The sequence below is a fragment of the Salimicrobium halophilum genome (assembly GCF_900100295.1).
GTDB lineage: Bacteria > Bacillota > Bacilli > Bacillales > Halobacillaceae > Salimicrobium > Salimicrobium halophilum.
Map to the genome: position 1 here is coordinate 1 of NZ_FNEV01000008.1, position 57,671 is coordinate 57,671.

At 45.7% G+C, this 57,671-nt stretch carries 50 protein-coding genes and 1 riboswitch (1 of these 51 running past the window's edge); of the genes, 49 read left to right on the forward strand and 1 reads right to left on the reverse strand.

Annotation, left to right across the window (positions count from 1 at the left end):
- The first annotated feature begins 58 nt into the window (after positions 1 to 58).
- From hag to BLQ44_RS12280, 32 genes are all read left to right on the forward strand, one after another.
- Positions 59 to 892: a flagellin Hag gene (gene hag, locus BLQ44_RS12130; RefSeq protein ID WP_093194172.1), complete on the forward strand. Its 834-nt coding sequence runs from the start codon at positions 59 to 61 to the stop codon at positions 890 to 892.
- 145 nt (positions 893 to 1,037) lie between these two features.
- Positions 1,038 to 1,640, forward strand: a complete 603-nt coding sequence (locus tag BLQ44_RS12135) for a hypothetical protein (RefSeq protein WP_093194173.1) — start codon at positions 1,038 to 1,040, stop codon at positions 1,638 to 1,640.
- Positions 1,630 to 3,474: a motility associated factor glycosyltransferase family protein gene (locus BLQ44_RS12140; RefSeq protein WP_093194174.1), complete on the forward strand. Its 1,845-nt coding sequence runs from the start codon at positions 1,630 to 1,632 to the stop codon at positions 3,472 to 3,474. Before BLQ44_RS12135 ends, BLQ44_RS12140 begins: the two co-directional genes overlap by 11 nt.
- A gap of 58 nt (positions 3,475 to 3,532) precedes the next feature.
- Positions 3,533 to 4,501: a UDP-N-acetylglucosamine 4,6-dehydratase (inverting) gene (pseB, locus tag BLQ44_RS12145; RefSeq protein WP_093194175.1), complete on the forward strand. Its 969-nt coding sequence runs from the start codon at positions 3,533 to 3,535 to the stop codon at positions 4,499 to 4,501.
- The gene (gene pseC / locus BLQ44_RS12150; protein WP_245688165.1) at positions 4,494 to 5,669 is read left to right on the forward strand and encodes a UDP-4-amino-4,6-dideoxy-N-acetyl-beta-L-altrosamine transaminase; all 1,176 of its coding nucleotides are present in this window, start codon (positions 4,494 to 4,496) and stop codon (positions 5,667 to 5,669) included. Before pseB ends, pseC begins: the two co-directional genes overlap by 8 nt.
- Positions 5,666 to 6,412 (forward strand): cytidylyltransferase domain-containing protein, encoded by a 747-nt coding sequence (locus tag BLQ44_RS12155; protein WP_093194177.1) that lies wholly within the window; start codon positions 5,666 to 5,668, stop codon positions 6,410 to 6,412. Before pseC ends, BLQ44_RS12155 begins: the two co-directional genes overlap by 4 nt.
- Positions 6,409 to 7,401, forward strand: a complete 993-nt coding sequence (locus tag BLQ44_RS12160; RefSeq protein ID WP_093194178.1) for a PseG/SpsG family protein — start codon at positions 6,409 to 6,411, stop codon at positions 7,399 to 7,401. Before BLQ44_RS12155 ends, BLQ44_RS12160 begins: the two co-directional genes overlap by 4 nt.
- Before the next feature lie 2 nt (positions 7,402 to 7,403).
- Positions 7,404 to 8,255 (forward strand): methionyl-tRNA formyltransferase, encoded by an 852-nt coding sequence (locus BLQ44_RS12165; RefSeq protein WP_093194179.1) that lies wholly within the window; start codon positions 7,404 to 7,406, stop codon positions 8,253 to 8,255.
- On the forward strand, positions 8,255 to 9,304 hold the full coding sequence (gene pseI / locus BLQ44_RS12170) for a pseudaminic acid synthase (protein ID WP_218119008.1): 1,050 nt from the start codon (positions 8,255 to 8,257) through the stop codon (positions 9,302 to 9,304). The genes BLQ44_RS12165 and pseI overlap by 1 nt, the downstream gene beginning before the upstream one ends.
- A gap of 146 nt (positions 9,305 to 9,450) precedes the next feature.
- Positions 9,451 to 9,804: a flagellar protein FlaG gene (gene flaG, locus BLQ44_RS12175; protein WP_245688166.1), complete on the forward strand. Its 354-nt coding sequence runs from the start codon at positions 9,451 to 9,453 to the stop codon at positions 9,802 to 9,804.
- Between the two features lie 12 nt (positions 9,805 to 9,816).
- Complete coding sequence (locus BLQ44_RS12180; RefSeq protein ID WP_093194181.1) at positions 9,817 to 11,340, forward strand: flagellar hook-associated protein 2; 1,524 nt, start codon at positions 9,817 to 9,819, stop codon at positions 11,338 to 11,340.
- Positions 11,341 to 11,352: 12 nt separating this feature from the next.
- A complete protein-coding gene (fliS, locus tag BLQ44_RS12185) occupies positions 11,353 to 11,742 on the forward strand; it encodes a flagellar export chaperone FliS (RefSeq protein WP_093194182.1) in 390 nt (129 codons plus the stop codon).
- Positions 11,742 to 12,092 carry a hypothetical protein gene (locus BLQ44_RS12190; protein ID WP_093194183.1) on the forward strand — a complete coding sequence of 117 codons (351 nt, stop codon included), beginning with the start codon at positions 11,742 to 11,744 and terminating at the stop codon, positions 12,090 to 12,092. The genes fliS and BLQ44_RS12190 overlap by 1 nt, the downstream gene beginning before the upstream one ends.
- A gap of 99 nt (positions 12,093 to 12,191) precedes the next feature.
- Positions 12,192 to 12,971, forward strand: coding sequence for a 3'(2'),5'-bisphosphate nucleotidase CysQ (gene cysQ, locus BLQ44_RS12195; protein WP_093194184.1), 780 nt, complete (start codon positions 12,192 to 12,194; stop codon positions 12,969 to 12,971).
- Between the two features lie 91 nt (positions 12,972 to 13,062).
- Positions 13,063 to 13,998 carry a DUF2920 family protein gene (locus BLQ44_RS12200; protein ID WP_093194185.1) on the forward strand — a complete coding sequence of 312 codons (936 nt, stop codon included), beginning with the start codon at positions 13,063 to 13,065 and terminating at the stop codon, positions 13,996 to 13,998.
- A gap of 240 nt (positions 13,999 to 14,238) precedes the next feature.
- Positions 14,239 to 14,790 carry a ribosome hibernation-promoting factor, HPF/YfiA family gene (gene hpf, locus BLQ44_RS12205; protein ID WP_093194186.1) on the forward strand — a complete coding sequence of 184 codons (552 nt, stop codon included), beginning with the start codon at positions 14,239 to 14,241 and terminating at the stop codon, positions 14,788 to 14,790.
- Between the two features lie 211 nt (positions 14,791 to 15,001).
- The gene (locus BLQ44_RS16580) at positions 15,002 to 15,145 is read left to right on the forward strand and encodes a hypothetical protein (RefSeq protein WP_176757512.1); all 144 of its coding nucleotides are present in this window, start codon (positions 15,002 to 15,004) and stop codon (positions 15,143 to 15,145) included.
- Positions 15,146 to 15,227: 82 nt separating this feature from the next.
- Positions 15,228 to 17,741 (forward strand): preprotein translocase subunit SecA, encoded by a 2,514-nt coding sequence (gene secA, locus BLQ44_RS12210; protein WP_093194187.1) that lies wholly within the window; start codon positions 15,228 to 15,230, stop codon positions 17,739 to 17,741.
- 56 nt (positions 17,742 to 17,797) lie between these two features.
- Positions 17,798 to 18,902 (forward strand): peptide chain release factor 2 gene (gene prfB / locus BLQ44_RS12215; RefSeq protein ID WP_143004717.1). Its coding sequence is split into 2 segments (ribosomal slippage): positions 17,798 to 17,869 and positions 17,871 to 18,902, totalling 1,104 coding nucleotides; the frame shifts between segments, so codons are not numbered across the junction.
- A 134-nt stretch (positions 18,903 to 19,036) separates the two neighbouring features.
- Positions 19,037 to 19,918 carry a UTP--glucose-1-phosphate uridylyltransferase GalU gene (gene galU / locus BLQ44_RS12220; protein WP_093194189.1) on the forward strand — a complete coding sequence of 294 codons (882 nt, stop codon included), beginning with the start codon at positions 19,037 to 19,039 and terminating at the stop codon, positions 19,916 to 19,918.
- A 77-nt stretch (positions 19,919 to 19,995) separates the two neighbouring features.
- Positions 19,996 to 20,868, forward strand: a complete 873-nt coding sequence (locus BLQ44_RS12225) for a YitT family protein (protein WP_093194190.1) — start codon at positions 19,996 to 19,998, stop codon at positions 20,866 to 20,868.
- 39 nt (positions 20,869 to 20,907) lie between these two features.
- Entirely contained in the window at positions 20,908 to 21,294 is a 387-nt protein-coding gene (gene cccB, locus BLQ44_RS12230) for a cytochrome c551 (protein WP_093194191.1), read from the forward strand.
- 263 nt (positions 21,295 to 21,557) lie between these two features.
- Positions 21,558 to 22,244, forward strand: coding sequence for a cell division ATP-binding protein FtsE (gene ftsE / locus BLQ44_RS12235; protein WP_093194192.1), 687 nt, complete (start codon positions 21,558 to 21,560; stop codon positions 22,242 to 22,244).
- Positions 22,234 to 23,127, forward strand: coding sequence for a permease-like cell division protein FtsX (ftsX, locus tag BLQ44_RS12240; protein ID WP_093194193.1), 894 nt, complete (start codon positions 22,234 to 22,236; stop codon positions 23,125 to 23,127). Before ftsE ends, ftsX begins: the two co-directional genes overlap by 11 nt.
- A gap of 25 nt (positions 23,128 to 23,152) precedes the next feature.
- Positions 23,153 to 24,529, forward strand: a complete 1,377-nt coding sequence (locus tag BLQ44_RS16805; protein ID WP_093194194.1) for a murein hydrolase activator EnvC family protein — start codon at positions 23,153 to 23,155, stop codon at positions 24,527 to 24,529.
- A 312-nt stretch (positions 24,530 to 24,841) separates the two neighbouring features.
- Positions 24,842 to 24,925, forward strand: a riboswitch (cyclic di-GMP riboswitch).
- 820 nt (positions 24,926 to 25,745) lie between these two features.
- Positions 25,746 to 27,818 carry a FapA family protein gene (locus BLQ44_RS12250; RefSeq protein ID WP_176757513.1) on the forward strand — a complete coding sequence of 691 codons (2,073 nt, stop codon included), beginning with the start codon at positions 25,746 to 25,748 and terminating at the stop codon, positions 27,816 to 27,818.
- Between the two features lie 11 nt (positions 27,819 to 27,829).
- Complete coding sequence (locus BLQ44_RS12255) at positions 27,830 to 28,135, forward strand: STAS domain-containing protein (protein WP_093194196.1); 306 nt, start codon at positions 27,830 to 27,832, stop codon at positions 28,133 to 28,135.
- Positions 28,136 to 28,581: 446 nt separating this feature from the next.
- Positions 28,582 to 30,081, forward strand: a complete 1,500-nt coding sequence (locus BLQ44_RS12260; protein WP_093194197.1) for a S41 family peptidase — start codon at positions 28,582 to 28,584, stop codon at positions 30,079 to 30,081.
- Between the two features lie 100 nt (positions 30,082 to 30,181).
- Complete coding sequence (locus BLQ44_RS12265; RefSeq protein ID WP_176757514.1) at positions 30,182 to 31,327, forward strand: PDZ domain-containing protein; 1,146 nt, start codon at positions 30,182 to 30,184, stop codon at positions 31,325 to 31,327.
- A 125-nt stretch (positions 31,328 to 31,452) separates the two neighbouring features.
- A complete protein-coding gene (locus BLQ44_RS12270) occupies positions 31,453 to 32,295 on the forward strand; it encodes an ABC transporter ATP-binding protein (protein ID WP_093194199.1) in 843 nt (280 codons plus the stop codon).
- 117 nt (positions 32,296 to 32,412) lie between these two features.
- Positions 32,413 to 34,110, forward strand: coding sequence for a sensor domain-containing protein (locus tag BLQ44_RS12275; RefSeq protein ID WP_093194200.1), 1,698 nt, complete (start codon positions 32,413 to 32,415; stop codon positions 34,108 to 34,110).
- Between the two features lie 133 nt (positions 34,111 to 34,243).
- Entirely contained in the window at positions 34,244 to 35,125 is an 882-nt protein-coding gene (locus BLQ44_RS12280; RefSeq protein ID WP_093194201.1) for a COX15/CtaA family protein, read from the forward strand.
- A 260-nt stretch (positions 35,126 to 35,385) separates the two neighbouring features.
- On the opposite strand, the gene BLQ44_RS12285 is transcribed toward BLQ44_RS12280, so the two are convergent.
- Positions 35,386 to 38,544 carry a DEAD/DEAH box helicase gene (locus BLQ44_RS12285; RefSeq protein ID WP_093194202.1) on the reverse strand — a complete coding sequence of 1,053 codons (3,159 nt, stop codon included), beginning with the start codon at positions 38,542 to 38,544 and terminating at the stop codon, positions 35,386 to 35,388.
- Between the two features lie 162 nt (positions 38,545 to 38,706).
- Here BLQ44_RS12285 and BLQ44_RS12290 point away from each other — a divergent pair, with 162 nt between their 5' ends.
- The 17 genes from BLQ44_RS12290 to hisD form a co-directional block, all read left to right on the forward strand.
- Entirely contained in the window at positions 38,707 to 40,290 is a 1,584-nt protein-coding gene (locus tag BLQ44_RS12290) for a peptide chain release factor 3 (protein WP_093194203.1), read from the forward strand.
- A gap of 250 nt (positions 40,291 to 40,540) precedes the next feature.
- Positions 40,541 to 42,520: an excinuclease ABC subunit UvrB gene (gene uvrB, locus BLQ44_RS12295; protein WP_093194204.1), complete on the forward strand. Its 1,980-nt coding sequence runs from the start codon at positions 40,541 to 40,543 to the stop codon at positions 42,518 to 42,520.
- Between the two features lie 7 nt (positions 42,521 to 42,527).
- On the forward strand, positions 42,528 to 45,392 hold the full coding sequence (gene uvrA / locus BLQ44_RS12300; RefSeq protein WP_093194205.1) for an excinuclease ABC subunit UvrA: 2,865 nt from the start codon (positions 42,528 to 42,530) through the stop codon (positions 45,390 to 45,392).
- A 4-nt stretch (positions 45,393 to 45,396) separates the two neighbouring features.
- Positions 45,397 to 45,768, forward strand: coding sequence for a YojF family protein (locus BLQ44_RS12305; RefSeq protein WP_093194345.1), 372 nt, complete (start codon positions 45,397 to 45,399; stop codon positions 45,766 to 45,768).
- Positions 45,761 to 46,411, forward strand: coding sequence for a bacillithiol biosynthesis deacetylase BshB2 (gene bshB2, locus BLQ44_RS12310; RefSeq protein ID WP_093194206.1), 651 nt, complete (start codon positions 45,761 to 45,763; stop codon positions 46,409 to 46,411). Before BLQ44_RS12305 ends, bshB2 begins: the two co-directional genes overlap by 8 nt.
- Positions 46,412 to 46,433: 22 nt before the next feature.
- On the forward strand, positions 46,434 to 47,420 hold the full coding sequence (locus BLQ44_RS12315; protein ID WP_093194207.1) for a DUF4097 family beta strand repeat-containing protein: 987 nt from the start codon (positions 46,434 to 46,436) through the stop codon (positions 47,418 to 47,420).
- A gap of 20 nt (positions 47,421 to 47,440) precedes the next feature.
- Positions 47,441 to 47,788, forward strand: coding sequence for a phage holin family protein (locus BLQ44_RS12320; protein WP_093194208.1), 348 nt, complete (start codon positions 47,441 to 47,443; stop codon positions 47,786 to 47,788).
- Positions 47,789 to 48,340: 552 nt separating this feature from the next.
- Complete coding sequence (hprK, locus tag BLQ44_RS12325) at positions 48,341 to 49,300, forward strand: HPr(Ser) kinase/phosphatase (RefSeq protein WP_176757515.1); 960 nt, start codon at positions 48,341 to 48,343, stop codon at positions 49,298 to 49,300.
- Between the two features lie 12 nt (positions 49,301 to 49,312).
- Positions 49,313 to 50,149, forward strand: coding sequence for a prolipoprotein diacylglyceryl transferase (gene lgt / locus BLQ44_RS12330; RefSeq protein ID WP_093194210.1), 837 nt, complete (start codon positions 49,313 to 49,315; stop codon positions 50,147 to 50,149).
- Between the two features lie 13 nt (positions 50,150 to 50,162).
- The gene (locus BLQ44_RS12335; RefSeq protein ID WP_093194211.1) at positions 50,163 to 51,113 is read left to right on the forward strand and encodes a nucleoside recognition domain-containing protein; all 951 of its coding nucleotides are present in this window, start codon (positions 50,163 to 50,165) and stop codon (positions 51,111 to 51,113) included.
- Between the two features lie 3 nt (positions 51,114 to 51,116).
- The gene (locus BLQ44_RS12340; protein ID WP_093194212.1) at positions 51,117 to 51,608 is read left to right on the forward strand and encodes an acyltransferase; all 492 of its coding nucleotides are present in this window, start codon (positions 51,117 to 51,119) and stop codon (positions 51,606 to 51,608) included.
- On the forward strand, positions 51,605 to 52,150 hold the full coding sequence (locus BLQ44_RS12345) for a glycerol-3-phosphate responsive antiterminator (RefSeq protein WP_093194213.1): 546 nt from the start codon (positions 51,605 to 51,607) through the stop codon (positions 52,148 to 52,150). Before BLQ44_RS12340 ends, BLQ44_RS12345 begins: the two co-directional genes overlap by 4 nt.
- A gap of 198 nt (positions 52,151 to 52,348) precedes the next feature.
- Positions 52,349 to 54,010, forward strand: coding sequence for a glycerol-3-phosphate dehydrogenase/oxidase (locus BLQ44_RS12350; RefSeq protein ID WP_093194214.1), 1,662 nt, complete (start codon positions 52,349 to 52,351; stop codon positions 54,008 to 54,010).
- A 420-nt stretch (positions 54,011 to 54,430) separates the two neighbouring features.
- Complete coding sequence (locus BLQ44_RS12355) at positions 54,431 to 55,252, forward strand: hypothetical protein (RefSeq protein WP_093194215.1); 822 nt, start codon at positions 54,431 to 54,433, stop codon at positions 55,250 to 55,252.
- A 73-nt stretch (positions 55,253 to 55,325) separates the two neighbouring features.
- Positions 55,326 to 56,513 carry an ATP phosphoribosyltransferase regulatory subunit gene (locus BLQ44_RS12360; RefSeq protein WP_093194216.1) on the forward strand — a complete coding sequence of 396 codons (1,188 nt, stop codon included), beginning with the start codon at positions 55,326 to 55,328 and terminating at the stop codon, positions 56,511 to 56,513.
- Positions 56,506 to 57,141: an ATP phosphoribosyltransferase gene (gene hisG, locus BLQ44_RS12365; protein WP_093194217.1), complete on the forward strand. Its 636-nt coding sequence runs from the start codon at positions 56,506 to 56,508 to the stop codon at positions 57,139 to 57,141. Before BLQ44_RS12360 ends, hisG begins: the two co-directional genes overlap by 8 nt.
- On the forward strand, positions 57,138 to 57,671 hold the start of the coding sequence (hisD, locus tag BLQ44_RS12370; RefSeq protein WP_093194218.1) for a histidinol dehydrogenase. The gene runs 744 nt beyond the window's last position; 534 of the gene's 1,278 nt are visible here — the first part of the coding sequence; the start codon lies at positions 57,138 to 57,140; the stop codon falls past the right edge of the window. The genes hisG and hisD overlap by 4 nt, the downstream gene beginning before the upstream one ends.

Genomic DNA, 57,671 nt, shown 5'->3' on the forward strand with positions numbered 1-57,671 from the left:
TTTACTCTAAAGCATTCCACAAGGACGTGGAACGAAAATTCAAGGAGGAATTACTGAAATGAGAATTAATCACAACATAGCGGCGCTAAACACGCATCGTCAAATGGGACAGGCTAACCAGGCGCAACAAGACTCCATGGAGAAACTTTCTTCGGGACTACGCATTAATAAGGCTGGAGATGACGCAGCAGGTCTTGCCATATCAGAGAAAATGCGCGGACAAATTCGTGGGTTGGATATGGCACAAAAGAATGCTCAAGATGGCATTTCTATGATTCAGACAGCTGAAGGGGCTCTTAATGAAACACACTCGATTCTTCAACGTATGCGTGAACTTTCTGTGCAGTCAGCAAACGATACCAATACTGATACAGATCGCGGAGAACTCCAAAAAGAAGTCGATGAACTCGTTGAAGAAATAGACCGTATAGCTGAGAATACTGAATTTAACGAAAAGAAATTGTTAGACGGAAGCTTTAGTGGAGCTGGAAATGGTGCTACTTTCCATATAGGTGCAAATAGTGGACAGAATATAGAACTTAACATTGGTTCTATGGCTTCTGATACAACTAATGGAATCGGCGTTTCTGGGGTAGATATTGGTAGTCAATCAGGTGCTGATGATGCAATTTCTACTATCAACACTGCAATTGAAACGGTTTCTGCTCAAAGAGCTAATTTAGGTGCCACTCAAAATAGACTTGAACATACAATTAATAATCTTGGCACATCATCAGAAAATTTAACTGCAGCTGAATCCCGTATTAGAGATGTTGATATGGCGGCAGAAATGATGCAACAGACAAAGTCGTCTATTTTATCTCAGGCATCCCAATCGATGCTGGCTCAAGCCAACCAAAGACCACAGGGCGTTCTTCAACTTCTACAATAATTATTTACTTACTGACCTCGATTTTCGGGGTCCTTTTTTATGGAATATATGAGTGGTCGACTTATTAAAAACCTTGTTCCTATGCATAAATATAGTAAAATGAAAGTCGATATAAAATATAAAGGAAACCTTAGGAGGCTGTCCTATGCTTTTTATATTAAATAAAGAAACACATGAACTTGAAAATACTAAAGAGAACGGTAAGAAAGTAATAAAAATGATAGAAGAAAAAGAAAACAACCATATGTATCTAACTCACGCTGAGATTGATGGGCACTCTATTCACGATGATATTGATCTATATATAGAAGATCATATTCATTCTATTAATGAAATTAAAGCACATATGCTATCAGAAAAGGAATTAAAAGAAGATACCCTTCAAACAATGAATGAATATATACATGGGGCACTACCCGAGGTAGAAAAGTTAACGGGAAATCTTTATGCTGACAAACAAGAAGGGTGGGATCAGGTTCCAGTATTGCTTGATGGAATCAATTGGATTGTCCAAGCAATCAGAACATTAAACCAACTAAGTGTACATACAGAATTAGAGGAAAACTTGTACAAAACATCTCTAGAACTTACAGAACGAGTGAAATTATTACAAGAACCTCTGGAGGAACATGATTCAATATTACTTTCTGATATCATTTCTTATGAAGTTGTACCAGTTCTTGAAACAATCTCGGGATTTCTAGATGATTTACTCGATGAAGAAGGGACTTCTTTAAATGCGAACTAATAACGTTCTATATTTAAAAAAAACATTTCCTCATATAAGAAATGAATACAAAAAAATGGAAGAAGAGGGTTATGAACCTCAAATAAAAGTGGAAGAAGCAAAAAAACAAGGACTTACTGCTTCTTTAAATGGAGAATACTTACATAGCCGCTATAATCCTAAAAGGGAAGCTGAAAAACTTGTAGAACAACACAAAGATCATTTAGCTTCTTATTCTCATATTTTTTTCTATGGTATGGGGATGGGGGATCACATAGAAAGGGTGTTGGATCTTTTTCCAGATAAAAAAGTAACTGTATATGAGCCCTCTGTGGATATGTTTTACCAACTCTCTGTCTCAAAAGATTTGGAATTCTTAAATAATCAAAGTATTAGAAATCTGTTCGTCGAGTTTGAGGAATCACAACCTCTTTCGTTTATTAATAATCATTATAACAATTTTAAAGAACAAACGTACTTATTCGTTCACCCCAGTTATCCAAGGGTGTTCTTAGAAAAGTATAAGTTATTTTTACAATGGTTTCGAGAGGGAGTTGCGAATAGCCGTTCTACTTTGAAGACCACTTTGTCTTTTCAGAAGTATTGGGTCTTAAATAGTCTAATTAACTTCAAAGAGACAGTGGAAACTCCAAATATTCTTCATGATATTCCAAAAGATTTTTTTAAAGATAAAGTAGCGTTAACAGTAGCTGCAGGCCCTTCTGTAGATTATGATATTGACTATATTAAAAAGATTAAAGAAGAGGGCAGGGCTTATGTTTTTGCAGTAGGATCTGGAATAAACGGGTTAATTAATAATGGGATTATACCCGATGGAGTGTTTAGTTATGATCCTTGGAAAAACAACCCAAAAGTCTTTCGGAATGTAGTGGAAAATAATTATGACCTGGAGATTCCCTTGATTTTCGGAACGAGTATCCACCCTGATGTAGTAAATATGTATCGTGGTCCTAAGTTACATATGATTACGAGTCAAGACACAAGTAGTGAAAAGCTTCTACGTCTGAAAAATGGTGAAAATCCCGATGTTGTACATGATGCTCCTTCTATTGCAGCATTAACTATTAGTGCGTTAGCAAAACTTGGTTTTCAGCATATCCTTTTTGCGGGACAGAACCTATCGTACCCTGATAAGAAAAAATACTCCGAAAGCATTAAATATGAACATACTTCTTCTGAATTAAATGAAGAGGAGTTGGAAGGATTAATTGAGAGTGTTGATGTTGAAGGAGCAAAAGTGAAGACCACAAGAGGATTTATTAATACAAAAACACAAATTGAAGGATATATTAAAAAGTTTCCTAGTGTGAATTTCGTGAACACTACCAAAAAAGGAATACATATAGAAGGGGCAACGTTCTTGCCAATTGAGTCATTGTTTAATGATATAATGTCTACCAGACTAGAATCAGTTAATCTTGCTTCCTTTGAAGCTACTTCTTATGAAAATAAGTATGTTAAAAGTCAATTGGAAGTGATGAAGTCTGGTGGTGAAATACTGCCTGAATTTTTTAATAGTATTTCCTATAAGTTAAAAAAACTAAGTGAAGAAACTAGTGATCACAAAGTTCAAAAACTATTTGGAGAGCTTGATAAAGCTTTCAAAGATATGACTAGCAACGAATTCTATAGAGTTTACTTATTACCGATGAATAGAGTTAAATATGATTTGTTAGTAAGTCACAATAATGAGTTTAAGTTTGAACAAGATATATTTAAAAAGGCCGAGTTGACAACTAAGCATTATAGTGAATTTTTGAACTTATGTATTAAAGATTATGAAGTGACTTATAAACATTTTTTGGAAACCTATAATTTTATTATGAAGAAATAGATTATTCATCAAGAGAATAATTAATACAAATGATGTGTTGAAGTGAGGCATTTATAATATGAAGTATATAAAAGAAAAGACTATCCTGATAACAGGGGGAACCGGATCGTTCGGAAGAAATTTTGTCAGTAAAGCATTGAAAGAAAATGTGAAAAAAATTATTGTATTTAGCCGTGATGAATTAAAGCAATATGAAATGCAACAAGAATTCACAGACAGTCGCCTACGCTTTTTCTTAGGGGATGTGCGTGATAAAGATCGTTTGTATCGTGCATTCGATGGTGTTGATATTGTAATTCACGCAGCTGCACTAAAACATGTAGGAGCGTGCGAGTACAATCCATTCGAAGCGGTGAAAACAAATATTAACGGGGCACAGAATATTGTTGAAGCCGCTATTGATCGAGGCGTCAAGCGAGTGATTGCATTGAGCACAGACAAAGCGGCAAGTCCTATTAACTTGTATGGAGCTACAAAACTGGCCTCTGATAAAGTGTTCGTTGCTGCGAATTCCTACGTAGGAGATAAACCTACTCGTTTTTCGGTGGTTCGTTATGGGAATGTCGTTGGAAGTCGAGGAAGTGTTGTACCCTTCTTTAAGCGTATGAAAGAAACGGGACGCTTGCCGATTACTGATGAACGTATGACTCGTTTCTGGATAACACTTGACCAGGGAGTTCAGTTTGTCATGGATAACCTGGAGCGTATGAAGGGTGGAGAAATCTTTGTGCCTAAGATTCCTAGCATGACCGTTACCGACTTAGCAGAAGCCATTGCACCGGAATGTGAGATTGAATATGTAGGCATTCGTCCTGGGGAGAAACTACATGAAGCTATGATCACTGAAGATGATGCACGTCGTACTCTAGAATACGATGATTATTACGTAATTCAACCCGAATTCCCTTGGTGGACCCAAGAACATTCTAATGGCGGGAAAATGTTAGAAGATGGATTCAGCTATGTCAGTGATACTAATGACGAATGGCTGACTGTAGATGAATTGAGGGATCTTGTACGTGGTTAATCGCGATACATTTTTGCCGTACGGTCAACAGTGGTTAGAAGAAGATGATATCCAAGCAGTTATCGACGTGTTGCGAAGTGATTACATAACCACGGGACCTGCCGTGAAACAATTTGAAGAAGATGTCGCTTCTTATGTAGATGCTGAATATGCAGTGGCTTTCTCTAATGGAACGGCTGCTTTGCATGCTGCCTGTTTTGCAGCTGATATTTACGAAGGCGATGAAGTGATAACTTCTCCTATGACTTTTGTTGCAAGTTCTAATTGCGTATTGTATCAGGGGGGAACTCCTGTTTTCGCAGATATTAATCCTCAAACTTATAACATTGACCCGATAGAAGTAAGAAAAAAGATTACGAAGGACACAAAAGCTATTATTCCGGTAGATTTCACTGGCCAACCTATAGACATAGAAACCATTCGTACTATAGCCGAAGATTATAACCTGATTATTATTGAAGATGCGGCTCATGCGATTGGAGCTACTTACAAAAATGAAAAAGTCGGATCGTTAAGTGATATGACCATGTTTAGTTTTCATCCTGTGAAGCATGTTACCACAGGTGAGGGGGGAGTCATTACCACGGATAACCCTACCTATTATAAAAAATTGCTTCACTTCCGATCTCATGGGATTACAAGAGACAAGAATGACTTAGAAAATAACTCTCAAGGGGATTGGTACTATGAAATGCAGGAGCTCGGATATAACTATCGTATGACCGATATTCAGGCAGCCCTTGGCAGTAGCCAACTTAAAAAGTTGGATGCGTTCATTGGACGACGAAGGGAAATTGTAAAGCAATATAAGGAAGCGTTTGAAGGTGTGGAAGGTTTGCAGACGCCTTACCAAGCAGAAAATTCACATTCCAGTTGGCATTTGTACGTGCTTCGTTTCAATCAGGAGATAGTTTCTTTATCCCGGAAAGAAATCTTTGAACAATTGAAGAAACGTAATATAGGGGTGAATGTTCATTATATCCCTGTGCACCTTCAGCCTTATTATCAACAACTTGGTTGGGAGAAAGGAATGTTTCCTGTAGCTGAGCAGTTGTATGAAGAAATTATTACCCTTCCCCTGTTCCCCAAAATGTCAGACGAAGACGTCAAAGATGTTATTAATGCTGTGTTTGATGTTCTTGGATTGGAAATGAGGGATGGTAGATGAAGGTCGTAGCTATTATACAAGCCAGAACAGGTTCGACCCGGCTACCAGGAAAGGTGCTGAAAGATTTAAAAGGGAAAACAGTACTTTTCCATGTAATAGAACGAGTGCAACAAGTTGTAAATGTTGATGAAGTGGTTGTAGCAACGACAGACCTTCCGCAGGATGATGGATTGGTAGAAGAAGTGGAACGCATAGGAGTTCCTTACATTCGTGGCAGTGAGGAAGATGTGCTATCCCGGTATTATCAGGCGGCTAAGAAGCACCAGAGTGACGTGGTTATCCGTATCACTTCTGATTGCCCGGTTATTGATCCTCATATTATTGATTACATGATTGATGAGTTTCATGCAAGGGATGCTCATCTCGTCTCGAATGCAGGCTCTAATCTTTCTGAACGTACATTTCCAAGAGGTATGGATGTCGAAGTATTTTCTTTTGAAGCGTTGGAAGAGGCGAATAGCCATGGAGAAAAAGCCTACCATCGGGAACACGTGACACCGTATTTATATGAGAACCTCAAGTCTATTTCCTACTACAAACAAAAGAGAGATGATTCATCGCTCCGTTTGACCTTGGATACAGAGGATGATTGGAGACTTATACAAGAGATTTACAATCACTTGTACCATGGTGAACACGATTTCTATCTCGAAGATATTAGGTCTTTATTTCAAGAAAAGCCACAGCTGAAAGATCTTAACGCCCACGTAGAACAAAAGAAAGTAAAGGGTCAAGAGGAATGAAAGCATATATTTTCACAGAAGCTGGGGAAGGAATAGGCTTTGGCCATTTATCTCGCTGTATTTCTCTTTATGAATCTCTCAAAGAGGTCGGTGTCAAAACAGAAATGATCGTCTCTGGGACTTTTCAAGATATATCGATGTTAAAAGGTGTAAATTATCGTCAACAATCCTGGTACAACGAGGAGTTTTTGGAGCAAACAGTTACTGATGAGGACGTATGCATCATTGATTCATATCTGGCAGATATTTCTCTATACGAAATTCTGTCAAACCAAGCAAAACGCTGTGTGTATATTGACGACAATTCACGTTTGTCTTATCCGAAAGGTATTGTCGTCAACCCCTCCCTACACATAGGCAATCTTTCTTACCCAAGGAAGGCAGGGGTTACGTACTTGTATGGGCCGTCCTATGTCATTGTTCGTCCGGCTTTTCAGAAGCCAGGGAATCAAAGAGAAGTATTGAGGCAAGTGAAGGATATCCTGGTTACTATGGGTGGAACAGACCCAATGGGCATGACACTTCCTTTGATAGACAGGTTGAAGGCCTCTTTTCCGAACATTAGGTTGCATGTTTTAATCACCGATGCTTTTTCTGATAAAAGTAAAATTGAAGCCAAAACCACTTCTCGTTTACATATTTATAAAAACTTAGATGCTGAAGCAATGAGAGGTGTTATGAAGAAAGTGGATGTTGCGATTACAGCTGCTGGACAAACGATTTATGAGTTGATGGTTTCCCTTACTCCATTTATTCCAATTCAGACTGTGCAAAATCAAGAAAACAATGTAGAGGGATTGCGGACATATGAAATCCAAACTCTTTATGTTAAAAATGAATCGCATGTAGGCTACGTAGAAGAAGCTTTAGAAGAATATCTTAGTCCGAAGATACGTAATTCATTAATTCAAACATATTCCCATTTAATTGATGGCAAGGGAAGCAAACGAATCGTCGAAAAATTGATTAATGGAGAGAAAGAGGTGTGAGTATGACGTCTCTTATTTTTTGTGGATTTGGTAAGTTAGGTCAAGATTGTTTGAATATGTTGAAGGAACATGGTTATACCATCACTTATATTTTTACACACAAAGAAAAAGAAGTGGATAGCGTAGATACGTTTGCTGAGAAAAATGGTATTCCTTATTCGTACGAGGACATGCGAAAGAACGAACAGGGGGTAATAGATAAACTTCTTCCCATTGCCCCTGAGTATCTGGTGAGTGTGAATTATAGATATATCATTCCGAAAAATATCTTTGATATCCCTATATATGCCTTCAACATACATGGGTCTCTATTGCCTGCTTATAGAGGGCGCACTCCGCATGTATGGAGTATCATCCACGGCCAATCCAAAGCAGGGATTACATCTCATCTTTTGGAAGAAACCGTTGATACCGGAGATGTTATTGAGCAATGGGAAGTACCTATAGATAAAGAAGATACAGGGTACTTACTGTTGCAAAAGTACGAAAAGTTATACCCTCGTTTGTTACTACGAAGTCTCAAAAAACTGGAGAATCGTGAGCCATTACTCGTTCAAGATGAGACGAGGGCAAGCTTTTATGGGAAACGTACTCCTGATATGGGGTACATTGATTTTTATAAATCAGGAGAAGACGTGCGTAATTTTGTACGAGCACAAGCAAATCCTTATCCAGGTGCTTATTATTTCCTGAATGATGGTAGGAAAATCATTATTCACGAACTAGAAGTCATTAATAGTATATCATCCGATTCTCCGTCTATTGGTATTGTCTATACTACTGGTGATACATATTATGTTCATTGTAAAGATAGCTGTTTAAAGATAATTTCTTATGAAATAAGGAAAGGGTGATAGCGATGTTGTCAATAGGTGGTAAAAACATTGGAGAAGGAAATCCTGCCTTTATTATAGCAGAACTGTCGGCGAATCATGGCCATGATATTCAGATAGCGAAAAAAACAATTAAAGCAGCTAAAGAAGCAGGAGCGGATGCCATTAAGCTGCAGACCTATACAGCTGATACCATTACAATTGATTGCGATAATGAGTATTTTCAAATCGATAATGGGACCATTTGGGATGGAAGGACATTACATAACCTATATGAAGAAGCTCATACCCCTTGGGAATGGCAAGGGGAATTGATGGAGTACGCTCAAAAGCAAGGTCTTACCTGTTTTTCCAGTCCGTTTGATCCAACCGCTGTTGATTTCCTTGAAGAATTAAACGTGCCAGCTTATAAAATAGCTTCGTTCGAAATTACGGATATTCCCCTCATTGAATATGTCGCTTCCAAAGGTAAGCCAGTTATCATTTCAACGGGAATCGCTACGATAGGAGAAATAGAAGAAGCAGTAGAAGCTTGTAAACGTGTAGGGAATGAACAGGTTGCCTTATTAAAATGTACATCTGCCTACCCAGCAAACATCGAAGATGCCAATTTAGCAACGATTCCAAACTTGAAAGAAACATTTCAGGTGGAGGTTGGGTTATCAGATCATACGAGAGGTACCGTTGTTCCTGCTGTTTCTGTGGCTATGGGAGCGCGAATCATCGAAAAGCATTTTATATTGGATAAATCCATCGGAGGACCGGATGCTAATTTTTCTTTGAATAAAGAGGAATTCAAGGCAATGGTGGAGGCGGTGAGAAATGCTGAAAAAGCAATTGGGACTATCGATTACAAACAGACAGAGAAAAAGAAAAATAGTCGAAAATTCGCACGTTCTCTATTTATTGTAAAAGATGTGAAAGCCGGCGAATCTTTTACAAGAGATAATGTTCGTTCCATACGTCCAGGAAATGGGATGGCCCCCAAATATCTCGAAGAAGTTCTCGAGAAAAAAGCTTCTATGGATATTGACAAAGGAACTCCTCTTGATTGGAAATATGTTCATTAGAAGGGGGAAGTTTATATTTTTAGAATTAATTATTCTTTTATATAAAGTAGAGTCGTGGTGACTCTGCTTTTTTATTGAATCCTATTTAAAATGCATTTCTGTCACCGATATAATAACAAAGTGAATGTAAAGAGGAGTTGTTGACGGTGAAGATTGAACAAATGCTTACCCAATCACAACTTCTGCAAAGCCAACAACAAACAGGTGCTAACACAAAAGCTGTGCAGAAGAAACCGGAGGACGAAGCACGAACGATCGAAGTCGGACAGGAGGTTTCCCCGGAAAATGTAAGAGATGCTGTAGAAGGAATGAACGAATTTTTGAAGCCGGTACACACATCTCTGAAGTTCGAAATGCACGAAAAATTGGAAGAGTACTATGTCAAAGTGATAGATTCTAATACAGAAGAAGTAATCAAAGAGATTCCGTCGGAGAAAATGCTAGATATGTATGCGATGATGGCAGAACAGCTCGGGTTTTTGGTTGATCAGAAAATATAAGAAGGTGATAGCATGAGTGATATGAGAATAGGTGGTCTCGCAACGGGGATGGACATTGACAAGATCGTCAGTGATCTTATGAAAGTTGAGAAAAAGCCTCTTGAGAGAATGGAACAAGATCGGGAGTGGAAAACATATCAACGTGATGCGTATCGTGAAGTGAACACGAAGTTTTCTGAACTTGAGAATATGATGCTCGATATGAACCTTGAGCGTACCTATACATCTAAAGATACTTCCTCCACGAATCCTGGTGCTGTGACGGCGACAGGAACGCCGTCAGCCGGAGAAGGGAATTATAATATTGAAGTGGAGAGGCTGGCAAAAGCCGGGTTCGTTACTTCCGGTACAGCTATTACAGGTGCAGATGCAACTGGAAATATCGATGGTTCTTTGAAATTGAGTGAGGCTTTTGGAGCAGATCTTAATGAAGGGACCTTCTCCCTGACAACCTACGATGAAAATGGAGCGAAACCATCGAGAGAGTTTACGGTCAATGCCGATGATACGTTAAATGACATACTCGGAGACATAAATGACTCTGACTTAGGGATACGCGCGTTTTATGATAAAAGTTCCGGTCAGGTCATGATGGAGCGTACCAGAACGGGGGATTTCAATACTGACAATGGGGGTTCAGAGATCGAATTCGGTGGAACGAATACGGCTTTTCTTACGGACAACTTGGACCTCTCTATGGCAGATTCTTCTTCTGCCGGCCAGGACTCGAAATTCACCTACAACGGTGCGATGCCGATAACTTCTCATGAAAATGAATATGAATTGAACGGTCTTAACTTCCAGTTCCACGGGACAAATGTAGGTAGTCCGGCAAGGGTGAACGTAACGAACAATCCAGATGAAGCGTTCGATAAAGTGATGGAATTTGTAGAGAAATATAATGGAATTGTGGATCACTTAAATGAGAAGACGCAAGAGAAGCGTTATCGTGACTATCAGCCGCTGACAGAAGCACAAAAAGGTGATATGGAAGAGCGGGAGATTGAGCTTTGGGAAGAGAAGGCAAAAAGCGGTATGCTTCGCAGTGATACTGTTTTGACGAATGCTATGTCCTCTATGCGCCAAAACTGGTATGAGCCGGTTAACAATGGTGGTCAGTACTCCCAAGCCTCTGAAATTGGTATTTCAACAACTTCTAACTACCTTGACGGTGGAAAACTCGAGGTGGATGAAGAGAAACTGCGTCAGGCACTGACAGAAGATCCACTTGCGGTGAAACAACTGTTGTCCGGGTCTGATGTGGAAGGTGAAAAAGGGATCGTGCGTAAGTTGGATGAAACGATTTCAAGAGCCACTTCCCAGATTGAAGAGAAGGCCGGGAAACCTACGAGTATTAGTAACAACTTTATGCTTGGTCGTGAGATTGAAGATATAAACCAGGAAATGGATGATTTTCAAGCTCGTCTAACGGAAATAGAGGACCGCTACTGGCGAGAATTTGGTGCTATGGAGAAAGCTATTAGTAAAATGAACCAGCAGTCCGCTTATCTCTCGCAAAACCTCGGAGGAATGTAAGGAGGAACTACGATGTCAATTAAAGCCTATCAGAATAATTCAGTGGAAACTGCATCCCCAGGCGAACTGACACTGATGCTTTACAACGGCTGCATAAAATTCATCAAAGCAGCTCGTAAAGCGGTGGAAAATAAAGAAATCGAAGCGAAAAATACGAATATCCAAAAAGCCCAAGCTATTGTCCGCGAGCTAATGGTTACAGTGAATACAGAATTTAAAGTATCTAATGAACTGCTCCCTCTCTATGACTATATGAACCGTCGTCTGATGGAAGCGAATATTCAGAATGATGGTAAAATTCTGGAAGAAGTCCAGGGGCTTGCGACGGAATTCCGCGACACGTGGAAAGAAGTACTGAAAGAATCCCGTAAAGCTCAGCACGCTGCCGGAGATGGAGTCTGATGGGTTGGCAACGTCTTTTGGAAGTGAACCGTTCACTTGAAAAAGAAATCAATCAAAAAGTAACATCTCATAATCGTGGCACCATGATTGAAAAGATGGAAGAGCTTCTAGAGGAGCGCGGGGAGCTTTTACGAACACTGTCTTCACCGGAAACAGATGAAGAAAAAGCTGTTCTTAACGAAGTGAGAGAGAAAGATCTAGCCATGCAGCGCCGCCTTGAGTTTCTTTTCAATGAGTTGAAAGCGGAGATGAGGAATAACAAAAAACAGAAAAAAGGCAAACAAGGCTACACGAATCCATATGCGAGTGTAGCAACGATGGACGGCACCTACGTCGACTCGAAAAAATGAGTCTGATGATAGGTGCTGTTTTACGTTATACAGGCGTTTCTACTTTTCTTAATTAGGGTACACGGTTATGTAAGACAGTAGAATTGGAGGTTTTGGGGTATGAAAGAAGTAATTCAGGCTGCGTTACACGCAGGACAAGAGATTATGAATGTCTATGAAACGGACTTTGATGTAGAAGAAAAAGAAGACCACTCGCCGATCACAAAGGCGGATGAAAAAGCACATGAAATTATTGTGAAACATCTTGAGGACTATGACCCGTCCATTCCAATTTTGAGCGAAGAAGGATCTGATGTTTCCTACTCGAAACGTCAGGACTGGGACGAGTACTGGCTCGTAGATCCGCTCGACGGCACGAAAGAGTTCGTGAAGCGTAACGGAGAGTTCACGGTGAATATCGCATTGATTCGCGATGAGAAACCGGTGTTCGGTGTCGTGTATGCACCAGCTCTTCAAGATCTGTATGTAGCTGATGCTGCGAAAGGTGCCTACAAGTTTACAAGCGTCCTCGACAGCTACGAAGACGGTTTGGAGGCTATTCGTTTACCGGCAATCGAAGCGAACGGGGAGACGGCGACCGTTATCGTCAGTCGCTCCCATCAATCGGATGAAGAAGACGCATTCGTAAACGAACTGAAAGAGAGCTATTCCACCGTTGATACGATTTCTTCAGGAAGCTCCCTGAAGCTTTGCCTGATTGCTGAGGGTGTGGCTGATTTTTATCCGCGTTACAAACCAACGATGGAATGGGATACAGCAGCTGGTCAGGCAATAGTAGAAATCGCTGGAGGTTTCGTTCATGTAGCGAACACGGACAAAGATTTAACTTATAACAAAGAATCGTTGAAAAACCCATCTTTTATAGCGAATAGGGTGTAAACTTTAGCACCTAATTACCGATATTTAAATTAAAGCACATTAATAAATGTGATATTTATTAATGTGCTGTTTTTTTGGAAAGAGTGATTAGATGGCGAAAAGTTATGATTTAGAAGTTGATGGGCACCCGAATATTTATAATAATTACTCTCCGAGGAAATTTAAAGTTTATTTTTCTGAACCGGAGGGTGGGGTGAACTCAAATACCGGAATACTGTTATTTATAGCTGGTTTTGGAGGTCATGCTAATTCAAACGTTTATAAGAAGATGAGAAAAAAGTTTGCTGATGAGTATAATTTAGTCACAGTTCAATGTGATTATTTTGGGTTTGAGTTTATGCAGGAAGAACCTTTATCAGAGTCTCTAACCAACTTTAACGACATGGGTATAATGCAAGCGCTAGATAACTTAACATCTCTGATAATTATAGAGGAAATAATCAAAAGCAATGGTTATTTATATGATAAAAATAAAATTATAATTTATGGTCATTCACATGGTTCGTATTTATCATATTTATGTAACTATTTTGCGCCTCAATATATCGACTTAATTATTGACAACTCTGCTTGGGTATTTCCTGTGTATTTAAAATCAAATAGGCTCCTAAAAAATAATGGTAAAGTTCAAGTTTTTGAATATATTGCTAAAACCTTTTTAACAGATACTTCTATTAATAACCTGCTATTTTTATATCGAAATTTCCAGAATAATGCGGTTATCCATTCATTTCATGGTGAACAGGACCAATTGATTTCTTTGACAAATAAAAGAAAGTTATGTTTACCTATGAAACGTTGTTTTTTACATGAGATAACCCAGACTGATGTAGATGAAGAAATGATATTCTCTTCAGGTCATGGATTGGAAGCAGACTTCTTGAAGTTGTTCGACCATGTTTGGAAGAAACATAATTTCAGAATGGTACATAAAAAGAAAAAATTACAGACAAGGAGCATAAAAACTCCAGATCATAGATATAAAATAGTTTATGATAACGTTCTTCCTGTATTCAAACGTTATTGAATAAAGTAAAAATTCAGTTAGGGAAATTCAAAGGTTTATCTTTTATTACTTGAGGAAACTTTGAAAAAACATTTATGTATAATCTGTGAATTTTAAACCCCTTAAATTTGAAACATTGATATAACGGCGTTTGCGGCGGAAATCTACATTTTTTCTGAAAATTCCCTCTAGTTTATGCAGGAATCGCTAGGGGTATGGTAGAATGTAAGGTATACAAGGATGAAAGGAGGACACTTCTATATGTTCCAATTTAATATTCGTGGTGAAAACCTAGAAGTGACAGATTCAATCAAAAACTATGTGGAGAAAAAGGTGACGAAGCTTGAGCGTTACTTTGACACTCCTCCATCTTCTGAGGTCCACGTAAACTTGAGTGTCTACAACAGTGAGCAGACGATTGAGGTTACAATACCTATGAAAAACCTACTGCTTCGTGCAGAGGAACACAACAGCGATCTCTACGCTGCGGTCGATCTTGTTGTAGATAAATTAGAACGACAAATTCGTAAACATAAAACGAAAGTGAACCGAAAGGCTCGCCAGGAAGGTGCTCCGAAATACGTATTTGCTGAGATGGAGAAAGAAGCGCAGGAACGTCTTGATGAAGATGACGAAGATGTGAGAATCGTCCGTACGAAGCGTTTCGATTTGAAACCGATGGTGTCTGAGGAGGCAGCTCTTCAAATGGACATGCTAGGACACAGTTTCTACGTATTCACGAATGCAGAAACGGATGAAACGAATATTGTTTATAAACGTCGCGACGGCCGATACGGCTTGATCGAGACCTGATAAAGAAGTGAGAGGCCCTGATGATTCAGGGTCTTTCTTTTTTTATAATGAAAAATCGAAATTCTTCCTTCTATCTCTACATGAAAATACAAAAACCCACCTCTGTTTCTTCATTTCTACATACAATTATCAACAGAAAATTCCTTCTTCCTCTTTTGTTTCTTTTCTAAAGGCGTGCTATAACTGTAGAAAAGATAAGGGAGTGATACATATGTGTATGGACTGTGAGCGTCTGGAAGCGAGAATCCGCCAGCAGGAAGAAACGGTGGTACAGCTGATCGAAATGGTGGCGATGATGAATGGAAACATGAAGAATCTGCTCGAACAGAAAGAAAGGATGCCGGGCACGCGGTGATTAGTTGTCACGCCTGTTACGCTAGTGTTATCATTAAGATTGGATATAAACGAAATCGATATGATACAGAGGAGCGTTACACATGCTTGGAGCATTGAAAAAAATGTTTGGAGATGGCAACCAGCGTGAGCTCAAACGTCTGCAGAAGACGGTTGACGAAATCGAAGCGCTGGAGCCTGATATGGAGAAGCTATCTGATGACGAACTGCGTCAGAAGACGGAGGAATTCAAACAGAGATATCAGAACGGCGAAAGTCTCGACGATATGCTCGTCGAGGCTTATAGTGTCGTGCGTGAAGGAGCGAAGCGTGTTCTCGGGATGCGTCCGTTCCAGGTACAGTTGATGGGTGCGATTTCCATGCACGAAGGGAACATCGCCGAGATGAAGACCGGGGAAGGGAAAACGCTCGCGTCCACGATGCCTGCTTATTTGAACGCCCTTACCGGCAAAGGCGTCCACATCGTCACGGTCAACGATTACCTTGCTAGTCGTGACTCGGTGGAGATGGGTGAGCTGTACAGCTTTCTAGGGCTGACGACAGGGCTCAATACCAATGGTCTGTCGAAGGACGAGAAACGTGAAGCTTACAACGCCGACATCATGTACGGAACGAACAACGAATTCGGCTTCGACTATCTCCGTGACAACATGGTGTTGTATAAGGAACAGATGGTACAGCGTCCGCTTCATTTCGCGATCATTGATGAAGTCGACTCGATTCTGATCGATGAAGCGCGTACGCCGCTTATCATTTCCGGTACGGCGAAGAAGTCCGCAGATATGTACAATGCGGCGAATGCGTTCGTGCGTCTGCTTGCGATCGAAGAAGATTTTACGTATGACGAGAAGACAAAAAACGTTCAGCTCACCGAAGAAGGGATCAACAAAGCAGAGCGTTACTTCAAGATCGATAACCTGTTTGACCTAGGAAACGTGTCTCTCATTCACCACATCAATCAGGGGCTGAAGGCACACCAGACGATGCACCGCGATGCGGATTACGTCGTCCAGGAAGGCGAAGTCATCATCGTCGACCAGTTCACTGGACGTCTCATGCAGGGACGCCGTTACAGTGACGGGTTGCATCAGGCGATCGAAGCGAAGGAAGGATTGCCGATCCAGAACGAGAGCATGACTCTTGCGTCTATCACCTTCCAGAACTTCTTCCGCATGTACGAGAAGATTTCCGGGATGACCGGTACGGCGAAGACGGAAGCGGAAGAATTTCTGAGCATCTACAACATGCACGTCGTCCAGATTCCGACGAACAAGCCGATTGTCCGTGAAGACCATCCGGATCTCGTTTATAAAACGACGGACGGGAAGTTCCGTGCGGTCGTTGAAGAAATTAAGGAACGTTACAACGAAGGTCAGCCGGTGCTCGTTGGTACAGTGGCAGTCGAGACCAGTGAAATCATCTCGCGTTACTTGAAAAAAGCGAACGTACCGCACAACGTTCTGAACGCGAAGAACCACTTTAGTGAGGCGGAAATCATCGAGAATGCCGGACAGAAAGGTGCGGTGACGATTGCGACGAACATGGCCGGTCGTGGTACCGACATCAAACTCGGCGAAGGTGTCGTCGATCGTGGTGGACTAGCTGTCATAGGTACCGAGCGTCACGAATCCCGCCGTATCGATAACCAGCTTCGTGGTCGTTCCGGACGTCAGGGAGACCCAGGGATGTCCCGCTTCTATTTGTCTACGGACGATGAACTGATGCGTCGTTTCGCATCCGATAATGTCCGCAGCATGATGGAACGTCTCGGTATGGATGACTCGCAGCCGATCGAAAGTAAGATGATTTCCCGTGCCGTCGAATCTGCGCAGAAACGCGTAGAGGGTAACAACTTCGACGCACGTAAGACCATCCTTTCTTTCGACGATGTTCTTCGTCAGCAGCGTGAAGTTATTTACAAACAGCGTTTTGAAGTCCTTACATCCGATAACTTGCGTGAGATTGTCGAGCAGATGATTGAGCGTACCGTTTCCCGCACGGTCCAGGCTCATACGGCTGATGAAGTCGATGAGAATTGGGAGCTCGATTCGATCGTGAAATACGTTCAGTCCAACCTTGTGAAGGAAGGCGACGTGACGGAAGCGGATCTGAAAGGAAAAGAGCCTGAAGAGATGGAAGAACTGATCATGACGAAAATCCGCGAACGGTACAATGAGAAGGAAGAAGAACTCACGGAAGAGCAGATGCGCGAATTCGAAAAAGTCATCCTTCTTCGTACAGTCGACCAGAAATGGATGGACCACATCGACCAGATGGACCAGCTTCGTCAGGGAATCCACCTGCGTGCTTACGGACAAAATGACCCGCTTCAGGAATACCAGATGGAAGGGTTCCGGATGTTTGAAGAAATGGTGCAGGCCATCGATGAAGAATCGTCCCGCTACGTCATGAAAGCAGAAATCCGCAACAACCTTCAACGTCAGGAAGTGGCTCAAGGAGCGACAGCAGTATCCGGCGGAGAAGAGTCCAAAGAGAAGAAGAAACCGCAGCCGTACGTGAAGAAAGACACGGTTGGACGTAACGATCCATGCCCGTGCGGCAGCGGCAAGAAATATAAAAACTGTCACGGCAGTTGATAAACGTCTCCCGCTTCGGGCGGGGGACAACCTTTTGCAAGAGGAGTGTTGGAATCATGGAAATGTCAGAAATCAAACACAAGCTGGATCAGGCAAGCCAGCAACTAAAAAACTTCAGGGGGTCTCTTTGACGTCGATCAGCGAAAGACCCGCATTGCTGAACTTGAAGAAGAGATGACGGAGCCGGGCTTCTGGGATGATCAGGAGCGAGCCCAATCGGTCATCCAGGAAGTGAACGGCCTGAAAGGTTTAGTGCACGCTCTTGAAGGGCACGAAGAAACGCTTGAGAATCTTGAAGTCTCTTATGAGCTCGTGAAAGAAGAGGACGACGAAGAGCTTCGTACCGATCTCGAGGAGGACGTGCAGCAATTGCATAAAGACCTCGATCAGTTCGAACTCGATATCCTTCTCAGCGAACCTTATGATAAAAACAATGCCATTCTTGAACTCCACCCGGGAGCTGGAGGAACGGAGTCCCAGGACTGGACGAGTATGCTTCTCCGTATGTATAAGCGCTGGGCAGAAAGCCGCGGGTTCACTGTTGAAACGCTTGACTATCTGCCAGGAGATGAGGCCGGAGTGAAGAGTGTATCGCTCTTGATCAAAGGGCACAACGCTTACGGCTATCTGAAAGCGGAAAAAGGAGTGCACCGTCTTGTGCGTATTTCTCCATTCGACTCTTCCGGACGTCGTCACACGTCGTTCGCATCGTGTGATGTCATGCCTGAATTCAATGAAGAAATCGATATTGAAGTGAAGAATGAGGACTTGAAAGTCGATACGTACCGGGCGAGCGGGGCCGGCGGTCAGCACGTCAATACGACGGATTCTGCCGTACGTATTACGCACCTGCCGACGAACACGATTGTGACCTGTCAGAACGAACGGTCGCAGATCAAGAACCGGGAGCAGGCGATGAAAATGCTGAAGTCGAAGCTGTACCAGCAGGAGATCGAACGACAGCAGCAGGAACTTGATGAGATCCGCGGCGAACAGAAAGAAATCGGCTGGGGCAGTCAGATCCGCTCCTACGTGTTCCATCCATACAATATGGTGAAAGATCACCGTACCAATGTGGAAAGCGGGAACACCCAGGGAGTGATGGACGGTCAGCTCAACATGTTCATCAATGCATATCTTCGATCTCTCGTAGACGGATAATAGCTGACTCCTCCAGTTTTAAGAGCGCCTCACCAGGTGCTCTTTTTCTACATAATACTTTTTAACGAAAGAGAAGGATAATTTTTCTTCTGGAGGGTATAAAGGATAGAAATAAATCAAAAGGGGTGAAGTCCATGCAAGTGAAAAAAGCGATCATTCCGGCAGCGGGCCTCGGCACAAGGTTCCTCCCGGCAACGAAGGCGATGCCGAAGGAAATGCTTCCGATTGTAGACACACCGACCATCCAGTACATCGTTGAAGAAGCGATCGAGTCGGGCATCGAAGACATCATCATCGTTACCGGTAAAGGTAAACGTGCCATCGAGGATCATTTCGACCATGCTTTTGAACTTGAAGATAACCTTTATAAAAAAGGAAAGCTCGACCAGCTCGAGAAAGTGAAGCAGTCGGCGAAAGTTGATATTCACTATATTCGTCAAAAGGAGCCTATGGGTCTTGGCCATGCCGTTTGGTGTGCCCGGAAGTTCATCGGGGATGAGCCTTTTGCTGTTTTGCTGGGTGACGATATCGTTCGTTCCGATGAACCATGTCTGAAGCAGATGATGAATCAGTTTGAAGAGACGAACGCTTCCATCATAGGTGTGAAGCAGGTACCTGAAAATCATACGGACCGGTATGGAATCATTGCGCCGAAATCCCACGAAGGGCGTCGCTATGAAGTCGAACATTTCGTTGAAAAGCCACCGGTCGAAGAAGCGCCTTCAAATCTTGCTATTATCGGTCGTTACATTTTTACACCTGCCATCATGAATCTGCTCGAGAACCAGGAAACCGGTCGCGGGGGAGAAGTTCAGCTTACAGACGCTATCGAGCGTTTGAATCGTTCTGAGCCTGTATATGGTTACGAGTTTGAAGGAGAACGTTATGATGTAGGAGACCAGCTTGGTTTTATCGAAACGACAATCGCTTTGGCTCTCGAGCGTGAAGACATGCGTGAGGAAGTTCTGAAAATGATGAAGGATATCGTGAAGAAAGACTCTTCTTTAACGAAGTAGTGCGTTATATTGCTGTCGTTTACAAGCAGGAAACCTGGTGATATACTCCTCTACGGTTGAAGAGAGGAGGAATGAGCATGGTTACCTTAGGTAAATATCGCAGAGAACCGATGCCCGCGCATCTGCGTTTCACGATTGAAATGATTTACGTCGTGCTCGGTTCTCTATTTGTGGCATTGGCCTTTAACTTGTTCCTGTTGCCGAATAATATCGCATCCGGCGGCGTTGCCGGAATCAGTACGATTACGAAAGATGTATTCGGGTGGGAACCTGGAATTGTGCAGTGGATTCTGAATATCGCATTTTTCCTGATGGGGCTGTTTATCCTTGGGAAAAATTTCGGCATCAAATCGCTTGTAGGAACGATGGTACTGCCGTTTTTCGTCCTCATTACGAGTGATATTACCGTTCCGACAAATGATTCTCTTCTTGGTGCAATATTCGGCGGGATGGGTGTCGGTCTCGGACTTGGAATCGTCTTCCGCGGACGTGCGTCGACGGGTGGTGTCGATCTCGGAGCACAGGTGATACATAGGTTCACGAAACTTCCGCTCGGAATCTGTATCGCTATTCTGGATGGAATGATCGTATTCACGTCGGCGATTGTGTTCTCAGTTGAAGAAGGTTTGTATGCACTCATTTCGTTATTCATTACAAGCCGTACGATTGACCTTGTTCAAGTAGGATTCAATACATCGAAGAATGTCATGATCATTTCGAAACGGGAAGAAGAAGTGAGACGAGCACTTCTTGATGATATCGATCGCGGTGTGACGATTTTAAAAGGAGCCGGTGGATATACGGAAGAAGACAGGCCGGTTATCATGTGCGTCGTTCAACAGAATGAATTCACGAAACTGACCCGGACTGTGAAAGAGATCGATCCTGGTGCCTTCATTGTGACGATGAATGCGACGGAAGTTCTCGGGGAAGGTTTCAAAACGTCCTGAAAAGGATATAATACCCATATGAACAGAAGGAGGGATTGCATGAAGTGGAAGTTATTGACGGTTCTCTTCGCGGCAATGCTTGTATTGGCAGCCTGCGGCGGTGGAGGCGGCGATGAAGGTTCATCGGATGACTCCGGCGGAGACACGACCACGGAAGAACAGGAAGGCATGGATGAAGGTAGCGAGGACAGCGGTGGAGAAATGGATTCAGCAGCTGCTGAAGAAGCATTCCAAGCGAACTGTGCAAGCTGTCACGGTGGTGACCTCGGCGGTGGCGTAGGTCCGGCGCTTGATAGCGTAGGAGCAGATTACTCCGAAGACGAGATTATGGATATCATCCAGAACGGAAAAGGCGACATGCCTGCGCAGAATGTAGACGACGAGACGGCTCAACAGGTTGCCGGCTGGTTGGCGCAAATGAAATAATACTTAATGGTTCTCCCCCACACATTTTTAAGTGTGGGGTTTTTTCGTGTTAAATGATAGGAAACGAACGGTTCTGTGATAAACTTGATATATTGTTTATTATTGAGAACAATTGTTTCAAAGCTGAAATACAAATGTAATAATTTGTTGAGCGAAAATGCTCGGATCTGATGTTATAATGATGAAGGACTTTTTGAACGAGAGAAAAAGAGAGAAAAAATACGGGAAAGTCTACAACAACGAAAAGTATAGGTGGTTAACAAATGATAGAAATGCAGGGAGTATACAAGACGTATCCTAACGGCGTCACTGCATTGAACGGCATCGACACCCGTATCGACCAGGGGGAGTTCGTATACATTGTCGGTCCGAGTGGCGCGGGGAAATCGACGTTCACGAAATTGATTTTCCGAGAGGAGAAACCTTCCAAAGGCAGTATTCTCATCAACGATTTCGATTTATCTACGATGAAACAAAGACAGATTCCGAAACTGAGAAGAAATGTCGGCGTCGTTTATCAGGATTTCCGATTACTTCCGAGGCTGACGGTATATGAAAATGTGGCGTTCGCCTTAGAAGTAATCGAGGAGCATCCGTCGAATATCCGGACGCGTGTCATGGACGTGCTAGATCAGGTCAGACTTAAAAATAAAGCGAGATTCATACCGGATGAACTATCAGGAGGAGAACAACAGCGCGTATCGATTGCGAGAGCTATCGCCAATCGTCCGCGCATTTTGATTGCAGATGAACCGACCGGGAACCTTGATCCTGAGACGTCGTGGGAAATCATGCACATATTAGAAGAAATCAATGCGGAAGGAACCACGATTCTGATGGCGACCCATAACCGGGAAATCGTGAATACCGTCCGTCGCCGCGTCATTGCGATCGAAGATGGAATGATCGCCCGTGACGAGAACCGGGGGGATTACGGTTATGAAATTTAGAACACTCGGTCGTCATTTCAAAGAGGGAAGCAAAAGTGTATTCCGGAACGGCTGGATGACCGTGTCTGCCGTCGGGGCAACAACGACGACGCTTTTACTCGTCGGTGTGTTCCTAGCAGTTATGTTGAACTTGAACGAATTTGCAACTTCTGTCGAAGATGATGTGGAAGTTCGCGTCTTCATCGAACGCACAGCGAATGAACAGCAGGTAGACCAGCTCGGGACTGATCTCGAGGCCATCAATAATGTCGCTTCGGTCGAGTATTCCTCGAAAGAAGAGGAGCTCGAGGGACTGGTGGACAGTCTCGGGGATCAGGGACAGGCTTTCGAATTGTTTGAACAGACCAACCCGCTTAATGACGTCTATATCATCGATCCGTCCACGCCGACGGCCGCTGATTCCATCGCGGAAGCATCGAGAAATCTCGATTACGTCTATGACGTCGATTACGGGGAAGAGATTGTACAGCGATTGTTCACATTCAACGAATACGCAAGAACGATCGGGCTTGCTCTGATCGTAGGCCTCGTATTCACAGCCATCTTCCTGATTTCGAATACGGTGCGTATTACGATTTTAGCCAGGAAGAAAGAGATTGAAATTATGAAACTGGTAGGGGCCACCAACGCCTTTATCCGCTGGCCGTTCTTCATTGAAGGAATGCTCCTCGGTCTGTTGGGGTCGATTATCCCGATCGCCGCCCTGGCAGGAGGATATTACTACCTCTATTACTACTTGAGAGATTCCATCAATTTCGAATTCGTTCAGCTATTGCCCTTTCATCCATTCGTCTGGCAGTTGTCCGGACTGATTTTAGCTATAGGCGTGTTCATCGGCATTTGGGGAAGTGTCATGAGCGTACGCAAATTCCTGAAAGTATAAGCCATCTTTAGGGGGAATAAGAGAAATGAGAAAAGGAAGTTCCGCACTACTGACAGCGACGTTATCCGTCGCGCTTATGTTCACGGCTATGCCGGGTACCGCGTTTGCGAATCTCGATAGCGTGAATAATGAAATCAATGACCTTCGCGAAAAGCAGAATAATATCGATGAACGTCAGGGAAATGTATCGGAGAAGAAAGAACAGAAAGAATCCGAGCTTACAGAGAATGAACAGAAGCAATCAGAGACAGAAAAAGCGATCGAAGAGATAGACACGAAACTATCGAACACGCAGGAAAAACTGACGGAGAAAGAACAGCAGATTGCACAGACGAAAGAAGACATTGAAACATTGAAAAAAGAAATCGCTGAGCTTGAAGATAGTATTGCCAAGCGTGAAGAACTGTTGTCTGACCGTCTTCGCGCACTTCAGCAGAATGGTGGCGACGTCAAGTACTTAGAAGTACTGCTCGGATCCCAAAGTTTCGGGGATTTCCTTGAGCGGGCCTCCGCAGTTACGACGATCATGGATCAGGATAAGAATATTCTCGATGTCCATATCGAAGAAAAGAAAATGCTTGAGAATAAGAAGCAGGAATTAGAAGACAAGAAAGCTTCTTTGGAAGATCAGAAGAAGGAGCTTGAACAGCTGAAGGCGGATCTCGACAGCCAGCTGAAAGAGAAAGAAGACTTGATGGCTGAGCTTGAGATCGAACATGAAGAATTGCATGAAACGAAACTTGCTCTCCAGGAAGAAGAAGAGATCCTTCAGAAACAGGAAGCGTCTCTCCAGTCGGCGATTGAAGAAGCGGAAGCACGTGCTGCAGAGATTGAGCGCCAGAAAAGGGAAGCAGAAAGAAAACGAAAAGAGCGCGAAGCCAGAGAACGCAGAGAGGCAGCCGCAGCTGCCGCTGCAGAAGAGAGCTCATCGTCCAACAGTTCATCCAGCTCCGATAGCAGCAGTTCGTCTTCCTCGGCAGGAAGCAGCTCTGCACCGGCAGTTACCGGAAGCAACTTTATCCGACCGGCTGTCGGACCTGTAACATCTGAAATGGGTCCTCGTGGAGGAAGGCAGCACGCTGGTATGGATATCGGCGGCAACGGAGTTCCGATCGTCGCTTCTGCCCCTGGTAAAGTGTTCCGTTCCTACTACTCCAGTACGTACGGAAATGTCGTTATGATCACACACTCTGTCGGTGGTCAGGTGTACACGACCGTGTATGCTCACATGCAGAACAGACAAGTGGGCGAAGGTCAATGGGTGGACCAGGGACAGCAGCTCGGACTTATGGGGAACACCGGACGTTCGACAGGTCCTCACCTGCATTTCGAATTGCACAGAGGCTCCTGGACGCTGGACAAGCGTAATGCAACCAACCCGAGAAACTATATCAATTTCTGATAAATCAATCGATCCTCTTGCGCATAGGCAAGGGGATCTTTTTTTGGAGGATTCTTTATTCGTCATTATAAGGATAGAAAATTGACGCAATATTGAAATAAAACATTGACTTCTTCTCCCCATCCTTTATAATGAACAGTAAGAAGTGTAAATCTATCGTATTGGTCCGAATGACATAAGAGTGACAACTCAGGCAGTCTTATGATTCTCACTTGTTCACCGTATATGAGTCTACTTTTACGCTTCCTCTATGGAGACTTCATATAGTCTCACCCCTTTCACTGCAGGCAATGAAATTTCATATAACATGCTTTACGACAAAGGCAAACCTTGTGAAAGCAAGGGACGCAAAGCCAGGGGCCTAAAGAATATATTCCATGGCAGCCGGTTATCGAATAAAGGTGGTGATAAACAGTGAAACTAACCCTCTTATCTTTAAACACACCAAAAGCAAGTTGCTTCGTTTCATCTGTCTTCAAAACTTATTACGATCCCTGACTGGTAGAATAGATTCACATTGCCTGAAAAATGAATGATAACTCAGTAAAAACGGCTGATAAGTGATCAAAGCTCTACACACTCATTTTTATAGGTGTATGTTCTGTCTCTTATGGCAGCAGCATTTCAAATTGTCCTTAGGAGTAACTTGGACTGAACTCTCCCACTCTAATAAATATCGATCGTATATTGTAATTTGTTTCTTATTTTGAGGTGTAACGATGATACGTTCAAAGGTTGGTTGTAAGTCTCCCATTTTTTTCTGGATAGACATTTATGGAATCGATGGATTTCTGAATGTAAGAACTCTCCCTTAGACCGAATGGTTTTAAGAACTATGTCGAAACGACTTGTAACTATTTCCCGGGAAATAGTTACGAAGCTCTCCCACTCTAATAGATACAAGGCTTGATACTTGCAGAGTCCCTCGGGCCAATGAGAATCAAGACTCTCTCAACCTTTTCAGCACAGCCGCTTCTTACGTGAAAAAATAATATAAAATCCACGTGAAAGCGGAGCAAGGACCAAAAAGAAAATGTTTCTCTGAACACAATAGTCTATGTCAGACAGTACGATGAATATTCGAATGGGTCCGGGCATCCGGGCGGGCTGTGAATAGACAGTGACCCGCTTGGTGGTCGGACCTTTTCCATATCTGATGAAAACGGATATGTTAATGAAGTTCTCTGTCGACGAGCTACACAATGGTGGCATTATGATGAAAGCATTGATGAGGGAGGTGAATGCGGTGGTGAAAAGTATGGTTTCTAAAGGAAAGAACATCGAAGAGGCCATTGAGTCGGCTTTATCCGTCATGGGCAAGGATCGGGCTCAAGTAGAGATAGAAGTGATCGATTCCGGGAAGAAACGTGCACTCTGGTCGAAGCCCGCTGTCGTCAAGGTGACTTACACCCGGGATAAGACGAATACAATCACAGCAACCGAAGAGTCCTGGCTTGATGATATAGAGCAGGTCCTTTATGAGGATGCTACCTCTTCCCTTTCTTCGGCTCCAGTAAAAAAGGAGGCGAAAAGTGAAGTGTGGATCGAGAATGGGAAAGTCCGCTATCATCATTACGATGAGAAAGATTACCCTACGATTACCCCCAGGAAGGAAGTGACTCTTCTGAAAAATGGGGAAGAAACCAAGACCACCGCCATTATCGAATCCGGAGATGTGTTGACCCTGCTTACAGACCAGGAACGGGAAGAGACGGTATGGAAAATGCACATGGATCAAAAGAAAATGGAGGCAACCGTTAAACTAGAAGTAGGGAAAGTGAAGAAGTACGAAATCGTGGATCAGAAGCCTACTCGTAATTTGGAAGTGAAAGTGAAAGAAGTGGAAGTTCCAGAGAACACTCTGAAGAAGAAGGATGTGTACCAGTGGCTGGAAGATTACGGGGTTACGGAAGGGGTGAACCATAATGCGATCGAAGAAGCCGTTTTCGCGGAAGAATCAGATGTCTTCAAGGTCGCACAAGGACAATCCCCCATCCCCGGTACGAACGGGGATGTAGAATTTTACATAGATACGACGTCTGAAAAAGTGGAATACAAAGAGCTTGATGACGGAACGGTGGATTTCAAGAACGCCCGTCAGTTTTCCAATGTGTCGCGCGGAGAAGTGCTGGGAAAAGTGATCGCTGCCGTTCCGGGGACTCCGGGGGTAGACCTTCAGGGGGAAGAGGTGCCACCTCCTCCGGTTCATGACGTAAAGCTTCGCCTTGATAAAAGTGTCCATCTGATAGAACCGGATCAGCTCGTATCCCTCTCCGAAGGCCGACTTGATGTGGAAAGACGAGGCGTTCTTTGCAGAGTGAAAGTTGTTCCGAAGCTTTATGTGAATCGTGATGTGGACGTAAAGTACGGAAATGTCGATTATTATGGAGATGTGGAAGTCAACGGAAGTATCCGTGAGTTCATGGAAGTGAAAGCCAAGGGGGAAGTCCAGGTGCAGGGCTCGATTCATTTTTCCAAAGTGGAGTCAGCGAGATCTATTTATGCGAGGAGAAATGTGATCCAGAGCAACCTGAGCGCCGGTGATCGTACGTTTATCGTCCAGGAGATCACGGATGACTTGAATACTGTATTATCAGGGATCAAGAAATGTGTGAATGCTGCAGAACAGCTGATGGGCGTATCTTCCTTCTCCAATAAGGATATCTCCAAAAAGGGCCTCAGCTCTTTACTCAGACTTCTGATGGAAAAGAAGCTTGCCTGGGTACGTAAAGCGATGAAACGTTACGTGTCAAAGGTGAAAAACCACAAGGAGTCTCTCGAAGAAGAGTGGATCTTTATACAGGAGCGACTTGAAAAAGGCTTTCTCCTGTATCATCCGGAGGCCTTTCAGACAGTGAAGGCGATCCACGAGTTTGAAATATATATAGCTGAATGGCTTCAGGCGATGGAGGGGGAAGTGACTGAAAGTGAAGTGGAAGTCGTGCTTCCGTATTCTCTTGAGAGCCAGATTTATTCAAGTGGGAATATATTCATAAAAGGGCCCGGATGTTATAATTCGAAGCTTCATGCCGCACAGAGAATCGATATTACAGGGGTAGTCCGGGGTGGGTACTTATTCGCTTCAGAGGAAGTGCATGCCTCAGAAACCGGAATCGAAGGTGGAGGAGTACGGGCTATCGTCGGTACTTCCAAGGAGGGAGTCGTAAAGCTTGATACCGTTCACGAAGATACCATCGTACTGGTCGGAAATAGAAGGCATGTTTTTTTGAAAACTGCTCATAACGTTCAGGCACGATTGGACGAAGACGAAGAATTAGTCTTGTTTTGAGGGGGAAAAGAATGATAGACATCACCCAGTATACAGTAGATAATGAGTGGATGTTGATGATGAGAGGTTCCATCGATATTGAGACGGTCGATGAACTTCGTAAAATTACACTGCTTTCATCTGTAAAGAGAGTGCATATAGATTTTGAAGAAGTGGAATTCATGGATTCAACGGGAATCGGTTGGCTTCTTCATTTTGTCAGAGAGCTTCAGAAACACTATGAAAGAGTCCGTATCGTTCATCCATCGGAGGATATAAGGGAAATGTTTGATGTTGTAGAATTTGCCGAGATTGTCGGCGAAGAAGTGATCGCTTGAAAAATATGGTCTGAGTGCAGAAATTCCAGCATTCAGGCCATAATTTTGTAGGTTCATTGAGTTATGGGGGGGTTGGAGAAGGAGTACAATAAAATGTTTTATAAAAATAAGTATGCTTTATCTTTAAGCATGCCTTTTGGTAAACTACCTGTTATCTGAAGTTATCCGGTAATGATTTTATGTACGTAGGCTAAAGTGTAGCATGATCAATTCTGATCTTTGTGAATAGGCGATCCCACTTTTCTCTAGATGTCCAGTTGCCTGACCCAGAAACCCGAGCCATAAGCATCCCGGTCAGAAAAAAAGAAATAGCGATTTTTGTCTGACCGGGATGCTTATGACTGAAGTTTCTAAACTGGGCGATTCCACTTTTCTCTCGAGCATTTTTACAATTATGTGTTAAGATAAGGAAAGCATCTAAGTTTGAAGAGAAAGGTGACATCGCTATGAATTGGAAAGGTCGTCACGTGATTGTACTGGTGCTCGTAGCGCTTCTCGTCGGGGCTGGCGGTTCTTATGCCGGCATGCAGTGGTTCGGACCCGGAGATACAGCGACTTCCACGAGTAACTCTGCCTCCTCCGAAGAAGGCAATTTCGGAGATTTATCAGAAGAAGAACAGAAGTCGTTCCTTGAGAGTGTGCAAGGTTCGTCCAATTTGAAGAAGGTGGAACAGGCTTATTCCATCATCAGTGACAGATATGTCGAGGATGTAGAGAAGAGTGAACTGGTCGAAGGGGCGATCGAGGGTATGGTCGAAAAGCTCGAAGACCCTTATAGTACCTACATGGACCAGGAAACGATGAGTCAGTTCAATCAGTCTATCGAATCGTCGTTCCAGGGAATCGGAGCGGAAGTGAGTATGGTTGATGACACAGTGACGATCGTTGCCCCTATCAAAGGCGCTCCTGCAGAAGAAGCAGGGTTGAAGCCGAATGATCAGGTGATGAAGATTGACGGAGAATCGACGGAAGGACTCGATCTTCAGGAAGCCGTCAATAAGATCAGAGGCGAAAAGGGTACGGACGTAACGCTTACCGTAGAACGTCCCGGAGCCCCGGATTTGATCGACATTACGATTACGAGGGATGAGATTCCTAAGAAATCCGTATACAAAGATACAAAAGAAGTGGATGGCAAGAAAGTAGGAGTTCTTGAAATCACCTCTTTCTCTGAAGAAACTTCGAAAGAGTTCGACAAGGCGTTGACGGAGCTTGAGAATGAAGGGATGGAAGGGCTGGTCATCGATGTCCGCGGAAACCCGGGCGGATTGTTCACTGATGTCCAGGATATTCTGAAAACCCTTCTGCCTGGTGATAAACCGATTGTTCAAATCGAAAACCGGGCCGGAGAAGTTTCCAAAGAGTTCTCAGAACGGGAAACGGGCAAGGAGTATCCGATTTCCGTGCTGATCGATGAAGGGAGTGCTTCCGCTTCCGAGATTCTGGCAGCAGCGATGAAAGAGATCGGAAACCACCCTATCGTCGGGGAAAAGAGCTTTGGAAAAGGTACGGTCCAGCAGGCAGTACCGATGGGAGATGGAAGCACCTTGAAGCTCACCATGTTCAAATGGCTGACCCCTGAAGGGAACTGGATTCATGAAAAAGGTGTAAGTCCGACGGTAGAAGTGAAGCAGCCTGAATTCTTCTACACTCACCCGATTACCGTGGAGGATACTTTCGGAGTCGGAGCATCCGGCGATCACGTGAAGAACGCTCAGCAAATGCTCGCGGGTCTCGGCTACGACCAGACAGAAACCGATGGATCCTTCGGGGACGGAACGGAAGCAGCTGTAGAATCATTCCAGCGTGCCAACGGTCTTAGTGTAACCGGAGAAATCAATGAGAAGACCGGAGGAGCTCTGGAAGAAAAGGTTGTCGAAGAAGTGCAGAAAGAAGAGAATGATAAACAGATGCAAAAAGCTGTGGATGTCTTGTTCTCTTCCTGAGCAGGAATAGAGAGAATTCTGCCGAATATATTCCGTAGTCTCTATGACTACGGAATTTTTTCTACATAAGAAAAGATAGATGGAAAGGGGTAGCTCAGGAATGATAGGTGAAGGGATGATGGCATTTTCGAGATTGTTTATGCAGCCACTATGGTATATGGTGATTGCATTTTCCCTGGTCCTCACGGTGTGGCGGATCAAAAAAGAAAGACAGATGTTCGGCGTACGCATCCATCCGGTACTGGCGGAGTGGACCCAGACGAAAGCTTCGATTCTTTACAGTCTTCTCCTAAGCTTACTGTTCATTCTTATAGGGGTGGAAGTGTCCCTTGCTTTTTCCTTTGTCCTCGCCGGAGTTGCACTCATCCTCACGCTGACAGGCGGCTTTCGCTGGTATTCGTTCATTTACATAGGAGGAGTGGCACTGGTCGCGGCTCTGCTTCTGAATCAGTTCTCTTCATGGACGGTTCCTGTTTCCGTTACAGGGGTTGCCGTTCTATTAACAGGAGTGGCTTTGTTCGAGGCCCGTCATTTGAAGCAGCTGACGATGAACGATACGTTTCCGGAGCGTATGAAAGGGCCGAGGGGGAAGGATATCGGTCAGCACCGGGTGCGACGGTTGCAATGGTTGCCTGTCGTTACTCTCTTCCCGACTGGTGGGCTGCCTGAATTTTTCTACTTTCCTCTTCTTGAGACGGGAGATGGATATGGACTGATCATTCTTCCTTTATTCAGCGTTTACGAGTGGACGGCACGTGCTGAACTTCCTTCTGTAACTGCTGAAAAACTGTCGATAGGCATGAGAAATCTCGGTGTTTTGGCGATGCTGCTTGTCGCTGTGAGCTATTGGGTGCCATCCGTAGCTTTTGCTGCTATCGGTGTTCTGGTGCTTGGTCGTCTGCTGTTGTTTTTCAAAGAGAACAAGACACATATGTCCCTGTTTCACGATAGTACGCATGGCTTGCGGGTGCTGGCTGTCGTACCGGGAAGTCCTGCCGCCAAGCTTGGAATCGAAGCGGGAGAAATCATTCATAAGGTGAACGGAGTACAAGTCAATTCCGAAAAACAGATGTATGAACAGCTTCATTTCCGCGGAGCGTTCACGAAGCTTGAGATAAAAGATCGTCAGGGGGAAATCCGACATGCCGGACGTGCTTTATATGAATCGGATCACCACGAGCTAGGGCTGATTTTCGTCCGCTCCAATCACGAGTGGGAAGAGGATATCGGTTTTTCGGTCGAATGAAAACGATTCTCAAAATCATTGACAAGGCAAGGTTGAGCGATTAAAATCTATAGTGAAGAATAAAAAGTGCGTAGTTGTCAGAATTTTTTAACGTAACCCGCGATTATAAGGGAGAGATACAGCCTATGGATACATTGCAGGCCAACAATTTGACGCTGGGATACGGTGATTCGATTATCATCGATTCTCTTGATATAGAGATTCCTAAAGGGGAAATCACTGTTCTGATCGGAAGTAACGGCTGCGGGAAATCCACCCTGCTCCGCTCGCTTGCCCGCCTTCTGAAACCGAAAGAAGGTCAGGTGATTCTTGATAACAAAGATATCTCCGGGATGAAAACGAAAGACGTGGCTAAGAAAATGGCGATTCTTCCGCAAAGTCCATCGACGCCTGAAGGACTTACGGTGTACCAGCTCGTGAAGCAGGGAAGGTACCCATACCAGAGCTTCACAAAGCGCTGGTCTGAACAGGATGAAACGGCTGTAAATAAAGCACTCACGGATACCAACCTGGAAGAGTTGAAAGATCGTACCGTCGATTCCTTGTCAGGCGGGCAACGCCAGCGTGCCTGGATTGCCATGACGCTTGCTCAGGATACGGATACGCTTTTGCTGGATGAGCCTACGACATATTTGGACATGACTCACCAAATTGAAGTGCTGGACCTGCTTTTCGATCTGAACCAGGACTATAACCGTACTATTGTGATGGTGCTGCATGATATCAATCTTGCCTGCCGCTATGCCGATCATATAGTCGCTGTTCGGGACCAGACCGTTTATACCCAGGGAAAACCGGAAGAGGTCGTCTCCTGTGAAATGATGCATAACGTGTTCGATATGATGTGTGATGTACGGGAAGATCCGCTATTCGGTACACCGATGTGTATTCCACACGGCAAAGGTCGCTGTCTGATCAAGCAGGCACAGGCGGAAGCCAGGCAACAACAAATCCACTCGGTGACGTAAGATACCTCGATTTAGAGGTATCTTTTTTATTGGTAAGAAATCCGTTATAATAGGAGTGAAATATACACAGGTGTCTATATAGGCGTGCGATACGTCGGAATAGGAGTTTGAGTAGCGATGAGTAAAAATAGGACTGATCCTCTGTCTTTATTTCCGGATGATTTACTTTCGAACGAAGAGATGCTTGGTCTGGTATTAGAACAGGTATCCGACCTCGTATTCATCATGAGGGTGAAGGACGAGACATTCTTCTACACCTACATGAATGGTGCTGCGGAGCGTTATCATAATGTTACAAGAGAAGAGATGGAAGGGAAATCCATCAGGAAACTTGTGGGTAGAATCGCGGCTGCCGATATAGAAGAGAAATATAGACATGTCGTTCATTATAAAGAAGCTTATACATACGAAGACGTAGTCTTGCATAAGGGAGATTATTTTTATGGGGAAACGGTTCTTACCCCTTTGTTTGATGAAGCGGGTACCGTCACCCATGTGTTGGCGATTACGAAGGATGAAACGGAGGTCGTCGTAAAAGAGGAAGATCTTCTTGATGTAAGTGCGACTTATCGTTCGCTTCTCCGTAATACACCGGATGCTGTACTTATCACTTCAACAGATGGTGAAATCATCGAGGTGAACGGAGCGTTTGAAGAACTCTACGGGTATACTGTGGAAGAACTGTCATCCGACAATTATAAATTCGTTCCCGAGGGAAGAAAGGCCGAGACCCTTCATCTTCTGAAGGAAGCTGCAGCGGGGAATACGATTTCCGGGTTCGAAACTGTCCGTTGTCACAAAGAGGGTCGGGAAATTGATGTGTCCATTACGATGGCTCCTGTTCTGAACCGGCGCGAGGAAATCAGTGCGGTCAGCTTTATGGTCCGCGATATTTCGGAACGGGTCGAGGCGGCGAAGCGTATCCATCAAAGCGAAGAGAAATTCCAGGTAATCGCCGATCATTCCCACGACCTGATCACCGTATTCAATGAGAAAGCGAGGGTCATCTACAGTTCTCCTTCGCACATGGAATGGCTCGGATACAATGTTGAAGGGTGGACGGCCGAGGAAGTGACCTCCTATATCCATCCGGACGACCGGGATATGGCGCTACGGACGTTTCTCCGATCCCGACAGTTCGAGGATTCGTTTCAGTTCCGGATACGCCTGCTGATGCAGTCAGGGCTGTGGCGCTGGTTTGAATGTCGTGGATATCCGGTGCCATCCGGGAAATTCAAAGCACATTTCGTTCTGATTTCTAGAGACGTAACGTCTGAGGTGGACTATGTCGAGAAATTGAAAGAGTACGCTTATTACGATCATCTTACGGAACTTCCGAACCGCAGGCTGTTCGAGGATAGCATCGTTCAGGCGATGGATCATGCTGATAGTGTAGATGGGTCCTTCGCAATCCTTTACATGGACGGTGATGGATTCAAAGAAGTGAATGACCTTTATGGTCACGAGGTGGGAGACAAGTTTCTGAAGCAAATCGGAGTGAGGCTGAAACGAGTGATTCGCGACCGTGATTCGGTCGGACGGCTCGGCGGTGATGAATTCGCGGTTATGGTGAAAAATCTTTCCACCGAAGAAGCGGCTATGAACGTTGCTGCCCGGATCCAAAAGCACATGGGTGTGCCCTATGACATAGAAGGACACCGTATCATTTCTTCGTTTTCCATAGGTGTCTCTTTTTATCCTTCCCAGGCCCGTACCGTATCAGAGCTATTGAGAAAAGCGGATGAAGCGCTGTACAGAAGTAAGCAACAGGGGATCGGTCTTGTAGCTTTTGCAGAGCCGGAGGAGTCCTTTTAGCCGTGATGAGGAAAAGGATTTCAAAAAAAATTCATAATTAAATTGTACAGGGCTGATATCGAACCTGAGTGTTTCGTGGTATGATAAAGATTGGATTCTTTTTGGAAAGTGTTACAGATAAGGAAGGGTACTGATGAAGAAATTTTCTATATTTACAGTGGTCGTGACGTTTGTATCCCTGATTCTCGGGAATCTCGTCGTCGCCACGAACTCAGGGGACGCATGTGGGACTTCCTGGCCTTTTTGTAACGGACAGGTGATCCCGGACTTTACGGATTATCACGTCCTTGTCGAATACTCCCATCGCCTGTTCATCCCGCTTCTGGCTGTCGTCACGTTCATCAACGCAGTAGGAGCTATATATTTCTATAAAAGAAAGCGTTCGGTACTCACGTTTGCAGCACTTAGTCTGATTCTTCTCGTTGTCCAGTCTCTGATCGGCGGGTTCAACGTCTTGCTAGGTACACCTCCCGGGTTTACCACGCTTGATGTCACGTTCAGTCAATTGTTGTTGCTGAATAACGTCTTGCTGAGTTACAGCTTGCATGAAAATCCTGTCGCTTTAGAGAAAAAACATCAGGGAACAGTGAAGATGAGTTATCGTGCCTTTGTTCTCGGATTTATGTTTTACATAGCCCAGGTCGTTTTCGGAGCCTTCTTCAAACATAGCCGGGCAAGTAATGTCATGCTTGATGTCGGAGCAGAGGAATATCTGATCGAATCAGAGGCGCTCGCTAACACCTTGTTTTCCCTGCACTGGGTAGCTACAGTGATCATTCTGGTCAGTGCGATCTGGTTCATCATTTACGCATCGAAATTTCGTTATCATATCTTTTTATCCTGGCTATACTTTTTGACGATTCTTTTGAACGGAGCGGTAGGAATCGTTATCGTTGTAACTGGAAATCTCGTACTGGCGTCTTCGATTCACATGATACTCTCGACCCTGACCACGATGATCGGGGGAGCGGTGCTCGGCGGGTATTGGTTCAAGTTGAAACAGCGCGCATTTTAAAGAAGAAAGCGACTTTGCCGGTGGGCAGAGTCGCTTTCTTTAGTTGTGGGACGGGTGCTATGAGGTGATTTTTCGAAGGCTGTGGGCGAATAGTGTCTTATACATTTTTTAATGAGGCGGTTTGGAGAGCAGGTTCTTGATAAATGTAGGAAATGAAAAAATATGAGGCACTTTCTCGTCCTTGTGACTAGAAAGTGCCTCATAAGTTATATTAGGGAAAAGGGAGCAAGCAGCCTTTTCCACTTTTGAATGTGATCTATCTAATTCAATTGAAAAAGCTCTTTGATGTCATCTTCACTGAGCGATTGAAGCATAGATTCACCCGGCTGTATGATCTGATCGACGAGGTCGCGTTTTTTCTGCTGCAGCTCGTAGATCCGTTCTTCAATAGTACCTTCTGAGATCATACGCACGACTTGGACGCTCCGTTTTTGTCCGATTCGGTGCGCCCGCCCGGCTGCCTGTTCCTCGACGGCGGGATTCCACCATAAGTCGTACAGAATGACGGTGTCCGCTCCAGTCAGATTCAGTCCGGTTCCTCCCGCTTTCAGAGAAATGAGGAAAATATCCTTCTCTCCACTGTTGAATCGCTCCACGTACTTCATCCGGTCTTCACTTTTCGTACTTCCATCCAGATAAAAACAGTTATACCCGAGAGCGGTCAGTTCTTCATGCAGCATCGTCAGCATACTCGAGAACTGGGAGAAGAGGAGCACCCGATGGTTGTTCTGTTTCAGTTCATCAAGCAATTCCTTCAGTTGATCAAGCTTGCCGGATGTTCCTTCATAGTTCTCAAGGAAAAGAGAAGGGTGGCAACAGATTTGTCGCAAGCGTGTGAGTCCTGCCAATATCTCGATTTTCCCTTTCTTCAATCCTTTCGTCTGGATCGTCTCCTGGACATCTTTCTGGATCCGTTCCAAGTAAGCGAGGTATACTTCTTTCTGATTTCTCGTAAGTTCTGAATACTGGACACTTTCGATCTTGTCCGGCAAGTCGTCGAGTACTTCCGTCTTCATCCGTCGCAGGATGAACGGGCGGGTCATACGTGAAATCTGTTCGTGAGATAGCTGAAGGAATTCTTTCTTATTCTGATAGAATCCCGGCATGATCGTCTGGAAAATAGCCCATAGTTCGGTCAGCGCGTTTTCGATAGGCGTGCCGCTCAGTGCGAACTTATGCTTCGCCTTGATCTGTCTCGTCGATTTCGATACTTTCGTCGTTTCGTTCTTGATGGCCTGTGCTTCATCGAGAATGAAGGCGTGGAATTTATCTTCTTCGTAAGCTTCTTCGTCCCGGCGAAGCAGTGGATAAGAAGTGACCCAAATATCCGCATCCGACTTCTCGCGTTTCGAGTCGCGTTCCTGTTTCGTTCCGGAAATCACTTCGACACTTAACCCGGGAGCGAATGTTTCGATCTCTTTTTTCCAATTGAAGACGAGTGACGCCGGTGCTACGATCAGAGATCGCGGTAGATCGTTCTTCTCTTCGAATTCCGATAACAGAAAGGCGATTGTCTGGATCGTTTTCCCGAGTCCCATATCATCCGCTAAAATTCCTCCGAGTGAATACGTAGCCAACGTCTTCATCCAGCGGAAGCCGGTCAATTGATAAGGGCGCAGGTCGGCATTGAGCCCTGAAGGAAGCTCGTGCTCACTCACTTCCGGATTCTTCAGGTGAGTGATGAGCGTCTGGAACCGCTGCTTCCGTTCTTCTTCGTTCACTTCAAGCACTTCATCCACCTGCATACTTCGCATCTGAGAGACCGAGAGGGTAGCGTCATCGATGGACTTTACATCGAGTTCATCCGTCAATTCACGGAAACGGTCGAAAGAGTCATTCTGCAAAGAAAGCAGGGTACCGTCGGTCAGGCGGTAATATTTCTTCCTTTCCATCGCTGCCTGCATGACCTGTACGATATCCTCTTCTCCGATGCCGTCGATTTCAAAGGAGATATCGAGCCAGTCCGTAGATTCGTTTACATCAATCGTCGGTTTCAGTTCCGGCGAAGTCTGAAGCAGATTTCTCATGCTAGAAGATAAATAGACATCGGCGATTTGTTGCAGCCGGAGAAGCGTCGATCGTACGAAGACATCGATTTTATCTTCGTCATCGAGGTAGATCGCGGCGCCATCGAATTTGAAATCCGCCTGTTCAATCAACTGCATGATGGTATCTTCTTTGGTATAGTCCCTTTTGATGATCATCCCTGGAGAGGACTGCTTCCGGAACGGGTCGACCGTATGATCGCCGTAGTGGAACTTGAGATCGAGCGTCAGTGCCCAGTCCTGATGATCGATGGAAATGACACTCACAAGCGGTTCGTCGATGATCGCTTTCGTTACTTCCTCGCTGTAGTGGACGTCCCCTGCTTCTTCTAGCGTCGGCAATACGTGAGACACAACAGCCTCCATATCAGAAGTCGGGATGTATTGTGGATCAGACGTTTCAAAGGGAATCGCCTGCTTCCATTTTCGTACGACTTCGAGCTGGTCTTCCTTCAGAGCATAAAGTGTATTTTCATCCTGCAACAGCTGGTAGTCTTTCAAATAACGGTATTTCTCCAACTCCCGGAAAGACAGCTGGAAAGCCCCTTTGTTACGATTGACCTCAAAGGACAACGAAGGAAGCTCGGAATAGGAAAGGGGTCCGATCGCCTGCTTCCATTCGAGCACTTCCGTTTTCTGTTCATCAAGCAACCCGAGCAACTGATAAGCGTGCGCCGGAGGAACGGGGAGGTACCTGCGTTCTCTTGGCATGGAAAACTGATCTCCGAAAAAGCTCTCTTCCTGACTGATGAGCGCCAACAGTTCGATGATCTGTTCATCCGTTTCCGTAAGGGTATGTACGGATGGGTCATAAGAAAACTTCTTCGTAATCGGAAGTTGCTTTCCTTCCTTGAGGTGATGGACACATGTTCTGATATCCTTGATGACGTAAGGGGAATATTCCCCCATCTTGAATTCCAGACTGATATCACGTGGCGATACGTGCAAATAATAATGGAAGAGAAGAGACGTTTTCTGTTCCGGGAGGACGGTCTCATTACGGAACGCATCAGTAAGATGTTGAGCATAGCTGAGCGTTGCCCGTTTCTCTGTGTTGCGATCGGCAATCACCGGAGAGAGGCTGTCGAGCCATTCGTCCCGGATAGCGAGAAGGACAGCCGCGATATGCTTACACGTATAGTACGTTTCATAGGCTTTACATTCACAGGTACTGTCGAAATCCCCTTCATCAAAAAAGAAGACGCGTACTTCGTAATCATCGGTACCCGTCACCACGGCCCGCCAGGACTGGATGGCTTCATTATAGGAAAGTCCGTACACCTTGCCCCGCTCGAAATACGTCTTTCCCCGGTTGAAAAAGGCCTCTCCTGTGCGTTGTTTGATTTTGTTCGGTTGTAGTAGATTCGCTTGCATCACTGGCATCCTAACTGTTTCGTTTTTTTCCATTATAACAATTATTCACGTTTTGTGCTGTGCTATACTTAAGGTTAGAAAAGTTTGAGGAGCGCGGATTGATTTCAGATCTGTTGTATGCTACTTTTTGGTGAGGGATTCAGTGAGAGTGGAGGAATAACGATGACGATACAGGAAGAAGTCGGACAACGCCGCACGTTTGCGATCATTTCGCACCCGGATGCCGGTAAAACGACGATGACAGAAAAGATGCTGTTATTCGGTAACATGATCCGTTCAGCAGGTACAGTCAAAGGAAAGAAATCAGGAAAGTTCGCGACGTCGGACTGGATGGAAATAGAGAAGCAGCGCGGAATTTCCGTTACATCAAGTGTGATGAATTTTCCCTATCGCGGGTACCAGGTGAACATTCTGGATACACCAGGACACGAAGATTTCAGTGAGGATACGTACCGGACGCTTACAGCTGTAGATGCGGTGGTTATGATTATAGATGCGACGAAAGGAATTGAGGCACAGACGCTTAAGCTTTTCAAAGTTTGTCGGATGCGCGGTATTCCGATCTTCACGTTCATGAACAAACTGGACCGTGAAGGCCGCGAGCCGTTCGATCTTCTCGAGGAAATCGAGTCTGAACTGGAAATCGAAACGTATCCGATGACGTGGCCCGTAGGCATGGGCAAACGATTCCAGGGTGTGTTCGACCGCAACAATGAACAGTTCGTGAAATACGCCGGAGACGAACAGGAAGAGTATATTCCTTATAGCGAACTCGACAATCACCCGGAGTTGACGGAAGACCCGACCTATCAGGAAGCGGAAGGAGAACTGTCGCTCGTCGATGAAGCGGGAGATACGTTTGAAATCGAAAAAGTGCTGCGAGGAGAGCAGACACCGGTCTTCTTCGGAAGTGCACTTGCTCCATTCGGGGTAGAGACATTTTTCAATACGTTCCTTGATATGGCCCCTGCTCCGACGCCACGGAAATCGACGAAAGGGCTCGTATCTCCGGAAAATGAAGAATTCTCAGGCTTCATTTTCAAAATCCAGGCGAATATGAACCCGAAACACCGGGACCGTGTCGCTTTCGTACGTGTCTGTTCCGGGAAATTCGAACGCGGAATGAACGTAACACTCGGGCGTACCGGGAAAGCGTTCAAGCTGGCGCAGTCTCAGCAATTCGTGGCGTCTTCGAGTAATACTGTGGAAGAAGGCTATGCCGGGGACATCATCGGGATCTATGACCCGAACGTCTACCGGATCGGCGATACGCTCCTTACCGGCAAAGAGACGTTTGAATACGACGAATTGCCGCAGTTCCCGCCTGAGCAGTTCAAGAAAGTGACAGCTAAGAACGTCATGAAAGCGAAGCAGTTCTATAAAGGGATCGAACAGCTCGTGCAGGAAGGTGCGATCCAGCTGTTCAAACGTCCGTATTTCGAGGATTATATTATCGGAGCTGTCGGTGAACTTCAGTTCGAAGTGTTCGAATATCGGATGAAGCATGAATATAATGTAGATATCGAATTGACTCCATACGGAGAGAGGATTCCACGCTGGCTGAAAGAAGACCAGGTCGACTCTTCTCTGTTCGATGACCGGAATATGCTCGTCGAAGACCGCGAAGGCAATAAAGTCGCCCTGTTCAAGAACGACTTTTCCCTGCGCTGGTTCAAAGATAAGCATCCGGATGTGGAGCTTATCGATTTGTTCGAAGTCAATCAGTATACGCAAACGAATGAGTAGACGGCCGTAATGGTCGTCTCTTTTTTCGTTATAAATATTCTGGAAGGGTCCGCGAAAGCTGGCTTCAGGTCCGCAAATGCGTGTCGAATGTTGTCGAATGTCCTTAAAAAAGAGCATGAGCTCCGCAAAAACTTGCTGGAGGTCCGCAAATGAATAATTCTCCGAATAAGAACATTTGTTTGGAGGAGGTTAGAATGGTAAACTATTGTGGTAAACTATAGAGGAAAAGATAGGAACGGAGGTTTTCTTCGTGGAACATACATTTGAACTGGTCTCGGACTTTTCTCCGGAGGGGGATCAGCCGCAGGCGATCAAAGAATTAGTCGAACGAATCAATCAGAAAAAGAAACATCATACGCTTCTCGGGGCGACAGGGACCGGGAAGACGTTCACGATGTCGAACGTCATTAAAGAAGTCAAGAAACCGACTTTGATCATCGCCCACAACAAGACCCTTGCCGGTCAATTGTACAGCGAATTCAAAGAATTTTTCCCGAACAATGCTGTCGAGTATTTCGTCAGCTACTACGATTATTACCAGCCGGAGGCGTACGTACCTCAGACGGATACGTTCATCGAAAAGGATGCGAACATCAACGACGAGATAGATAAACTGCGTCACTCGGCGACATCCGCTTTGTTTGAACGTGACGATGTCATCATCGTTTCAAGCGTGTCATGTATTTACGGCTTAGGTTCACCTGAAGAATATAAAAACATGGTCCTCTCCATACGGATGGGTATGGAAAAAGATCGGGACGAACTTCTACGCAACCTCGTAGATATTCAGTACGCAAGAAATGATATCGATTTCCAGCGCGGTACCTTCCGCGTGCGCGGGGATTCAGTTGAGATCATCCCTGCTTCAAGAGAAGAGCATGCCATTCGTGTGGAATTCTTCGGAGACGAGATAGACCGGATCCGTGAAGTGGATGTTCTCACGGGGGATGTCATCGGAGACCGGGAGCATGTCGCAATCTTTCCGGCTTCCCACTTCGTAACACGCGAAGAGAAGATGAAAAAAGCGATCGAAAACATAGAAAAAGAGCTGGAAGAACAGCTGGCGGTTTTCAAAGAAGAAGACAAGCTTTTAGAAGCGCAACGTTTAGAGCAGCGTACCAATTATGACCTTGAAATGATGCGGGAGATGGGTTTCTGTTCCGGGATCGAGAACTACTCCAGACACCTGACGTTCCGGGAGAAAGGAGCGACCCCTTACACACTTCTCGATTATTTTCCCGATGATTCATTGATCATGATCGATGAATCTCACGTAACGATTCCGCAGATTCGGGGTATGTACAATGGAGACCAGGCAAGGAAAAAGGTTCTTGTCGATCATGGTTTCCGTCTGCCTTCAGCGCTTGATAACCGTCCGCTTATGTTCAATGAATTCGAAAACCATATCAACGAAATCGCCTATGTATCGGCGACCCCAGGTCCATATGAACTTGAACATACCGATAAGGTTACAGAACAGATTATCAGACCGACCGGCCTCCTCGATCCGAAAATTGAAGTCCGACCGATCCATGGTCAGATTGATGATCTTGTAGGAGAAATCTATAAGCGTCAGGATGCAAATGAGCGTGTACTTGTCACGACGCTGACGAAGAAAATGTCCGAGGATCTGACGGATTATCTGAAAGAACTCGGCATCAAAGTCGCGTATCTCCACTCTGAAATCAAGACGCTCGAACGTATCGAAATTATCCGGGACCTCCGTCTCGGAAAATATGACGTGCTCGTAGGAATCAACCTGCTCCGTGAAGGGATAGACATACCGGAAGTTTCTCTCGTCACTATTCTCGACGCGGATAAGGAAGGTTTCCTTCGTTCCCAGCGCTCTCTCATCCAGACCATTGGCCGTGCAGCACGTAACGATGATGGTACCGTCATTATGTATGCTGATAAAATCACCGATTCGATGCGTATCGCTATGGACGAAACGGAGCGGCGTCGCGAGAAGCAGATGGCTTACAATGAAGAACATGGAATCACACCGACAACCATCAACAAAGCGATCCGTGACGTCATTCAGGCGACAAGCGAAGCCGAAGAGGAAGAAAGTTCTGCTTTCGATAAGAAACCTTCAGAAATGACCAAACAGGAACGGCAGGAATTCATCGATAACATGGAAACGGAAATGAAGCAGGCGGCGAGAGATCTCGATTTCGAACGGGCAGCCGAACTGCGTGATATTTTGCTTGAACTAAAAGCGGAAGGATGACCTGTATATGCCAAGTAAATATATAAGTATCAAAGGAGCAAGAGAACACAACCTCAAAGGCATCGACATCGACATTCCGAAAAACAAGATGGTCGTCATGACCGGGCTCTCAGGCTCCGGGAAGTCGTCGCTCGCCTTCGATACGATTTATGCGGAAGGACAGCGACGTTATGTCGAATCGTTAAGTGCTTATGCGAGACAGTTCCTCGGACAAATGGATAAACCGGATGTGGACTCCATCGAGGGGTTATCTCCGGCGATTTCCATCGACCAGAAAACGACGAGCCGTAACCCGCGCTCGACCGTCGGAACCGTTACGGAAATTTATGATTACCTGCGTCTCTTATATGCGAGGATTGGGCGACCGGTCTGTCCGAATCACGGAATTGAAATCGATTCGCAGACGATTCAGCAGATGGTCGACCAGCTCGTGTCTTATGAAGAGAGGACGAAGATGCAGATTTTATCTCCCGTCGTTTCCGGACGAAAAGGAGAGCACAAAAAGACGCTTGATCGCCTTCGTAAGGAAGGGTACGTCCGCCTTCGCATCGACGGGGAGATGAGAGAAGTATCGGAAGAGATAGAACTTGAGAAGAACAAGAAGCATTCCATCGACGTTGTGGTGGACCGTGTCGTCATTAAAGAAGGAGCGGAAGGGCGCATTGCCGATTCACTCGAGACAGCACTTGAGCTTGGCGGAGGTCATGTGACGGTAGACGTCATCGACCACGATGAAGTGAAATTCAGTGAGCATCACGCCTGTCCGATATGCGGGTTCTCCGTCAGCGAACTGGAACCGCGTAAGTTTTCCTTCAACAGTCCATTTGGAGCCTGTGACCGTTGTGACGGACTGGGAGCACAGCTTGAAGTAGACATCGATCTCGTCATTCCGAACTGGAACCTTTCGTTGAATGAAGGGGCGATCACGGCTTGGCAACCGACGAGCTCTCAATACTATCCACAACTTCTGAAGAGTGTCTGTACTCATTACGGTATCGATATGGATACGCCGATCAAAGATATCCCGAAAGAACACTTGGAACGTATTCTTTACGGTAGCGGAGAAGAAACGATCCACTTCCGCTACGAGAATGATTTCGGAAAAGTCCGGGATAACGACATTTACTTCGAAGGGGTCATTCCGAACGTTTCACGTCGATATCGGGAAACGTCGTCGGATTTCATACGTGAACAGATGGAACAGTATATGTCCCAGAAACCCTGTCCGAAGTGTGAAGGGTATCGTCTCGGTGAAGAGGCGCTTTCCGTCAAAGTGAACGGGCAGCATATCGGTGAGGTGACCGACTATTCCGTTGTGGAGGCCCACGATTTCTTTGATAACGTGCCCCTGACGGAAAAGGAGAAGACGATTGCGAACATGATTCTGAAAGAAATCTGCGAGCGTCTCAGCTTTCTCGCCAATGTCGGACTCGACTATCTTACACTCTCCAGGTCGGCAGGCACGCTTTCCGGTGGGGAAGCGCAGCGGATACGACTCGCAACGCAGATCGGCTCTGCTCTTACAGGTGTCCTGTACGTATTGGACGAGCCATCGATCGGTTTGCATCAGCGGGATAACAACCGGCTGATCCAGACACTGAAGCGGATGCGCGACCTTGATAATACGCTGATCGTCGTCGAGCATGACGAGGATACGATGCTCGAAGCGGACTATATCGTCGACATCGGGCCCGGTGCGGGTGAGCACGGCGGTGAAGTTGTCACGATGGGGACACCGAAACAGATTATGAAAAGCAGGAAGTCCCTGACCGGCCAGTATTTATCGGGAAGACAGTTCATTCCGCTTCCGACGAAACGTAGAGAGCTGGATGGACGAGCGCTTTCAATCAAGAGCGCGACCGAGAACAACTTGAAAAACGTGGACGCCGATATTCCGCTCGGCGTGTTCACAGCAGTCACAGGTGTTTCCGGATCTGGTAAGAGTACCTTGATCAATGAAATTCTTTATAAGTCCCTATCGATGAGACTGCATAATGGAAAGCAGAAACCTGGTAGCCACGAGACAATCGACGGAATCGATCAGCTCGACAAAGTAATCGATATCGATCAGTCGCCGATCGGACGTACCCCGAGATCGAACCCTGCCACTTATACCGGCGTATTCGATAATATCCGGGAAATTTTCGCGGATACGAATGAAGCGAAGATCCGCGGTTATAAGAAAGGACGCTTCAGCTTCAATGTGAAAGGCGGGCGTTGTGAAGCCTGTCGCGGGGATGGAATCATCAAGATCGAGATGCACTTTTTGCCGGATGTGTACGTACCTTGTGAAGTATGCGACGGAAAACGTTATAATAGAGAGACACTCGAAGTGAAATATAAAGGAAAGAATATTGCAGATGTTCTCGAGATGACGATCAATGAAGCATTGGAATTTTTCTCGAACCTTCCGAAAATCAAACGGAAACTTCAGACGATTGACGATGTCGGACTCGGGTATGTCAGGCTGGGGCAGCCGGCAACAACATTGTCCGGAGGGGAAGCACAGCGCGTGAAACTCGCCAGTGAACTCCACCGTCGTTCGAACGGGAAGTCTTTCTACATTCTCGATGAACCGACGACCGGCCTGCATGTCGATGACATTTCCCGGCTTCTGCAGGTGCTTCAGCGCCTCGTCGATAACGGAGATTCGGTACTGATCATCGAACACAATCTCGACGTCATCAAAGAAGCGGATCATATCATCGACCTTGGTCCGGAAGGTGGAGACGGTGGCGGAACCATCGTCGCAACCGGTACACCCGAGTCCGTAGCCGAAGAGTCTGCTTCGTACACCGGGAAGTTTTTGAAACCGATCCTTGAGCGGGATCGTAAACGGATGGAAGAACGACTGCAGCAACAAGGGGGATAAAATGATGGAACCGATTAAGCCGGAAAAAGTACAAGATATTATCGACAATTTCTCAGAAAAGCCGGTCTATGTGCACCTGGAGACGACAAACGGGGCATATGCCAGTCATTTCAATGAAAAAGCGCATAACGTAGGGGCTTTTATCCGGAATGCTCACGTTACGTATGAACACGGAAAAATCATCAGTACCGGAGGCGGCTACCGCGTCGGACTGAAACTTGAACTCGGCTGGGTATATGCCGAAGGTCTGACCGATTACGAAGTGGACGAGCACAATCGTCTCTTGATGGCAGGCCATGATGAACAAGGACGACTCATGGTCGCGCTCGAAATCAGTGAGACACCATTTGCTCACGAGGCGGATTATCATGAGTGATTATAAGCGCGTCATCGTCATTTTCCCACACCCGGACGACGAAACGTTCGGGGCAGGGGGGACGCTGGCTTCTCTGGTGGACGCTGGTTCAAAAGTGACGTACTGGTGCGGGACACTCGGAGAAATGGGGCGGAATATGGGGAACCCTGTATTTGCAAACAGGGAGACGCTTTCCACCTACAGGAAAAAAGAACTCGATGAAGCCGCAGGGGTTCTTGGAATCGATGTCGTTCATCTCGGGTATCGGGATAAGACGATTGAATTCGAAGTGCTCGAAGAAATGGTGACTCACCTGAGAACGAAGCTTGAGGAGGCGAAACCGGACCTCGTTATCACTCATTTTCCCGGCTACGCGGTACACCCGGACCACGATGCGCTTGGACGCGCGGCAGTCGAAGCAGTCAAGGAAATGAAAGAGGAAGAGCGTCCGGACGTCTGGATGCATGCGATTTCCAACGAAACGTCCGAGGATCTCGGAGCACCGGCAATCCTTAAGGACATCAGTGATTATTGGGATACGAAATGGAAAGCGATTCGTACGCATCTCTCCCAGGCGGATGGTATGGTGGACCTCATAAACAGGGAAGACCAGCTGGAGCGATTGAAGACAGAGCGCTTCTACACGTTAGACCAGCTGCAATAAAAATGAAAAGGAGGAGTATATCGTGTCAGAAGAACGGATGAAAGTCCTTAAGATGATCGAAAACGGAGAAATCAGTGCAGAAGAAGGCTCCAAGCTATTGGAAGCGATGAATGATTCGAAGTCCTATAGTTGGAAGAGTTTTCTCGGAGATGCTGTAGACCGTGTGAAAAAAGGGGATTTCGATTTAAGCTTCGGGAATACGATCGATTTTCAGGAAAATGAGGAAGAAGAAGCAACATCGTTCGAAGATATGGACATTCATATCAATAATGGTTCGATTCATATACTTACACATGATAAGGAAACAATCAAAGCCGAGTATGATGTGAAGATGTACCAGGCGAAAGATGAAGAAGAGGCGAAACAACGTTTTAAAGAAGAAGTGCGCCTGGATGCTTCCGAGGATCTTCTTAGACTGTCCAGTCCATCCGGCAAAGTCAAAGTATTCGTCACGCTTTACGTTCCTGATCGTTCCTATGATTTTGTGAAAGCGAAAGTGTTCAACGGTGCGGTGAATCTGGAAAATATGCAGGCGGAACACGTAGAGACGAAGACGACGAATGGTGCTGTAAGCTTCACTAACGTACAAGGGGAAAAAGCGAACGTAGAAACCGGAAACGGAACCATCGATTTCAAAGGTTGCTCTTTTGCACGCTGTGATGGAAAGACCGTAAATGGTCGCATTCAAGCGGATGGATCATTCGCAAAACTGGATCTCTCTACGGTATCCGGCGGCATTCAGGTCACTGGACAGGGCCACCGTTCCGAGCGCGGCTTCTTCAAAACGTCTACCGGTTCGATTGAGGTCCTGCTGCCGGAACAGAAGCGGGTAGAAGGAAGACTGGCTTCGGCATTCGGGAAGCTGGATTGCAAACTTGATAATTATAAACTGCTCTCTGATAAGAATGACTGGCTCTCCAAAGAGCTGAAATTCGAAGCGAGAGAAGATTACGACGGAGTATATTACATCGATGCTGATACGAAATCAGGATCTGTGACCGTACGCTAAAAGAAAGCAGGTGAGAGAGAATGAAAAACGCACTGCTCCATGTCATAGTCAATGCCATAGCATTGCTGGTCGTAAGTGTTTTGTTCGATTCCATACAGATAGATGGAGTGACCGGCGCCTTGTTCGCTGCTCTGATTCTGTCGATTCTGAATGCTGTAATCAAGCCGATTCTCGTCGTGCTTACCCTACCTGTGACGATTTTATCTCTCGGTCTGTTTCTCTTCGTCATTAATGCGATTACGCTTCTTTTGACGGATGCGATTCTCGGGAGTACGTTCGAAATCGGAGGCTTCGGTGTCGCCATCCTGGCAGCTGTCATCATAGCGATTGTGAACCTCGTGCTGAATAAGCTCATCCAGGATATATAGGTTTTGCACTCCCTTCCCGTTTTGTCGGGAAGGGAGTTTTTTAATGTCTTCTGGTTTCCTGGTCACTGAATCAGCTGGAATGGTCACGAGTGTCCGGCAAAAATGATAGATAGTCACTCATTATCAGTCATCGGGGGTGAGTGGGTGGTAATGGGTTTTGCGGGACACTCGGTAGATATTTTCCGGGTTGGACGTCGCGCAAGTTGTGTTTCTTGCAGGAAAGTATGGGTGATTCCGCTTTTTTTCACATCTAGCTGCATCACCCAGAAACTCGAGCCATAAGCGTATCGGATCAGAAAAAGGAAAGGTCACCTTTGTCTGACCGATACGCTTATGACTGAAGTTTCTGAACGGGGTGATTCCGCTTTTGCTGATCACATCTAGCTGCAGTTCCCAGAACCACGTAAAATAAGTAGCCACCCCTGTTTCGGGAAAGGACACCCGAAGCCAGGCGCGTATACTTATTTTAGGGGTTCTAAGCGGGAACTTCCGCTTTCGTTATTAATCATGCTACAATGATAGGCAGTTATGTTTTATTTAGGAGGAGATACTGTGGCGAAGGTGATTACCCAGGACTTGCTGGATCGTTACGCTCTGGAGCTTTTGACAGGGGAGACAGGAGTTCACAGGGAAATACATACAAGTGACATTTCAAGACCCGGCGTGGAGATGACCGGATATTTCAAGTTCTATCCGAAAGAACGTCTTCAGGTGCTCGGAAAGACGGAAGTGTCCTATTTGAATGAGCTGACGAATGAACAATTGAAGGAACGGATGGACAAGCTATGTACGGACGTAACGCCGGGCATCATTGTTACCCGTGGGCTGGAAATACCACAGGAGCTCGTTGATGCTGCCGAAGCCGGCGGCGTACCGTTGATGAAATCTCCTTATAAGACGACAAGGGTCATCAGTCGCCTGACGAATTTTCTTGAAACGAAATTCGCTCCGTTTACTGCTATTCATGGCGTCCTCGTCGATATTTACGGCATCGGTGTTCTCATCACCGGGAACAGTGGCGTCGGTAAAAGTGAGACGGCACTGGAGTTGGTGAAACGTGGCCATCGTCTCGTTGCTGATGATAGTGTCGAAATCAGGCAGGAGGATTACGATACGCTCATCGGAAACAGCCCGTCGCTGATTGAGCACCTTCTTGAAATTCGCGGTCTGGGAATCATCAACGTTATGACACTCTTCGGAGCAGGGTCCGTCCGCAGTCATAAGCGGATTACCCTGGTGATCAATCTCGAGCTATGGGAGAAGAATAAACAGTACGATCGCGTCGGATTAGAAGAGGAAACGATGCGTATCATGGATGTGGATGTTCCAAAAGCGACCATCCCGGTTCGTCCCGGGCGGAACCTAGCTGTCATCATCGAAGTGGCAGCGATGAATTTCCGTCTGAAGCGGATGGGCATAAACGCGGCGGAAGAATTTTCGGAACGTCTGACGAAAGTGATTGAAACAGGGGAAGATCACCCGGCATCTCCTGAAGACCGGGCGGAAGACTAAGGAGGGAATACAATGGCGTGTACGACAGACCCCCTCGATCCCATATTCTTGGAACTAGGGGTCCTCAACATATACTGGTACGGGTTGATCATCGCTACCGGGGCACTCCTCGGGCTCTGGCTGGCCACTCATGAATCGGAACGTCTCGGTTTGAAAAAAGATTACATGGTGGATCTGCTCATTTACGCGATACCTATCGCTATACTTTCAGCCAGAATCTATTACGTTATTTTCGAATGGGAGCAATATGCTGGTGGTCCGTTCTGGAAGGTCTTTGCCGTGTGGGAAGGCGGAATCGCTATCCACGGGGCGTTGATCGGTTCGGTACTTACGGCGATCATTTATACGCGCGTGCGGAAGCTGTCGTTCTGGATGATGGCAGATATAGCAGCGCCCAGCATTATCCTTGGCCAGGCTATTGGCCGGTGGGGGAACTTCATGAACCAGGAAGCCCACGGCGGACCGGTTTCTGAATCTTTTTATCAAAACTTCATGCAGTATCTGCCCGGATTCATCAACCAGCAGATGTGTATAGATGGAACGCTTTATCACCCGACATTCCTGTATGAATCCTTATGGAATATTGCTGGTTTTGTTTTATTGCTTGTACTTAGCAGAAAAATTAACCCGAGACGCGGCGAAGTCTTCCTAAGCTACGTCATCTGGTATTCCGTCGGACGTTTCTTCATTGAAGGAATGCGTACGGACAGCCTTTACATCGTAGGTCAGCTCCGCACGGCTCAGGTCATTTCCATTGTCCTCGTTATTCTTGCTGTAGCATTGATCTGGTACAGAAGGAAGACGAAGATGGCGAATCTGCACTACGACGGAAAGAAAGTGAAAAAGTAAGGAGAGAGAAATAATGTTAGGAATTTTAAAAAGGGGGATGAAACAGGGGTTATCTCTGACGTGGTCGCTCGGGAAGATCATTTTTCCGATTACGCTCATTATGACGATTCTTCAGTATACCCCTGTGTTCCCTTGGCTTATGAATAAAATCTCTCCGCTTATGAGTGCGATAGGATTATCTGCGGAGGCGGCGGTTCCTCTGGTCATCGGTAACTTCCTCAATTTATATGCCGGGATCGCTGCCATCATTTCTTTCGACTTTACGGTGAAAGAAGTGTTCATTATGGCTGTCATGCTTTCGTTTTCCCATAATCTGATCGTTGAATCTGCTGTAGCGAAAAAAGTGGGAGTAAGCTGGTGGTTCGTGATCGGCCTCAGGATTTCTCTTGCCATTTTCTCGGCATGGATGATCAGTATGTTTTGGAACGGAGGAGGGCAACTCGCTTCTTACGGGTTCGCTTCCCCGGACCAGGCTGATCCTTCCGGTGTCTACGAGATCGCCTGGCACGGGATCACCACAGCGGCGAGCGGTATTTTTCAACTCGCTTTGATCGTTATTCCGCTTATGCTTATTATGCAGGTATTCCGTGAAAAAGGATGGCTCGATAAGTTTTCGAGAGGAATGGCACCATTGATGAAGTTCCTAGGGATGAAACAGAATACGTCGACCACCATAGTGGCAGGATTGACGATCGGACTCGCTTATGGGGCTGGTCTTATGATCCAGGCGGTAGAGGAAGACGGGGTATCGAAGAAAGATATGTACCTGGCGATGATCTTTCTCGTTTCCTGTCATGCGGTTGTAGAGGATACACTCGTATTCATTCCGCTCGGTATACCTATTTGGCCGCTTCTTGCGATCAGACTGGCTACAGCGATTGTTCTCACGGCAGGAATAGGATTTGTCTGGAACAGGCGCAGAGCAAGGAAACCTGCCACGCGTCATTCCTATCAGGGAGGGTGAAGAATGAGACGAACAGATCGTTTTATAATCAAGGGTGCGAATTCTTTATGGCAACTGTATCACACGGTGCCATTTTCGAAGGTAGTCAAAAACTTCATCGTTCTCCAGGTGGCCCGCTACACCCCGTTCCTGCCGGTGAAAAATTGGATGTATCGCCGTTTTCTAGGTATGGATATTGGCCCACGAACCGCTTTTGCCCTCATGGCGATGCCGGATGTCATGTTTCCTGAGAAGATAAAAGTCGGCCAGAATTCTATCATCGGCTACAACACGACGATTCTTACCCACGAATATTTGACGAAGGAATACAGACTCGGGGAAGTCGTGATAGGAGCTGACGTGATGATCGGAGCCAACAGTACGATTTTACCGGGTGTCCATATCGGGGACGGGGCAACGATTGGCGCAGGTTCTGTCGTTCATAAAGATGTTGCACCCGGAAGCGTAGTAGGAGGAAACCCTCTTCATACGCTAAGGAGAGGAGAAAACTCATGATCGAACAGAAAGTACTTCCGGCTGTACGACGAATGAAAGACTTTGAAACCCTTCTTGATACAGATACCGATTACCTTATTTTTTTAGAGACGAGGATCGGTCTTTTGAAAAGCATGATGCGTGAAGCCAGAAAAAGAGAGAAGAAAGTATTCATCCACGCCGATCTCGTTCAGGGGTTGAAAACGGATGAATATGGCATGGAGTACCTCGGCAGGGAAATCAAACCGGATGGCATCATTTCGACAAGATCCGGAGTGATTCAGCAGGCGAAACGTTATGGCATGACTTCCGTCCAGCGTCTGTTTCTGATCGACAGTCAGGCGCTTTCGCAGAATATAAAACAGGTGAAACGTACGAATCCTGATTATATCGAACTCTTGCCCGGCGTACTTCCAGGGATGATCAGGGAGATGACCGAAGACCTGGATATCCCGATTATTGCCGGAGGGCTGATTCGGACGTCCGAGGAAGTCGATGGAGCCCTCGAAGCAGGAGCAGTCGCTGTCACGACGTCACGCTCCGACCTCTGGCGGTTTGAATAAACAGCCTTGCTTTCTTTGTGAAAGTTCTGGTACAATGACGATAAGTTAATAACAGGTCGGAGAACAGGAGAGACCACAGGTCCTTTACGTATATATTCGTAGAGGGGATCTGTGGTCTCTTTTTTTCTGCATACTTTCCTATGGATTAGGGAATACACGTATCAGAGCAATGAAACCGACAGGAAGGAGTAACGATATATGAGTTTTTCAAGTTATGATCGCAAAGAACAATTCCGTAAACTGACAGAGGAACAGTGGGACGTATTAGTAATCGGTGGAGGGATTACAGGAGCCGGAATCGCTCTTGATGCTTCGAGCCGTGGAATGAATACAGCTCTTGTGGAAATGCAGGATTACGCTGCAGGTACGTCTTCACGCTCGACGAAGCTTGTCCACGGAGGACTTCGTTATCTGAAGCAATTTGAAGTGAAAATGGTAGCAGAAGTAGGGAAAGAGCGGGAAATCGTATACGAAAATGGCCCGCACGTTACAACGCCTGAGTGGATGATGCTTCCATTTTATAAGGAAGGGAACTTCGGACCTCTTTCCACCAACGTAGGTCTGATGGTATACGATTATCTTGCTGGCGTGAAGAAAGCCGAACGTCGTCGCATGTTTTCTCCGCAACAGGCGATGGAAAGAGAACCGCTTGTAAACGGAGAGAATCTGAAAGGGGCAGGTTTCTATGTAGAATATAAAACGGATGATGCCCGCCTGACACTCGACGTGCTGAAGAAAGCGGTCGAGTACGGAGCTTCCGCGACGAACTACGCGAAAGTTACCGAGTTCATTTATGAAAATGGAAAAGTGACCGGAGCTGTCATCGAAGATACGGTCACCGGGGATACGTACCAGGTGAAAGCGAAGAAAATCATCAACGCTGCCGGCCCATGGGTGGATACGCTCAGAGAAGAAGACGGCTCGAAGAAAGGGAAGACCCTTCAGCTTACGAAAGGGATTCACCTCGTCTTCGACCAGAGCGACTTCCCGCTGCAGCAGGCGATCTACTTCGACAGTCCGGATGGGCGTATGATTTTCGCTATTCCGAGAGACGGAAAAGCCTACATCGGAACGACGGATACGGTCTACGAAGGGGATATTTCGCATCCTACGATGACGAAAGAAGACCGTGATTACCTTTTGAATGCCGTGAAGAGTATGTTCCCGGATGTGAACGTCACCGAAGAAGACGTGGAATCCAGCTGGGCAGGTCTTCGTCCATTGATTCACGAAGAAGGCAAAGATCCTTCCGAAATTTCACGGAAAGACGAAATCTTCGTCTCCGATTCCGGTCTTATTTCCATGGCCGGAGGAAAACTCACCGGCTACCGCAAGATGGCGGAGCATGCTGTCAATCTTGTGCGCGATCAACTGGCTGAAGATTACAGCGTCTACTTCGGGAATTCCGAGACGATCGATATTCCGATTTCCGGAGGAGACGTCGGCGGTTCGAAAGGATTCGAGAAGTTCAAATATGATAAAGTCATCCGTGGTGTGGAAGTCGGATTGAAGAAAGAAGATGCGGAGAAATTTGTGAACTTCTACGGCTCTAACGTCGAGAAGCTGTACCGCATTTTCGAAGCGAACAAAGAGAAAGCTGCGGAAGAAAATATTGATCCGGCGGTTTTCGCCCAGCTCATATACAGTCTGACGGAAGAGCAGACGTATAAGCCGGTGGACTTCTTCATCCGTCGTACCGGGGCACTGTTTTTCAATATCAACTTCGTCAGGGACCACAAGGATGTCGTCATTCCTTACATGGCGAGAGAATTGGAATGGACAGAAGAACAGACGAAAGAATATACGGATGAACTCGAACAACTGCTGAAAGAAGCAGTGACACCGATCGAGCATGTGTAACTTCATTATTAAAGGCTTGCAGGGAGAAACGATTCTTCTTTCTGCAAGCTTTTTTGTGTTTTTCTCCATTTGCGGACTTACGGGGCGCTTTTGCGGAGGGTTCCCACTAGTTTGAGGACATTCGACAAAGTTCGACAGTGAATTGCGGACCTCCTGAGGATTTCTGCGGAGGTGCTCATAGTTTCCAAGGGTAAATATCTATTTTGCTGGACACTCACAAAAGACTGTGTCTCCTGAGTGTCGCGCTTTTCTTGTACAGGTAGACTCAAAACTTGTTTCATTGCTGAGTGGGTGGCTAAATCATTTGCGGTACACTCATGCTTTCAATCCTTTCGTAAGTGTACTGCAAGCATATTATAGGGGTGACTTCGCTTTTTATTACAAATTTCTTTATAATGAAAAAAAGAAGGAGGCGATCGGATGGAAACGGTGGAACAGTTGATGAAAAAGGATGGAAGAAATCAGTGCCTGACGGGAGCTGTGCTTTTTCTTATTGGTGGAGTCAGTCTAATAGCTTCCTTGACGACAGAGGGAATAAGCCTGAGCTGGGCCGTGCTCCTTTACGGGGTCCCTGCCTTAGCAGCCGGTATTTATTTCGTCCAATCCGGGTGGAAGGACCTCGTGAAAGCGGAACGAACGGAGGATATGGCTATCAGTACCGATAAGGGTGCGATCGCTTTTTCAAGTGTGCCTGCCGAGATGTATCTCGGGAAAGGGGAGGACAACGGCGCCCGTTTCTTCACCATGGACGGGGAAGCGATGGGAGATGTCACAGAGAAAACGACTTCCCTCAAAAAGACGGCAGGAGTTCTACTTTCTCTGCATTCTGCGAACTTTCCTCTGCCTGCGGTATATGAAGTCCGCGAAGACGGAGAACTGCTTTATGAGATTGAAAAGAAAGGATTTTCCTTTACGACTAAAGCTTATGTCAAACAGGGGAACGGAACCTATGTAGCTATCATGAAAGCGGAAAAAGATAAAGAAACGAAGCAGATGGTCTATACATATCAGGAGAAGGACCAGGTGCTGTATCAGGCTGCGGGGGACGGAGACATCGGCAGGTTTCCGGTGAAAGATGAGAAGGGAACCCCTCTCGTCACTGTGAAAAAGGGAGCGATTCCTGTCGGGGGTGCGGATGCTTTGCAACGGATGCATGGGTCCGTTTTGGAATGGGAAAGACGGGAAAACATTCCTTACAGCCTGCTATTGTTCCTGTTTTTTATCGAGCACCAGCAGCAGTAATTACGGTTTGACGAGGTTTCTTTATTTTGTTAGCATATTAGCATACTAAAGGATTGACGGAAGGGATGACACGATGGCGAAGAAACTCATGTTTGAAAAACCACTGGGAATGCGCGACACGCTTCCCTTTTTTTACAATAAAAAAGAAAACGTCCGTACAAGGCTGACGAATGCAATCGAATCATTCGGCTACCAGTTCATGGATACTCCCCTGCTTGAGTACCATGAAACGGTAGGAAAAGTGAGTGCCACCCTTGATCAGCAGTTATTCAAGCTTTTGGACCAGCAGGGCCACACTCTTGTACTTCGACCGGATATGACGGCTCCGATTGCACGAGTCGCCGCTTCTCAGCTGAAAGAGGATGCCTTTCCATTGAGGCTTGCGTATGATGGTTCCGTTTTCCGGGCTCAGCAGTCGGAAGCAGGTAAGCCTGCACAGTTCGAACAGGTCGGAACGGAGCTTATCGGAGATCACTCTTCTTATGGAGACGCCGAAGTCATTGCTCTATTGATCGAGTCTTTGAAACAGACCGGACTCGAAGAATTCGTCATCACGGTCGGGCATATCGGCTTTGTCCGTTCTTTATTCGAAGAAGTGTTACCGCAGAACAATGAGGCGGTAGAAACCCTGCTTGAGTATCTATACAGGAAGAATTATGTCGGGTACAAGTCTTATGTCGCTTCTCTTTCCATTTCAGAAGAAGCGAAGAATAGTCTCACGGCGCTCCTTCGTCTCAGAGGAAGCGACGCTGTGTTCGAAGAAGCGCGGGCTCTTGCGAAATGTCAGGCGGGACTGAAAGCGATGAACGAACTGAAACAACTGCACCGGACACTTGAACAGTATGGAGTGGCTTCCTACGTCCAGTTCGATTTGAACCTGATCAGCCACATGGACTACTACACGGGCATCCTATTCGAAGGGTATGCGCCGAATGTAGGAGCACTTCTCTGTAACGGGGGAAGATACGATGCTTTGTTGCCGTCGTTCGAATTGAATGCATCAGCGACAGGTTTCGCGGTTCACGTAGAGCGGCTCGTCGAAGCACTGAACGGTTCTACTGAAATAAGGAAATCGGCCGTTTGTGTGATAGTAGATGATCAGACATTTTCTGAAGGAGTGGACAAGGCGAATCTGCTTCGTTCGGAAAATAAGCGCGTTGTCATCCAGCATGCGGATCAGGTAGCGAATCTTACCGCTTTCCTGAAAAAGTATGAAGAAGTGATCGATATGACCGGGAAAGGAGCGACAGGAGATGAGTAAACCACTGACGATCGCCATGCCAAAAGGCAGGATTTTCGAAGAAGCAGCGGAACTGATGCGTAATGCCGGATATGACATCGGCTCAGGCGCTGAGGAATCTCGTAGACTGATTCTTGAATTTCCGGAACAGAACATCAACGTCATGATGGCGAAGCCGATGGACGTTGTCACCTACGTCGAATACGGAGCTGCAGATATCGGAATCGCCGGCAAAGATGTACTTCTCGAACAGGACCGGGACGTGTATGAAGTGCTCGATTTGAAAATAAGCCCATGCTATATCGCGGTAGCTGGTCTGCCGGATCAGCCGCTCAGTCGAATCGCACCGAAGATTGCGACGAAGTATCCGAAAGTGGCCTCCGATTATTACCGGGAACAGGGAGAACAGATCGAGATCATTCCGCTCAACGGCTCCATCGAACTTGCTCCTTTGATCGGACTCAGCGACCGGATTGTCGATATCGTTTCTTCCGGCCGGACGCTAAAAGAAAACGGCCTCGTCGAATATGAAAAAATTACAGACATCACCTCCCGTCTGATCGTGAACCCTGTGAGCTACAGGACGAAGAGCGACCGTATCGATCCTCTTATCGAGAAAATGGGAGAACAGGTAGGAGTGTCGTCATGAAGCGATTAACGAAAGAAGACCTGAAGGGATGGAAAACGAAGCGTGAAGACGACACATCGGAACAGCTCGCTTCTGTCAAAGAAATCATCCGTAGGGTGCGGGCAGAGGGGGACACAGCTGTAAGAACTTATACGGAAACCTTCGACGGCGCGTCTCTTGATGATTATCGTGTTACATCCGAGGAGATGAGTGACGCCTATGAATCCATCAGCCAGAAATATATCGATGTGATCCAGGAAGCAGCCATCAACATCCGTCGTTTTCACGAGAAGCAGCTTCCGACCTCCTGGTTCGATACGCAGGAAAATGGAACGATGCTTGGACAGAAGTACACGTCTCTTGATCGTGCCGGTGTGTATGTACCAGGCGGGACTGCAGCTTATCCATCTTCTGTGATGATGAATATTATCCCTGCCCAAGTGGCGGGAGTGAAGCGGATCGTCATGGTGACACCACCAGGACCCGATGGACAAGTACCTATCGGTGTTTTGGCTACAGCTCAGATTCTTGGCGTTACGGAGATTTACAAA

Excerpts from the sequence above, each read along its gene's own strand:
- BLQ44_RS12265 (WP_176757514.1), top strand. The coding sequence starts at position 30,182 with ATGATAGGTGAAGGGATGATGGCATTTTCGAGATTGTTTATGCAGCCA.
- hag (WP_093194172.1), top strand. The coding sequence starts at position 59 with ATGAGAATTAATCACAACATAGCGGCGCTAAACACGCATCGTCAAATG.
- cccB (WP_093194191.1), top strand. The coding sequence starts at position 20,908 with ATGAAGTGGAAGTTATTGACGGTTCTCTTCGCGGCAATGCTTGTATTG.
- ftsE (WP_093194192.1), top strand. The coding sequence starts at position 21,558 with ATGATAGAAATGCAGGGAGTATACAAGACGTATCCTAACGGCGTCACT.
- fliS (WP_093194182.1), top strand. The coding sequence starts at position 11,353 with ATGTCAATTAAAGCCTATCAGAATAATTCAGTGGAAACTGCATCCCCA.
- BLQ44_RS16805 (WP_093194194.1), top strand. The coding sequence starts at position 23,153 with ATGAGAAAAGGAAGTTCCGCACTACTGACAGCGACGTTATCCGTCGCG.
- BLQ44_RS12280 (WP_093194201.1), top strand. The coding sequence starts at position 34,244 with ATGAAGAAATTTTCTATATTTACAGTGGTCGTGACGTTTGTATCCCTG.
- BLQ44_RS12155 (WP_093194177.1), top strand. The coding sequence starts at position 5,666 with ATGAAGGTCGTAGCTATTATACAAGCCAGAACAGGTTCGACCCGGCTA.
- BLQ44_RS12270 (WP_093194199.1), top strand. The coding sequence starts at position 31,453 with ATGGATACATTGCAGGCCAACAATTTGACGCTGGGATACGGTGATTCG.
- uvrA (WP_093194205.1), top strand. The coding sequence starts at position 42,528 with ATGCCAAGTAAATATATAAGTATCAAAGGAGCAAGAGAACACAACCTC.
- BLQ44_RS12360 (WP_093194216.1), top strand. The coding sequence starts at position 55,326 with ATGGCGAAGAAACTCATGTTTGAAAAACCACTGGGAATGCGCGACACG.
- BLQ44_RS12275 (WP_093194200.1), top strand. The coding sequence starts at position 32,413 with ATGAGTAAAAATAGGACTGATCCTCTGTCTTTATTTCCGGATGATTTA.
- BLQ44_RS12255 (WP_093194196.1), top strand. The coding sequence starts at position 27,830 with ATGATAGACATCACCCAGTATACAGTAGATAATGAGTGGATGTTGATG.
- BLQ44_RS12160 (WP_093194178.1), top strand. The coding sequence starts at position 6,409 with ATGAAAGCATATATTTTCACAGAAGCTGGGGAAGGAATAGGCTTTGGC.
- BLQ44_RS12290 (WP_093194203.1), top strand. The coding sequence starts at position 38,707 with ATGACGATACAGGAAGAAGTCGGACAACGCCGCACGTTTGCGATCATT.
- BLQ44_RS12345 (WP_093194213.1), top strand. The coding sequence starts at position 51,605 with ATGATCGAACAGAAAGTACTTCCGGCTGTACGACGAATGAAAGACTTT.
- BLQ44_RS12165 (WP_093194179.1), top strand. The coding sequence starts at position 7,404 with ATGACGTCTCTTATTTTTTGTGGATTTGGTAAGTTAGGTCAAGATTGT.
- BLQ44_RS12190 (WP_093194183.1), top strand. The coding sequence starts at position 11,742 with ATGGGTTGGCAACGTCTTTTGGAAGTGAACCGTTCACTTGAAAAAGAA.
- BLQ44_RS12200 (WP_093194185.1), top strand. The coding sequence starts at position 13,063 with ATGGCGAAAAGTTATGATTTAGAAGTTGATGGGCACCCGAATATTTAT.
- BLQ44_RS12140 (WP_093194174.1), top strand. The coding sequence starts at position 1,630 with ATGCGAACTAATAACGTTCTATATTTAAAAAAAACATTTCCTCATATA.
- galU (WP_093194189.1), top strand. The coding sequence starts at position 19,037 with ATGCAAGTGAAAAAAGCGATCATTCCGGCAGCGGGCCTCGGCACAAGG.
- hisG (WP_093194217.1), top strand. The coding sequence starts at position 56,506 with ATGAGTAAACCACTGACGATCGCCATGCCAAAAGGCAGGATTTTCGAA.
- cysQ (WP_093194184.1), top strand. The coding sequence starts at position 12,192 with ATGAAAGAAGTAATTCAGGCTGCGTTACACGCAGGACAAGAGATTATG.
- BLQ44_RS12180 (WP_093194181.1), top strand. The coding sequence starts at position 9,817 with ATGAGTGATATGAGAATAGGTGGTCTCGCAACGGGGATGGACATTGAC.
- BLQ44_RS12355 (WP_093194215.1), top strand. The coding sequence starts at position 54,431 with ATGGAAACGGTGGAACAGTTGATGAAAAAGGATGGAAGAAATCAGTGC.
- BLQ44_RS12135 (WP_093194173.1), top strand. The coding sequence starts at position 1,038 with ATGCTTTTTATATTAAATAAAGAAACACATGAACTTGAAAATACTAAA.
- BLQ44_RS12225 (WP_093194190.1), top strand. The coding sequence starts at position 19,996 with ATGGTTACCTTAGGTAAATATCGCAGAGAACCGATGCCCGCGCATCTG.
- secA (WP_093194187.1), top strand. The coding sequence starts at position 15,228 with ATGCTTGGAGCATTGAAAAAAATGTTTGGAGATGGCAACCAGCGTGAG.
- lgt (WP_093194210.1), top strand. The coding sequence starts at position 49,313 with ATGGCGTGTACGACAGACCCCCTCGATCCCATATTCTTGGAACTAGGG.
- BLQ44_RS12320 (WP_093194208.1), top strand. The coding sequence starts at position 47,441 with ATGAAAAACGCACTGCTCCATGTCATAGTCAATGCCATAGCATTGCTG.
- BLQ44_RS12305 (WP_093194345.1), top strand. The coding sequence starts at position 45,397 with ATGGAACCGATTAAGCCGGAAAAAGTACAAGATATTATCGACAATTTC.
- pseB (WP_093194175.1), top strand. The coding sequence starts at position 3,533 with ATGAAGTATATAAAAGAAAAGACTATCCTGATAACAGGGGGAACCGGA.
- BLQ44_RS12350 (WP_093194214.1), top strand. The coding sequence starts at position 52,349 with ATGAGTTTTTCAAGTTATGATCGCAAAGAACAATTCCGTAAACTGACA.
- hpf (WP_093194186.1), top strand. The coding sequence starts at position 14,239 with ATGTTCCAATTTAATATTCGTGGTGAAAACCTAGAAGTGACAGATTCA.
- BLQ44_RS12260 (WP_093194197.1), top strand. The coding sequence starts at position 28,582 with ATGAATTGGAAAGGTCGTCACGTGATTGTACTGGTGCTCGTAGCGCTT.
- BLQ44_RS12335 (WP_093194211.1), top strand. The coding sequence starts at position 50,163 with ATGTTAGGAATTTTAAAAAGGGGGATGAAACAGGGGTTATCTCTGACG.
- bshB2 (WP_093194206.1), top strand. The coding sequence starts at position 45,761 with ATGAGTGATTATAAGCGCGTCATCGTCATTTTCCCACACCCGGACGAC.
- BLQ44_RS12340 (WP_093194212.1), top strand. The coding sequence starts at position 51,117 with ATGAGACGAACAGATCGTTTTATAATCAAGGGTGCGAATTCTTTATGG.
- BLQ44_RS16580 (WP_176757512.1), top strand. The coding sequence starts at position 15,002 with ATGTGTATGGACTGTGAGCGTCTGGAAGCGAGAATCCGCCAGCAGGAA.
- BLQ44_RS12285 (WP_093194202.1), bottom strand. The coding sequence starts at position 38,544 with ATGCAAGCGAATCTACTACAACCGAACAAAATCAAACAACGCACAGGA.
- BLQ44_RS12250 (WP_176757513.1), top strand. The coding sequence starts at position 25,746 with ATGAAAGCATTGATGAGGGAGGTGAATGCGGTGGTGAAAAGTATGGTT.
- ftsX (WP_093194193.1), top strand. The coding sequence starts at position 22,234 with ATGAAATTTAGAACACTCGGTCGTCATTTCAAAGAGGGAAGCAAAAGT.